35 protein-coding genes are annotated in these 45550 nt (G+C 40.0%); 28 read left to right on the top strand and 7 right to left on the bottom strand.

All coding sequences use genetic code 11. The features are described 5' to 3' along the window. The first annotated feature begins 572 nt into the window (after positions 1-572). The 5 genes from RMY63_RS31975 to RMY63_RS31955 all read left to right on the top strand — a co-directional run bounded on the left by RMY63_RS31975 (position 573) and on the right by RMY63_RS31955 (position 5392). A complete protein-coding gene (locus tag RMY63_RS31975; protein ID WP_322732552.1) occupies positions 573-2153 on the top strand; it encodes a group II intron reverse transcriptase/maturase in 1581 nt (526 codons plus the stop codon). A 145-nt stretch (positions 2154-2298) separates the two neighbouring features. Beyond that, positions 2299-2865 (top strand): hypothetical protein, encoded by a 567-nt coding sequence (locus tag RMY63_RS31970; protein WP_322732551.1) that lies wholly within the window; start codon positions 2299-2301, stop codon positions 2863-2865. A gap of 45 nt (positions 2866-2910) precedes the next feature. Further along, positions 2911-3681, top strand: a complete 771-nt coding sequence (locus RMY63_RS31965; protein ID WP_322732550.1) for a mobilization protein — start codon at positions 2911-2913, stop codon at positions 3679-3681. A gap of 228 nt (positions 3682-3909) precedes the next feature. Beyond that, positions 3910-4695 carry a DUF6753 family protein gene (locus RMY63_RS31960; protein ID WP_322732549.1) on the top strand — a complete coding sequence of 262 codons (786 nt, stop codon included), beginning with the start codon at positions 3910-3912 and terminating at the stop codon, positions 4693-4695. A 151-nt stretch (positions 4696-4846) separates the two neighbouring features. After that, positions 4847-5392 (top strand): hypothetical protein, encoded by a 546-nt coding sequence (locus RMY63_RS31955; RefSeq protein WP_322732548.1) that lies wholly within the window; start codon positions 4847-4849, stop codon positions 5390-5392. 78 nt (positions 5393-5470) lie between these two features. On the opposite strand, the gene RMY63_RS31950 is transcribed toward RMY63_RS31955, so the two are convergent. The 3 genes from RMY63_RS31950 to RMY63_RS31940 all read right to left on the bottom strand — a co-directional run bounded on the left by RMY63_RS31950 (position 5471) and on the right by RMY63_RS31940 (position 7210). Further along, on the bottom strand, positions 5471-5794 hold the full coding sequence (locus RMY63_RS31950; protein ID WP_322732547.1) for a hypothetical protein: 324 nt from the start codon (positions 5792-5794) through the stop codon (positions 5471-5473). A 185-nt stretch (positions 5795-5979) separates the two neighbouring features. Next, the gene (locus tag RMY63_RS31945) at positions 5980-6411 is read right to left on the bottom strand and encodes a hypothetical protein (RefSeq protein WP_322732546.1); all 432 of its coding nucleotides are present in this window, start codon (positions 6409-6411) and stop codon (positions 5980-5982) included. Between the two features lie 172 nt (positions 6412-6583). Next, the gene (locus RMY63_RS31940; RefSeq protein WP_094353317.1) at positions 6584-7210 is read right to left on the bottom strand and encodes a primosomal protein; all 627 of its coding nucleotides are present in this window, start codon (positions 7208-7210) and stop codon (positions 6584-6586) included. Positions 7211-7516: 306 nt separating this feature from the next. Here RMY63_RS31940 and RMY63_RS31935 point away from each other — a divergent pair, with 306 nt between their 5' ends. From RMY63_RS31935 to RMY63_RS31890, 10 genes are all read left to right on the top strand, one after another. Further along, positions 7517-9202: an ATP-binding protein gene (locus RMY63_RS31935; protein WP_322732545.1), complete on the top strand. Its 1686-nt coding sequence runs from the start codon at positions 7517-7519 to the stop codon at positions 9200-9202. Between the two features lie 89 nt (positions 9203-9291). Further along, on the top strand, positions 9292-10077 hold the full coding sequence (locus tag RMY63_RS31930; protein WP_322732544.1) for a ParA family protein: 786 nt from the start codon (positions 9292-9294) through the stop codon (positions 10075-10077). Further along, a complete protein-coding gene (locus tag RMY63_RS31925; protein WP_322732543.1) occupies positions 10077-11195 on the top strand; it encodes a ParB/RepB/Spo0J family partition protein in 1119 nt (372 codons plus the stop codon). The genes RMY63_RS31930 and RMY63_RS31925 overlap by 1 nt, the downstream gene beginning before the upstream one ends. 328 nt (positions 11196-11523) lie before the next feature. Further along, complete coding sequence (locus RMY63_RS31920) at positions 11524-11928, top strand: DUF1304 domain-containing protein (protein WP_322732542.1); 405 nt, start codon at positions 11524-11526, stop codon at positions 11926-11928. A gap of 94 nt (positions 11929-12022) precedes the next feature. Next, positions 12023-12787 (top strand): alpha/beta hydrolase, encoded by a 765-nt coding sequence (locus tag RMY63_RS31915; protein WP_322732541.1) that lies wholly within the window; start codon positions 12023-12025, stop codon positions 12785-12787. Between the two features lie 41 nt (positions 12788-12828). After that, a complete protein-coding gene (locus RMY63_RS31910) occupies positions 12829-19260 on the top strand; it encodes a hypothetical protein (RefSeq protein WP_322732540.1) in 6432 nt (2143 codons plus the stop codon). A gap of 12 nt (positions 19261-19272) precedes the next feature. Next, entirely contained in the window at positions 19273-19467 is a 195-nt protein-coding gene (locus tag RMY63_RS31905; RefSeq protein WP_322732539.1) for a hypothetical protein, read from the top strand. 41 nt (positions 19468-19508) lie between these two features. Then, positions 19509-20066 carry a hypothetical protein gene (locus RMY63_RS31900; RefSeq protein WP_322732538.1) on the top strand — a complete coding sequence of 186 codons (558 nt, stop codon included), beginning with the start codon at positions 19509-19511 and terminating at the stop codon, positions 20064-20066. Between the two features lie 153 nt (positions 20067-20219). Beyond that, positions 20220-20432, top strand: a complete 213-nt coding sequence (locus RMY63_RS31895) for a hypothetical protein (protein ID WP_322732537.1) — start codon at positions 20220-20222, stop codon at positions 20430-20432. Positions 20433-20747: 315 nt separating this feature from the next. Continuing rightward, the gene (locus RMY63_RS31890) at positions 20748-21404 is read left to right on the top strand and encodes an alanine-zipper protein (RefSeq protein WP_322732536.1); all 657 of its coding nucleotides are present in this window, start codon (positions 20748-20750) and stop codon (positions 21402-21404) included. A 347-nt stretch (positions 21405-21751) separates the two neighbouring features. On the opposite strand, the gene RMY63_RS31885 is transcribed toward RMY63_RS31890, so the two are convergent. Next, entirely contained in the window at positions 21752-22126 is a 375-nt protein-coding gene (locus tag RMY63_RS31885) for an XRE family transcriptional regulator (protein WP_322732535.1), read from the bottom strand. A gap of 371 nt (positions 22127-22497) precedes the next feature. On the opposite strand from RMY63_RS31885, the gene RMY63_RS31880 reads away from it, so the two are divergent. From RMY63_RS31880 to RMY63_RS31870, 3 genes are read left to right on the top strand one after another with little or no spacing between them, the layout of a single operon-like run. Beyond that, complete coding sequence (locus RMY63_RS31880) at positions 22498-23298, top strand: MarR family transcriptional regulator (protein WP_322732534.1); 801 nt, start codon at positions 22498-22500, stop codon at positions 23296-23298. Next, positions 23295-24650 carry a replicative DNA helicase gene (gene dnaB / locus RMY63_RS31875; protein WP_322732533.1) on the top strand — a complete coding sequence of 452 codons (1356 nt, stop codon included), beginning with the start codon at positions 23295-23297 and terminating at the stop codon, positions 24648-24650. The genes RMY63_RS31880 and dnaB overlap by 4 nt, the downstream gene beginning before the upstream one ends. Beyond that, complete coding sequence (locus RMY63_RS31870) at positions 24613-25416, top strand: hypothetical protein (RefSeq protein ID WP_322732532.1); 804 nt, start codon at positions 24613-24615, stop codon at positions 25414-25416. The genes dnaB and RMY63_RS31870 overlap by 38 nt, the downstream gene beginning before the upstream one ends. A gap of 228 nt (positions 25417-25644) precedes the next feature. Here the strand turns inward: RMY63_RS31870 and RMY63_RS31865 are convergent, their stop codons facing one another. Continuing rightward, the gene (locus RMY63_RS31865; RefSeq protein ID WP_322732531.1) at positions 25645-25821 is read right to left on the bottom strand and encodes a hypothetical protein; all 177 of its coding nucleotides are present in this window, start codon (positions 25819-25821) and stop codon (positions 25645-25647) included. Between the two features lie 19 nt (positions 25822-25840). Here RMY63_RS31865 and RMY63_RS31860 point away from each other — a divergent pair, with 19 nt between their 5' ends. From RMY63_RS31860 to RMY63_RS31850, 3 genes are all read left to right on the top strand, one after another. Continuing rightward, the gene (locus tag RMY63_RS31860; RefSeq protein ID WP_322732530.1) at positions 25841-28183 is read left to right on the top strand and encodes a hypothetical protein; all 2343 of its coding nucleotides are present in this window, start codon (positions 25841-25843) and stop codon (positions 28181-28183) included. Positions 28184-28671: 488 nt separating this feature from the next. Then, the gene (locus tag RMY63_RS31855; RefSeq protein WP_322732529.1) at positions 28672-30006 is read left to right on the top strand and encodes a tetratricopeptide repeat protein; all 1335 of its coding nucleotides are present in this window, start codon (positions 28672-28674) and stop codon (positions 30004-30006) included. Further along, positions 29969-32122: a CHAT domain-containing tetratricopeptide repeat protein gene (locus tag RMY63_RS31850; protein ID WP_322732528.1), complete on the top strand. Its 2154-nt coding sequence runs from the start codon at positions 29969-29971 to the stop codon at positions 32120-32122. The genes RMY63_RS31855 and RMY63_RS31850 overlap by 38 nt, the downstream gene beginning before the upstream one ends. 75 nt (positions 32123-32197) lie before the next feature. Here the strand turns inward: RMY63_RS31850 and RMY63_RS31845 are convergent, their stop codons facing one another. Further along, positions 32198-32599, bottom strand: coding sequence for a hypothetical protein (locus tag RMY63_RS31845; protein WP_322732527.1), 402 nt, complete (start codon positions 32597-32599; stop codon positions 32198-32200). 1004 nt (positions 32600-33603) lie between these two features. On the opposite strand from RMY63_RS31845, the gene RMY63_RS31840 reads away from it, so the two are divergent. From RMY63_RS31840 to RMY63_RS31820, 5 genes are all read left to right on the top strand, one after another. Further along, positions 33604-36906 carry a CHAT domain-containing tetratricopeptide repeat protein gene (locus RMY63_RS31840; RefSeq protein ID WP_322732526.1) on the top strand — a complete coding sequence of 1101 codons (3303 nt, stop codon included), beginning with the start codon at positions 33604-33606 and terminating at the stop codon, positions 36904-36906. Positions 36907-36983: 77 nt separating this feature from the next. Next, positions 36984-37616 carry a hypothetical protein gene (locus RMY63_RS31835; RefSeq protein ID WP_322732525.1) on the top strand — a complete coding sequence of 211 codons (633 nt, stop codon included), beginning with the start codon at positions 36984-36986 and terminating at the stop codon, positions 37614-37616. 160 nt (positions 37617-37776) lie between these two features. Beyond that, positions 37777-39684: a hypothetical protein gene (locus RMY63_RS31830; RefSeq protein WP_322732524.1), complete on the top strand. Its 1908-nt coding sequence runs from the start codon at positions 37777-37779 to the stop codon at positions 39682-39684. Positions 39685-39697: 13 nt separating this feature from the next. Beyond that, positions 39698-41134 carry a DUF1822 family protein gene (locus RMY63_RS31825; protein ID WP_322732523.1) on the top strand — a complete coding sequence of 479 codons (1437 nt, stop codon included), beginning with the start codon at positions 39698-39700 and terminating at the stop codon, positions 41132-41134. A 30-nt stretch (positions 41135-41164) separates the two neighbouring features. Further along, positions 41165-42778, top strand: a complete 1614-nt coding sequence (locus tag RMY63_RS31820) for a CHAT domain-containing protein (protein WP_322732522.1) — start codon at positions 41165-41167, stop codon at positions 42776-42778. 162 nt (positions 42779-42940) lie between these two features. Here the strand turns inward: RMY63_RS31820 and RMY63_RS31815 are convergent, their stop codons facing one another. Further along, the gene (locus tag RMY63_RS31815) at positions 42941-44527 is read right to left on the bottom strand and encodes a transposase (RefSeq protein WP_322732521.1); all 1587 of its coding nucleotides are present in this window, start codon (positions 44525-44527) and stop codon (positions 42941-42943) included. A 157-nt stretch (positions 44528-44684) separates the two neighbouring features. On the opposite strand from RMY63_RS31815, the gene RMY63_RS31810 reads away from it, so the two are divergent. Together RMY63_RS31810 and RMY63_RS31805 are read left to right on the top strand one after the other, a co-directional pair. Continuing rightward, positions 44685-44882 carry a hypothetical protein gene (locus RMY63_RS31810; RefSeq protein ID WP_322732520.1) on the top strand — a complete coding sequence of 66 codons (198 nt, stop codon included), beginning with the start codon at positions 44685-44687 and terminating at the stop codon, positions 44880-44882. Positions 44883-44897: 15 nt separating this feature from the next. Further along, positions 44898-45308, top strand: coding sequence for a hypothetical protein (locus RMY63_RS31805; RefSeq protein WP_225892572.1), 411 nt, complete (start codon positions 44898-44900; stop codon positions 45306-45308). Positions 45309-45550: the final 242 nt, after the last annotated feature.

Raw genomic sequence — 45550 nt, 5'->3', positions numbered from 1 at the left:
CATGCACGGTTCTTAGGGGAGGGGAGAGCGGTGACGCTCTAACCTTACCCGACTACATAACTAATCCAGCCCGTCAGCAGATTACTGACACTAAAGGCTGAACTCTCGGATTGATGCAGGTGCAAGTCCTGTCATTCAGACTCAGAATTGACTCCTTATCTGCCCACACTGACCAGACTCGGTTTCTGGAGGGTGAAGCTGGGAACAGGGCGCAATCAGACGACCGTTGCGGGTTGACACTGGCGCTAACAGGGAGTTCCTATGATGAAACAGAGCCTAAAAAAGCGACTTAAGTCTAGACAGGGCGCAACACAAAAATCCCTGACCTCACTGGAATTAATTCCCGCCGTCCTTATTTGAAAAACGGTAAGAGTCTAGGGAATCCAGCAGTCGAATTGGCTACATCTAACGGAACTATCAATCTCTCCGAGGGAACGAATAAAAACGAATTGTGGGTCTAGGGGCAGTCGAACCCCAAGTAGCCCAGACGAGAGGAGGAACCCCCACAATTCGGGTAGGACAGACCGTAATTGGTCAGAGGTGTTCAGAATACACAAACTCTAGAAGAGAAAATGATTAGACACAGTTACAAAACTAGTGAATCTTGGAAAGCACTACCGTGGAAGAAATTCCGCCGAAATCTTTTCCGCCTTCAAAAGCGCGTGTACAAAGCGGTTCAAGTTGGAGACAAGCGGAAAGCTAGGTTACTCCAAAAGCTCATTCTAAAATCCACCTCGGCTCGATTTCTTGCAATAAGACAAGTATCTCAGCTAAATGCTGGTAAAAAGACGGCTGGTATCGATGGAAAGAAATCCCTTTCATTTGAAGAACGCTTCAACCTTGAAGAATTACTAAAAATAAAAAGTGGAAATTGGAAACATCAAGGATTACGGGAAATTCCAATCCCCAAAAAGGACGGAACTACTAGAATGCTTAAAATACCCACCATCGCGGACAGGACTTGGCAATGCCTAGTAAAATTCGCACTCGAACCAGCACATGAAGCCACTTTCCATGCTAGGAGCTACGGATTCAGAACTGGGCGCTCTGCCCATGACGCACAAAAATACATCTTTGACAACCTACGCTCACAAAGTAACGGAATAGATAAAAGAGTTATAGAACTCGATATCGAGAAGTGCTTCGACAGGATTAACCACTCAGCAATAATGGACGAACTCATCGCCCCCAAAGGCTTAAAACTCGGTATCTTCCGATGCCTTAAGGCTGGAGTCAACCCAGAGTTCCCGGAACAGGGAACACCCCAAGGAGGAGTGGTCAGTCCTTTACTAGCAAATATTGCACTCAACGGGATTGAGAGTATACACAGATACCACGCCGAATACAAATTCGGTAAAAGGATCACAAACAACACCCCAGAAAATAGAATTGTTGAGCCATCAATCCGATACGCGGATGACATGGTTATTATACTCCGACCTGAAGATGATGCGACAGAGATACTTGAAAGAATCAGCGAGTTCCTCCGCAAACGCGGAATGAATGTAAGCCAAAAGAAAACCAAAGTTACCACTGCGACAGATGGGTTTGATTTCCTCGGTTGGCACTTTAAAATCCAGAAAAACGGAAAGTTTAGATGTACTCCCTCAGTGGACAATTTCAAAGCACTCCGTAAGAAAGTAAAACACATCGTTAACAACTCGAATTATGGTGCTACCACAAAGGCTGAGAAATTAGCCCCGGTAGTTAGAGGCTGGAGAAATTACCATAAGTTCTGCAAGATGGACGGGTCAAGAAACTCGTTATACTTCATTGAAAGAAGAGCTTACACGGTATTCAACAAGGAAACCAAGCAAAACCGCCACTCTAGCAAGAAATTACTAGACAAAGCATTCCCAGCAGTTTCCTACTCCGAAAACAAACACATTTCTGTCAAAGGAATTAAGTCCCCCTATGACGGAAATACAGCCTACTGGAGCGAACGTAACAGTAAACTCTATGATGGCGAAACCTCTAAAGCTCTCAAAAAGCAAAACCATAGATGTGCTTCCTGCGGCTTAAAATTCATTGATGATGAGCGCATTAACTTGCACCACATCGACGGAAATCACGCCAACTGGAAAAAGAATAACCTAGAAGCAATTCATGAGAGTTGCCACGATTACAAGCACATGAGCAAAAGCGCAAGCTAAGAACATCGGAAGCTGGGTGCGATGAAAGTCGCACGCCCAGATTTAACTGAGAGGTGCGGGGAATAATATCCCCCATCGACTCAATCAAAAACAACCCAAAAATAATGACAATAATAGACAGCCCAATAGTAGCGGTAGTCGCAAATTGCCTGAACGAACTGATACTGACAGACAAAGACAATATAAAAATTTGACTCTTCGGCTTCGTGCTTACTCAAATACTGTTGATGCAAAGCTAATTATATATTTGCAAAAAGGAAATGGAGTCAGTACTAGCAAAGAGATGGTGTTACAGGCATTACGAATGTGTTGGTTGCCTTTAGCATATCAAGCTCAAGCAAATGCGGATGTAGAAATTAGTGATAAAGAGGTGCGTCAGGTAGGGTTAATTTGTTGTCATGCCCTGGAGCAACATTTGGCTTATTTGCGAATGGGACTAGGATTACCACATAAATCAAGTGATGTTTTGCCTGTACCTCTCAGCACTATGACCAATCCTCAAACGCTTGCTACTATGTTCGGTCTAGAAATTGGTAATAGCGGTGGTATTGATGATGAAAATCATAGTAATGCTAGCGCTAAAGGTAAAACTAAAGGCAATGGCAGTAGTAATAGTGAGAACCAGCCAAAACACAAAATAGATTCTGATTCCTTCATTCCTGGTGAGGGGTCTTTCTATGATGAAACAGACGATATGTTTGAGAATATTTAAGTATTTATTAATGCACATTTAGTCAAATCACAAAGGAGATTTAAAATGGCAGCAATTCACTTCATGGATGGTGAAAAAGGTGGAGTTGGCAAGTCTTTGTTTGCACGGGTTATGGTGCAATACTGCATTGACAATAAACTCTCTTATGAATTGGTAGAAGCAGACCAAAGTAATCCAGATGTGGGCGCATTTTACCCAGATAATCATAAAACAGCAGTTTTTAGCGAATCAGAGCGTAAAGCTTACGATGCTGATGAAATTTTTAATTTAGCACTAACAACTTCTGTCATTGTCAATTTACCTGCTCAAGTATACCCAGCAGTAACTGATTGGATTGAGCGTAATCAAATCCTAGAACTTACTGGGAAAAATAAGGTCAAAATATATAAGTGGTTTGTTTGTAGTGGTGGATATGACAGTGTTCAATTATTTATTCAATCTCTCGAACGCTTTGAAAACAAGATTAAACATATATTTGTACGCAATTGTGGTTTATGCGATGACTGGAAACACGTAGATGGACGTAAGAATTTGCAGGATTTAATTAAAGCTTATAAAGTAGCTGTTATCAATTTTCCCAAGTTCAGCTATCGAGAGCGGGATATCCTTGATGCCAATCAGATAAATTTTTCTGCGGCTAGAGATTATGGAGAGTTAGGTGTATTGGGTAAGCAGCGATTACACAATTTTCTCAAAAAAGCTTCTGAGGAAATTGAGAAAGCTAAAATCTGGAACCTTCCGGCAGCTTCAATTACTTCCCCAATAGAAAAAGTTGATGATGCTAATGTCAACGGCAAGGTTGCTACCAAGAAGTAATTTAATTCAGGAGTGCTGTTATCCGTAGCGGGGCGTTTAGCCCGTGCAATTAATTTTACTTATTTACTCAGGACTCGTTACTCAGCAACGCCAGTTGCTTCAACGGAGGGAACCTCCGCAACGCACTGGCTCCTCAGCACTGTTTCGATGACATCTCCCACCATCAAATCAAATTACCAAATGAGCGTAGGGTACGAGGGCGCTAATTAGCTAAAAGCAAATACAGATATGAGTAATTCTCACACTGAAGAACTCGATTTAGACGATGAATTTTTGGATTCAGTAGCTGCTAGAGGCAAAGGACTGAGCCAAATTCCTTACCCAACTTTACTAGATTTAGCCATTCGAGGTAAAGATGATTCATTTAAAGCTAGGGTTTGGGAAATAGTAGTCCAAACTGGACTTGATCCTGATGACCCAGCATTTCTGATGATGATTGCTACCGGCAGGCTACAAGTCCTATTGGAAGACAATCCCAAAGAAATGGAAGCAATGTTTGACCTGTGGCAAACGCAGCTTTATGACCATCTCCAGACATATGAAAAGGCAGCAGTAAAAGGTCAGCAAAAAGCGATCGCTCAGGCTGTAACAGGATTAATTAGGCGTACTGAATTTGAGCGTGCTATTCATTCAGTTCCCTCTTTAATTGCTGCGGGAATACTGCTATTAATTGCAGCTGGAGTGGGTGGACTAGTAAGTGTAGGTGGAATGTCTTGGTATCAATCCAGTCATCTAGATCCTGCTGGGCCACGCCAACTCACACAAGCCCAAGCCAATGCTTTGGAATGGGCAACCAGTAATGAAGGTAAGTTTGCTCACAACCTAATGCAATGGAATCAAGATTTGCTGAGTCGCGATCAAAACGGTCAACTTGTTTGTGCTAAGGATGTTAAGCGTTTGGGGGTAACACTGGAAATTGGAGCAAGTAGCAGAAAAGCCTCATCCGGGTTCTGCACGTTATGGACATCACCAAGTAATCAGCGCCAGTTTGTATCTAAACCGCGTCTACCCTGAAAACCATAGTTTTTTGGAATCAGGGTAAAGTTCAGAACTCAAGCCACGAGCGGATAATATACTCTCCTTAAAAACTCCAGGTTTCAAAATGGACGAGTTTAAGTTAAAAAATTAGTTGTCAATTTGTCAATCGTAGAAGAGGATTCAGCCGATGTTTACCTGCAAAGTTAAGTGGCTTTGGCTGCTGGTAATAGGAGGTATAGTTACAGCTTGTACCCCTACTACTGTAAATGTCAGTGGCAAGGATGAGAAGAATACGACTCAAGCTCAAGCTCAAACTGTGCCTGATTATCCGCCGATGTATGATGTAAATGTTAAAGTTTGTGGCAACATTATTGCCCCTCTCAAGGATGGAAAACGTTGTGTCAATCAACAATTACGTTTGTGGGGCCCAATAGGAGAGGCAAAATTAGTTCGTGCTGGTATTTCTCTGCCATCAGTTTCTAGCGTAGAGCATAAATTAGCGATCGCCTCGAAAGGCTGTTATCCTGTTTATTCCCAACCTTCTCAACAGCAGTTTTATTGGGCTAATTCCATTATTCAAGTCAACAGGGGAGGAACTGCACCCACAGTCGAAGTCAAGCCAACTCAACTTTCAAACCAGCAGATTAATGAGTTAATGACTAGTAAACTTTCCAGTCGGACAATTACAACATTTGGTGGGGTGGGATGCGAAGCTGCATCTTCGGTAAAATAAAGCTTTTACGGTTGAGGGTGGGTGGGCAAAAAAGTTACCCCACTAAAATGTGGGGCTACTGTGAGAGCCAGCAGATAATTATGAAGCTTCAGCCCATCTAGCTGTACGTTGTTGTTTATGAGCTTTGCGCCGCTCCCGTACTGCATCCAAATCTTTCAGTCCATACAGACGTTTGGCGTATGCTAGTAGTTCATTGATGGGAGTTTCGCTATAATCCTGCCGAAACTGAATGTTATGTTCGTTCCAATCAAATTCTTGCTGATTAAAACGTGCTTGAGCAGCAAGTTCTCTGCCTGATTCCTCACGTAAAACTTCCAGTACCATTAATCGCACTTTATCCTGATATCCTATTACTTGATCCAACGCTTTTGTTTGTTCCTGATTACGATTCATTTGAGTCATTTGATTATCCTTTGATTAACGAATTGCTACATCTCACCTAGACAGCATCGACAGATGCCTTCTGAGTTAGAGTTCACTTTTAAATCTCTTCAATTCAGCAGCAATCGCTGCATTCAATTCTGTTTGTTGTCTGCGGGTGGGCGGGAAATAGAATGCCCCGAATTAGATAATTCAGGGCATTGTAATTAATCGTCAATTTCTACATCTTCGTCATCTTCATCTTGTTCAAAATCGTCATTTATCAAGTCATCAGAGTTGCTACTTAAACCATTGAGTCCGTCCATGCGTCTAGACCGAGCAGCTTTATGAGAAGCACGTCTATCTCGAATTTCATCAAGATTATTCAAGCCGTAAAGTTTGCGGGCATAATTCACCAGTTCTTTTAATGGTGTATTTACATAGTCCTTACGGAATTGGGAATTGTGTTTGTCCCAATCAAACTCTTGTCCGTTAAATCTGGTTGCTGCTGCTAATTCTCTTCCTGATTCTTCCCGCAATACTTCAATTACCATCAGGTGTACTTTTTCCTGATAAGTCATTACTCGTTCTAAAGCAGGAATATGCCTTTCAATTTTACGTGATGCTTTAGCAGTTTTGCGAACGTTAGCGTTAACCATGAGAATTACTCCTTGATATTTAGTATTTTTCTCATAGAAACAGCATCGAAAGATGCAATTCGCTCCATTTTCAATTCCTTATTCTGCAAAAAAATAACCTGTATTGTTTGAGGCAATACATGGTTATTTTGGGTTATTATTCTGTCAATTACTGAGAATAAATCAGAATTATTTACTCGTCTTCATCTTCTTCATCTAATTCGTCATCTTCGTCTAAATCTTCGTCTAGTTCATCTTCGATATCTTCCTCATCTTCATCCAGGTCTTCGTCCAGTTCGTCATCTAAATCGTCAAGTTCTTCCTCTTCTTGTTCTTGGAAAGAATTACGACGTTCCAGAGATGCGCGGTTGAATTCCACTAAATCTGCTATTGCTTGCTCTGGGTCAGTGCTGATAGTGTCGTACAGCATACTCATGAAAATTGCCACTACTTCTGGTGCATATTTGAGTGCATCTGGTTGTCCAAACAATTTAGTAAATAATTTGGTATTCCATTTTTGCCAATCAAACTTTTTGTTACCACCTTTCTTTTTGACTTGGGCTGCAATATCAAGTCCGAGTTTTTCACGGGCTGCATGACCGATTTTTGTGGAAACACGGGAATCGCGTAGTTGTAATTTAACGCCGTATTCCTTGAAGATTAGGTTCCGCAATTCCTTCAACAATGCTAATGCCTCTTCTTGTGGTGAAGCATTCGCTACCTTTGATTTAGTTGTAGCGGATGTGCCATTGGTTTTGGCAGATGTTTTAGCATTAGCTGCGTTGCGATTGTTATTGGTTCTAGCTTTAGCGATAGCCATTTTACAGCTTCCTTTAATGAAGTAAATTTTTCACCTCCTTGCCGCAATCGCGGCTTTCACATCCATTTCATTTCAATTTCAAACCTATTTTTTTAGATGATCCGGAATTTTGGCGGAGTAGTTTCTGAAATTGACGCTGTGCTAGAGGCGATCGCTCTTTTTCATCAAAATCCTCACGCTGTGTAAGCCGTGGGGTTTCTGACGTAAAAAATATAGCCAACCCGTTAGTGATAATTATCCGCGTGGCTAAAGCATCAGTAAGAAATTTGCTCTAAAAGGGGAAAGTAAGTTGTTGAAGTCAAGTTTATGAAATTGATAACAGACTGGCCTGCTCTGGCTGACCAAAATACTCCAATTGTGGCTGTGGAGTATCATACGCCTGACAGAATGCAGATATTACAGCAGTTTTATTATTGGGGTGAAGAGCGTAATTTGTCAGTCTTTGTCTGGAATCCTGGTTACTGTGGACTACAGCAATTAATTCAGCATCAAAGTCAGTACATCTTACAGTCAACTGACAGGGGTAAAGATGGGGACATTATTCAGTATCTTTTGGAGGAATATCAACCAGGTATTTATTTACTGGAGGGAATGCTAAATGAGGGTGATGCTAGCAAAATAAGTCAAAAATGTAGCTATCAATTACTCAATGCCTGTCATCAAGCTCTCTGGAGTCAGCAACATCATTACTGGGTGTTATTGGAAACTTACGTTCAACTATCTCTAGAATTACAGCCTTTTATTCCTGTACTGTCAAATCCACTACCAGACCAACAGCAGGTGCAGGTGGTTGTGCAGCAGTTTTGTGATACCTGGGTTGAGCATAGCCATTATCACCTTCAAAACTGTGCAGAGTGCGATAGCGAAGCGCTGCTGCGTTCGCGTAGCGTCTCGCAGAGAAGCGCAGATCGCTTACGCCCCACCATACCTCATCACCATTCTTGGTTAAAGACAACAGAAAAAACATCAGCACTGCAATTGCTCTTTCGTGCCTGTCAGGGTTTACCCATAGGCGAGATCAATATGCTACTACAGCAATGTCTAGGTTTTGCAGAGCAGCTTGAGGAAATCGCCCAATTAGTGCTAGAGCATAAAGTTAGCAAACTGCGGGGTCGGGGTTTAGAATATATTGCTCAACCGGATGTACCTTCAGCCGGGGGATTAGATTTGTTGGAGAAAAGGTTGGAAACTATTACCTGTCTACTTCAACCTAAAGCAAAGCAATATGGATTGAAGTTTCCCACTGGGATGCTCTTATGGGGGCCACCGGGTACTGGTAAAAGTCTCTCTGCCAAGTTAGCAGCTAAGAAAATGGGATTGCCACTGTTAGCAGCTAATTGGGGTGTACTACTGGGCGATCGTCATCCCGACAGAGCATTAAAGGAGTTTATTGCTTTGGTCACTTCCCTTGCTCCCTGTGTACTTTATTGGGATGACTTTGATAAAGGCTTTGCCGGTTGGGACTCCAATGCAGATGGAGGTGTGGCACGGCGGCTATCTGCGGCTTTACTAACTTGGATGCAAGAGCATCAAGAGCCAGTTTATACCATTGCTACTGTCAATCGCTTGTCAATGCTACCTGCGGAATTAGTTCGCCGTTTTGATGATATCTTTTTTGTGGATTTACCCCATGAAGGGGCAAGATATGAAGTTTTCAATCTACATCTAGCTAAGTATTTTCCAGCGTTTCGAGACAATAACTCACCTTGGAGCGATGATCAATGGCGTAGACTGTTGGCTGAATATCGCATTTGCAGTCCGGCAGAAATTGGTAATGCAGTCCGTCGTTGTGCTGAGGAGGCTTTTTATCAAGGCAGACCTGGGGAAATTGAGTTTGAGGATTTGCTGAAACAGCGACAAGAATTCACACCAGCTATGGAAAGAGAGTCAGAACAGATACAGGCAATTCGCAATCAGGCTATTTATGCTAAACCTGTGGCTAGTCTAGATGTTTCTCGATTTGCTTATCAGCACCAAGAGTTATTTGGGTGAGTCGAATGTAATTTTGGAAATTCAGTTTGTGTCGGATTTTAAAATCCGACAAACAATTGATATACTGCAACTAAGTTTGAGTAATTTTTATGAAACAGATAGTTCTCGCACTCCTGGCTAATGCTGGTGGAGTAGGTAAGTCTACCATTAGCACACATATTGCCTATGAAGTAAGTAAGCGGGGTTATACAGTAGCTATGTTAGATTTAGACCCCCAACGTTCATTGGATGTGTTTTGTGGTTTGTCTCCAGCCGAAGCAAACTTAACTACAGTAGAGTTACTGTCTAAGGATTTTAAAGGTGATTGGTCATTAGTACCAGTTTGGGATTCCAAAGTTGAGGTGTATCAAGGACATCCCTTGTTGGCTGAAATAGCTAATGAACTAGTTATCAGAAAACGTGGAGAATACAGTCTAGCCGACAAATTAAATAAATATTCATTACCTCATAACTTAATTATCTTAGACTGTCCTGCAACTTTGGGTATGCTAAATGTCAATGCTTTAGCTGCTGCTACTCATGTTTTAGTTCCAGTACAGTTAGAGATGAAAGCTATTTCTGGTTCGGCAGAGTTAGTTGAATGGTGTATTTCCACAAGTGACGAGTTACAACTTGAACCACGTCCACCAATTTTAGGGTTTGTTCCTAGTATGTATAACACAGTTGTAGCTATGCACAGGCAATATCTGGCACAGTTACCTGCAATTGCTGAGAGATTAGGGATAAAGTTATATCCAAAAATTCGGAGTTCTAACGAGTTTAAAAATGCTAGTGCCTATGGATTACCATTACACAAGTATCGTCCCAAGCATCCTGCTTGCAAAGATTTCAAATTAATTGTTGATGATGTCATTGCATTAATTAAGGAAAAATAATGGCAAAAGCATTACCGCAAATAGGCGATAAATTTAAAGGGGCAGTACAGAAAACCGATCAAGAACAAAAAATTACGGATTTACAAGCTGAAGTAGAAAGGTTACGTGCTTTACAATCACCAGAATTAGAGACAGAAATCGCCAAACTGCGCGAACAATTGCAAACGCAAACAGGTGAGATTGCTATTGATACGGGTTTAATTGACCCTAACCCTAACCAGCCAAGACAAACAATTACACAAGAGTCTATTCAGGCAAAAGCGAGATTACTAAAAAAACATGGGCAGATTACACCAGTAATTTTAGTGACTCAAGATAACGGTCGTTATATGCTCTTGGACGGACAGTTACGTTGGTCAGGAGCGAAGCTATTAGGATGGGAGACTATTCGGGCATTAATCGTACCTCAGCCACAGGATTTAGACCAATCATCGTTATTGACTTTTTTAGGTTTTGAAGATTTAAATCCACTCGATAAGGCAGAAGCAATATTTAAAGAGATCACCAAATCAACTGGTTTAGAATTGGATGAGGTTGCTACAACTCTTGGTGCTGTACTTAAGCGGCTTGAACGTAATAATCAAGTTAAGGAATTAACAAAATTATTAACTGCTAGTAGTGAGGAACAACAACAAGGTTTAGAAGTACTGGATATTAATAACGAGGAGCAAGCTTTATTTTTAGTGTTCTTAGAATTTGGGTTGAATCCTGCTTCTGTTAAGTCCAATCTTTTACCAATGTTATCTTTGCCAGAAGATTTAAAAAAAGCAATTCGTCATCAAGAACTGAAAGGCGCTCACGCATTGGCATTAACAACATTGTCATCAAAAATATTGAAAATTTCTGAACAAGAGGCTGCTATAGAACGAATAAAAGCAACAGAACAGGTATTAAAAGAAAGTTTAACTGTACCTGAGACACGCGATTTAATTAAGGGTATTAAAGCTAAGTATTTAACATCAGAACAATCAGAATCGAAAGAAGTAAAAGTAATTATTCAAAAAATCACTAGTGGATTATCTGAGATAACTTTAGCTAATGCTAGTCGTGAACAACTTCAATCTTTACAAGAAATATTAGAACAGAAATTAAATGAAATTGGTAAGTTAATCGGATAAAACTTTTTTCTTATTTAGAGTATGGTAGCTGCTCAACCTGGTTGCCTTGGCGATGAATCAATTTATCAAACTTACCTGGTCTTAGTTCATTAGACATACATGGAATAGTTTGACGAATACCTTAAAGCAAAATATTGTCATAAATCTTACCAATCTGTAATCTTACAAATCTGTTAATATATGTTGGTATAAAAGTATAAGATGCCCTGTATAACTGAGGTTGACTACTTAGAATTAGCAACTGAGAGTCGGACAAGACACCAAACTTAAAAGCTTGAAACCCTTATAGACTATATGCTTATCAAACTAATCCCTCTGGGAAAATTACATGAAGTTTCTAAGTATTCCTAAGTATTGGATCAACTTTTGTCTTGTTTGGGCTGTGGTTGCTCATCTGCTTTTCCTAGTAGCTGAGATGTTTTTGTGGCAAACCTCTTTCATGCAAGAAATATTGCTTGGAGGTTTCACAACCGCGCAGAAAGCCGAAATCCTTGCCCACAATGTAGGTCTTTACAATGGCTTTCTCAGTGCTGGTGCGCTCTGGGGATTACTAGCGATGAATCCTAAGATACCAAAAGTCAAGCCTGCGGTCTTTATTCTAGTGTGTGCATTTATCGCAGGAATCTACGGCAGCATTAGCTTAGGACGCCCAACAGCTTTTCTAATTCAGTCATTGCCAGGCATTATTGCTCTACCACTCATCTGGTTGAATAACGATGAGGAAGAGCAATGAATTAACTCAGCGAAATCAGCCAGCTTGAAATTTGAAGAGCTATCTCTGAGTTTCAAACGAGTTCTTGTCTGCTTTCCACTATTAAGGAGTTTGTATGACGGAAGCTACGGTTGGGAACCTCAGTATTCACTATGAGATAAAGGGTAGTGGTCATCCCCTACTAATGATCATGGGTCTGAGCTTCAGTCTCATGGACTGGGGAGATGAGTTCCCTGATGAACTTGCGAAGCACTATCAGGTGATTCTCTTTGATAATCGAGATGCTGGGCAAACAACAAGTCGCTCAGTAGAGAATTACACGATCGCTGATCTGGCAGACGATGCAGCAGGTTTGTTAGAAGAATTGGGAATAAAGCAAGCTCATGTCTTTGGTGTAAGCATGGGTGGCATGGTTGCTCAGCAATTTGCTCTGAGACATGCTGCGAAGCTCAATAAATTAGTATTAGGCTGCACAATGGCAGGTAGTGCCTGTAGTATTCCAGCCAATCTTACAAGTCTGGTTGGAGGAAGCCTTCTGGATTTCCTATTTACGCCGTCATATCTGGCAGATCCAGATAATAAGAAAAAAGCACAAGAATTTTTGGCAAAAACTTCTCTCTTTCACAGTAAGGAAGATGGTTTTGTGCGGCAGATGCAAGCGATCGCCAGTCATGACACATGTAATGCACTGCAAGACATCAAAGCTCCGACACTGGTAATTACTGGAGATAGCGATGTAGCGATGCCACCTGGAAATAGTGATGTTTTGGCACAGAAAATTTCAGGTGCACAACTTGCAACGATTAAAGGTGCTGCTCATGGGTTTGTTTACAGTCATGCGGTTGAGACAGCAGATGCATTAATTAAATTTTTGCTTTGACTATTTATTAAATAAAGAGAATTGAAAATAAGGTGTCAGTCATGGAACTAATAAATATTTTTTCCGAAGCCATTAAAAAAGGAAGTAGCAACTCACAAAAAGAAGTTAAGCGTGATTTAGCTTCCCTGCTGACATTGGTTAGCGATCCCAACAGTTTCTCAAGCCAGGTTGAGACATTGTTAACAGGTGATACTCTATCGTTAACTTTGTTAAACGAAATTCAAACTTTATCACAAGCATCCCCTGCACCTAAATTTGGACCCGTGCTAGCTACAGAAGCAGGTGCTGCGGAGCGGCTTGCTCTATGTGTGGAACTTCGTCTGAACACATGGGAAACAGAAGTTAAAAATTTTGTTGAAAATTCTAATACCAATCTGTTAGAGATATTTAACGTTGCTAGGCAAACACAGGATTATTTAGATGAGACTACTCTAAATGGGCTTCGTTGGGCGCGGGAAGTTATACCTGCTTTTCTACAGAAAATTCTAGAAAACTCATCAACTTTATCAGACCTAACTGTTGCTTCGACTGGGGGTAATCTTCCAGCAGACTGGGGAAGTGTACAAACTTGGATAGAGCGCTGGACTACATTTCGGGTAAAATCTCCTCAAACTAACCCTGGAGGAGACGGCTTTTTTGAGTCTCAACATTCCGGTTACCAACCTGCGGCAATTCATCCTTTAACATTAAGGGTTTTAAGACCATCATTCATAAACCAACTAGATGGAGGAGGTTCTCAGGAAGAGGTTCAAGCTTTTTGCAAGTGGTTAGTGGAGCGCGTATTTGATGGAGCGCTATTAACTGACATAAAGCTAGAATCAGTTTTCGCTTCAGGTTCATTGATTTTAGCTTTAGCCCAACAACAAGGTGTGGTTATTCTAGAAGATGGGCAATTAAATGTCCCACTAACCGCTGCTTTTTGGGGAGATTTAAGCGAAAGAGTTCTTAAAACTATTGTTAACAATAGCCAAAACATAAAGGGTGTTCCTTCCTTCTGGAAAAAGGCACAAGTTAAAACTCGCCAGATACTCTACTCTTGCCCAGAATGGCATTCCACCCCTTTGGTAATTAATTTAAGAAATCGGGCTTCTAAGCTCTTAGCAGAGGAACTGGAAAGCCTTAAATTAGTGATTTTGAGAGAGGATTCAAAAGTTACTGAGGAAAAGTTTGCTCCAAAAGCAGAACTGTTTTCTCAAAATATCTTGCCAGAGCTTCGCCCTGAAAAGCCCATTAATACTGATATAACTATCGCCCCAGATAGACAAGACTATTTCAAAAAACTAGATACCTTTAATAATCAAATCACCAATATTAGTAGTTTTGATTCAATCATTCAAGAGATTGCTACTAACGCTAAGAAAAGAAGAGTTGCCTTTGAACAACGGCTAGCAAGTCCTTTGGCAGAGCCTACCCTACCAGCATTGACTGCTTTCAGTTTTGAGCAGCCCGATCGCCTGAATTTGGCTTTAGCAACCTACCTACGTCAACAAATTTCTCAACTCTCGTTAGATTCCAAGTTAGTTCGCTCTGGTAATTTGATTCAAGAATCCCTTGCGAACCAACCCGCTTGGATAGATGCAATCAACCAAACAGGGACGACCGATGAGCAAGTATTATCTAATTGGTCTAAGTTAGGCATCTGGGATGGCTTACGGGGAAGACTTGCCCAACTAAATAATCAGGGAGATCGCAATAATGAGGGAGATGTCAACGTGACTCAATATTTGAGTCAGCAGCTACCCGACTGGCTCCAGAATATTGATCCCCCTACAGGTTTAGATTTGAATGCAATTCGACCAACCTTAGCAGAGTTGGCACATCTGGGAGTAAGCCTTCAGGATAAAACTTATCAGACACTTACTGATCGACTTGAGGATCTCTTAAATCGTGATAGTCTTGATGCTGCACTCAAAGCTCTCTTGGCTGCCATGCGGTTGGAGTTGGGGCTAACAGCGATCGCTGTTGGAACTGTTCCTAGTCAAGCCTTTAAGCAATTTGAGTCACCCAGCAAGGAACGTTTTGAAGAATTTGCAGGCTGGATTCAGCGAGCAACAGAGTCCAACAATGCATGGGAGTCTTGTGCTGGAATGAATGCGTTGATTTTGTTAGCGCGTTTGTCTGAAGGGACAGGAGATCTGTTTATTAACAGTGCTATTCGGACAGCTATGCCGCCGGGATCTCGTGCTTCAAGTTTAGTGTCTCAATCAGTTGAAAAACTATTCTCTGTTGGTACGACCAGTAAAGGATCGGGTTTGCCTCTGGCCTTTGCCGCTTTTGACTTAATGAGATATACGCGAGAAGCCGTATTGTCTATTGCTCCAGACAATAATAGTTCTATTCCTGTTTGGGCACCACAGCCAATTTCAGAGTTTCTCGACAAACTCACAACACGATTGGGCACGGCAACTCGGACTACGCTCCAAACAATGCTAGCAGAAGGCGGAATTGGACTGAAAATACTTTTGTTGTCGTTGCTTCAGATAAAACTAGACGAGTTGAACTGGGAACAGCAATTGATTGTGCAACCCCTACGTCGCAATGCTTTGGGTAAAGAAGCTAACCTCAAACATAATGTGATACTCAAACAGGTAGACGATTTGCAAAAAGCAGTACGGTTCGTCTTCTGTCGAGAACAACTCTTGCTCAACGAGTTGCCTGAAGCATTAAGTGAGATTAAACCTTGGTGGCAAACTCGTTATTGGCTGACTTCAGCAGAATCTCTTAAAAATGGACAACTAAACCCAATTGGAACAGTTAGTCCCACATTAGGCTCAAATCTCGAACAACAAGTTATTCCCTCTGAAATTCAGACTCTTCTGGGGGGGCTATCTGCACAAGCGACGGTTAGCTCAGTGCTGAAGCGGCAACGTTGGTTGATTACCGATTTGCAAACGGATGGAACCAATGAAACTTATCTAATTGAACAAAACAACACCGCAGATAATTTATTAATTTATCAAATTAAGACTCCCTTTTTATTGATTAATTGGACAGCATCCTATCCAAACAATATTGAGGCGAATTTGCTCAACATAGCTGCTAACTTGGAAGCAACGGTTCCTGTGGTGTCTGAAAATAATCCACAGGATATTGATGGGCGTTATGAAGGAGAATTTCCCGACCTGAGTTGGAAAGAAACCACGGATAATTTGCAAAAGGCCGTTGATCGACTCAAAGAAATTGAAGAAAAATATGAAACTGCTTTGAAAGAGCAGATCGCCGGGAGTCGTGCTGATGAAATTAGCAACCTGCTCAAACAACCTTTGCTACTGAACACAGCCGATTATCGAGAACAAATTGTGGCAGCGATCGCTGAGGTTCGAGAAGCCGAGGCGGATTTAGAAGTGGCGGAGTTTGAATCTTTAGCCACTCAATTTGAAGTTTTTGCCAACCAAATGCTTTATGAAGCGGCGGAGGTAGAAGTTGAACGTCAAAGTGTTCTTGTAGAGGTCAGCAAACTAGATGAGGAGATTGCCAAGCTAGAACGAGATGCTGAAGGAATTCGTGAACGCCAAGTTAAAGGCGAAATTGACATTAAAGAGAGAGATGTAGAGATTGCCAAAACGGTTCGAGACAAAGCTCTTAAGGAATCAGAAAAAGTCAAAATAGCTAGAAAGGCTATTGTCAGAGAAATCGACTTGTTGAAGAGTTTGCTTGAAAAGCCGACTAAAGTCACGATCAATGGTACTGAAATAACTGCCAAAGGACAGATTGGGGCAATGGCTTACAAGGTAGAAGCAACCTTGATCAAGCAGCTAAATGAGAATTTAGAAACAGCCAGAGCAGAAGTCAAAAAAGCTCAAGATGCAGAGGCAGAGCGTAAAAAAAGAGAGAAACGTCGGAAGCTGGTTACTGGCATCTGCCGCTTTGTCGGGGCAGTTGTTGGAGCAATTTATGGTGGTCCTGCTGGAGCAGCACTAGGTGCAGAAATAGGAGGTGCGATTGGTGAACTAGCTAATGGCGTTATTGAAAATAAAGCGCCAGAAGAAATTTTAGTCGGCTTAATTGATAATGGGTTTGCGATTGCTCAAGCTGCTGGAGTCGATCTCGAAAAAGAGTTAAATACATTAGGGTCAAAAGGAGTAGATCAGCTTAACCAATTTTTTAATCAATTGGATTCTAGCTTAGAGCCTCTGCTCGACAGCCTACCGAAGATTTTGGATGAACAACTGGTTAAAGATGCGATCGTTGTTCTCGATCTTCAAGAAATTCCTGTACTTACTGGACTCTTAGAAAAATCCTATGGTGATCTGAAGAAAGATATCCCCAACTTAGGTCAACTAGGGACGACTCTTAAAGCAATTCAGTATGATAGTCCTCGCGATTTTCTTAACCATCTTAGCGATAACTTATTTAATAATACTAAGGGTAACATTGAAGAAATCAAAGCCCTCAGTCAGGCGATCGGCAAGAAAGTAGAAGACTTGCAAACTGAAGAAGGACTCAAAGAAGCTGCTGAACGTTTTGCGAAACTAGTAATTACCAAAGTTGGACAAGAAGCAGCCAATTTCCGCCAAGATGCGATCGCCATCTGGATTCGTAACAAGCGAGACAAACAGCAGTGGTGGAATGAAGTTGTACAGAAAGAAGCAGACAACTTGGTTAAAGAACTGTTTCCTGATGTTCAAAGTCAAGCGGAAGTCATGGCAAATTTAGAGTCTTCTTTACTCAATCCAGAAATTATTCGAGGTGAACTTCAGGTTCACCTCGATCCGTGGCAGAAAGAATTAGACAGACGAATCGAGGAAATTACTGCTGTTGACAAAAATGCATCTCCGCCTCAATCTGCCGTTGCTGCTGCCCAGCAAAGCGTGACATATCTCCAAACTTGTATTTATCAATTCAACAATAGCTTATTGCCTTGGTTGAAAGGAGATGGCAATACGCAACGCGACGAACTGTTGCTCAAATTGAATGATTTACAGACTCAGAAACTGCCTAATAATGATATTGATCTTAAGATAAAGCAACTTGATGTAACCACTGCACAGTTGAGCGAAGCCAATGCCAAAGCAGCTCTAGAAAATATGGAGAAAGAGTTAGAGCGTGTAGGGTTACTTTATAAAGCTGCGGATCTTGGAGTATCGAAAGCTACCCTGTTAAATAAAGTGGCTAATTTAGCAAAACTGAGAGCAACAAATCTTCAAGGTGCTCAAGAAAACTCCCTCAAAGCTTCAGAGAAACGGCAGCTTGGTGCCCAAGCTAAAGTAAAATCAGCACAATTTAACTTAGAAGCGAAGAAAGCCCTATCGCAAGCGGTAATGCGTCGAGGTGCTGAAGCCAGTCGTATTCGAGGTACTTTAAGCCAACCTGCACTGCAATTGCCTAATTTAGCTGCAAATGCAACCAATCGCCTGCGTGTAGACTATGTAGATGTGCTCAAGCAGGCCTCTAGAGCCTATCGAGAATTGCTCAGATACTACTATGCTGCATATAGCGTTGTAGATCCTTCACTGCAAAAGATACCTGTTCTGCTTAGAGATGGCTCTTGGTTTAATAACTTCACCAAATGGCATCAGGCTATTGGGGATAAATTTAGTTCACCTCAAGCTCCCTCTCAAGCTTCAGATAGCTTTGAATGGGATTTAACTCCTCAGCAAATAAAATCTTTGTTTACTTCTGAAGGATTTAAATTAATCATTGCACCTCATGTTGAAGAAAAACCCATCTTATTTAGTGTCCCTCAGGAATGGCAGATTTATCTCGATCAGCTTAATCGTCTTAACGAAAACATCGGGAATGATGAAAAGAATTTGATTGAACAATTGTGGAGACCTGGATTCAATAAGTTATGGATTCAAGAGTTTCGTAAAAATGGCATTACAATCTCTGATCTAGTTTCTATTACTACTGAAGATACCACGAAGAACTGGCGAATAAAGGACTTAGAAACAAAGCCGATAGAAATTTCTTTTCTTCCAGTAGGCAGCGCACTCACAGTGAAATGGGATATTCAAAAGTCTATTAGTTATTCTGTAATAAAAGATGCTGATAGACTATTTATAACCTTAAGAAATTCCCCTGAAGATTTGGGTCAATCCGACTTTAATGATCGCCACTTTAAAAGTATTGATAAATTTGAAGCTGGAACTGGTCGTATTGCTGCAATTTTCTTAACTGGTCAAGTTCGGAATAGCACACAATTTTTAAAGGAAACTGACTATGCAATTCAGGTGTCTCATTTAGGAGATATTTGGACAATTGATTCAGGTACTAAGATTAAAGTTCAACTAAGGAAGCAGCGGAATCTACAAGACCAGAGGGATTTCTTTATTCCTCTTGGAACTGATCTAATAGCTCGGTTAAATGGAGAAAAGAACTTTTTTGATGGACAAGGCGATCCCGATATTTTTGGAGTACAAGGAAATCCACTTTCAGGAACAACTGTAATCAAACTTAAACCCAAAGGGGGAGCGGCTCCAGCATTTGAGAACCTGAAATTACAAGTTCTCTACACATTTTGGACAATATAAAGGAGTAAGTTAATGTCGCTAATGCTTGACGATCTCGCTGAAAAAGTTGCTGCTCTTGAGCAAGAAATTAAACAATATCGACAAGATACTCTTGAGCTTGAAGTACAAGTTTCGAGTGACAATAAAAGTCACCCTCCTATCGGGGCAATCATTGTTATTGAATTTCGTGGGGAGGTGACGAGACTTGACCAATCAACCATACTTTAGTTGGATTTATTAAAGTAGCGTAATAGCAAGGAACAAGAAGAATGGCATTAACACTTGACCAATTATCGGATTTGGTAGAAACTCTACAGAAAAAAGTAGAGACGCTTGAAACAGATGTCAAGCAATATCGACAGGATATTCTTGAACTTGAGCAACAATTATCTCAATCAATTACAACCCAAAAGCTAGTTGTAGCAGGCGATGCTCAAATTTCTGGTCGAAATGTTCTAGCAGATGGGCAATTGATTGATACTCATGAGCAACGACTCAGTTCTCATGACAATACTCTCAATGCTCATGAACTAAGGCTAAACTCTCATGATGGCACTCTCAATGCTCATGAAGGAAGGCTAAACTCTCATGATGGCACTCTCAGTAGTCATGGAACAGACATAATTTCTGCTCAAGGAACAGCTAATCAAGCTAACAGTCTTGCAAATTCAGTAAATACCAGAACTCGTAGTGTGTCCACGAGAGATGATGATACAACTGAGATTCATATGCGCGATAGCGTCATGATATTTCACTTTAATGACAACGCAATACGAGTCGTTAAAAACTCAGATTCAAATCATCCAGTGTTTAAGATAGACGCTTAAGATAGACAGATGCTGAATATTATATAGCCTCTAGAATCCTTCCCTAATTTCTAATCTGGAAGCTTTGATTCTGGCTCTTCTAGAATTAGAAGTAGGGATTCAGGCAGGCTCTCGAAGCTCAATTTAGATGACTTATCAGCAAGATGAACTTTAATGATCGGAGTTGTTGACGTGAATATTGATGATGAACTGAGATCGCTCCGAAAGCTTGCATGGACTTGGACTAAACGCTGCGATAATATCACGCCCACTAAATTCCAGGGTAATGAGTGTGATCCAGCTAAGGGTGGGAATTCTGGAGTGGAGATTCTGTGCTGTTCAGTGCAATTATTCACTACAGTAGAGAAGACTGGGCAGGTGAATTAGTACGGGATTAGCAAGATAGTGATGGGTGCATAGCCCCCACTTCGGCTTGCCGAAAGCACTCCTCATTCGACATCAAACCCCATCTTAGTAAACTCCCAAACTACGGTAACGAAAAATTGGCTACCTTCAGCAGTGAGCAATCCGGAAATGTTTTCTACAATAATTTCCCATTTCGGTTAAACTTCGCGAAGGATTGTAAAGAATTCCCCAAACAGATGCTATAGCAGAAAAATATATAGTGAAACTTAAAGTTAAAAGTTTTCCTGAAGAAGAAGCATAAAGTTTAAATTTTCTTGTACCCAGAAGGAACAAATTATGTCATTAACACTTGAACAATTATCGGATCTGGTAGATAGCTTACAAAAGGATCTAGTAGAAACACAGAAGAAGGTAGAGACGCTTGAAACAGAAGTCAAGCAATATCGACAGGATATTCTTGAACTTGAGCAACAATTATCACAATCAATTACAACCCAAAAGCTAGTTGTCACTGAGGATGCTCAAATTTCTGGTCGAAATGTCCTAGCAGATGGGCAATTAATTGATACTCATGAGCAAAGACTCAGTTCTCATGACGCTACTCTCAATGCTCATGATGGAAGGTTAAACTCCCATGACAGTACCCTTAATGCTCATGAAGGAAGGCTAAACTCTCATGATGGCACTCTCAGTAGTCATGGAACAGACATAATTTCTGCTCAAAGCACTGCTAATAGTGCGGTCAGTCTGGCAAATACTGCACAAGGCACTGCTAATAGTGCGGTCAGTCTGGCAAATACTGCACAAGGCACTGCTAATAGTGCTCTAAATCTTGCACGGCAAGTGAATCAGAGAACAATTGCAATAACATATGATGATTCTAAGAAGACTACTCGGATTACCGTACCAAACGGTGATTCTATGAATTTCTTTTCAAATGGCACTATAGAAATCAAAGGTAACAGTAATAATCAACGCTGGGTGTGCCCTTAAGCGACAAATTATGAAAGTGAATTCTTAGAAGATGCTGAAAAAGAAAGTAGGATAATTTTTGATATTGGCGTAGCTAATGTAAATACTGACGATCAATTGAGATTACTCCGTAAACTTGTCTGGACTTGCACTAAGCGCTGTGATGGTATTACCCCTACCAAATTCCAAGGCAATGAGTATGATCTAGCTAAAGGTGGGGGTTCTGGAGTGGAGATTCTGTGCTGTTCAGTGCAATTATTCACTACAGTGGAGAAGACTAGGCGGGTGAATTAGTACGGCGATCGCAATGCGTTGATGGGCGTATGTGGCATCCCTTATGTTCATTAATATCATGGGATTGCTATGGATCATACTGCTGATGAGATCAATTCACTTGTCCCAGTAGTTTTGCGATCTTCTAGGAAAGAATGGGCAATTAAATTGATGATTTCAACTCTTTCTACAGCAGAGGCCGTAGATACAAGCTTTTGCAGGCTTACACCTGGCTTTGCCCCAAGCAGCTGAGACAAATACCACTCCCGTGCTTCTATGGGAACAGCCCCTAACAATGCTAGAAACTTTCTAGTTCCCAAGTCAGCCTTTCCCTTACGAAATCGGGAAATTAGCACCTCTGAAACTCCAGCTTGCTTGGCTACAACCTTTGCCGAAAGGTTGAACCTATCAAACATCTCGTCAAATAGTTGCTGGTAAAGAGAAGTTTCCTCTGTTACAAAATTTTGCATTGCTAGCTAATTATAGGATTAGTTAGTTGATATAGTATGCGATATTTAGAGAGAACTCTATTAGGATTTTTAAAGTTATGGATAATTCAATGATAACAAGGGACTTACTCTTTTCAAATTAAGCCAACAGCAGTTCTGACTGAAAACATAAGATTAGCTTTTCTTCAGTAGAGCAGAACTTCGGCTAATACTTGCTTTGGCGACACTTTTGAGGGCGCAAGTTAAGAGAATTTCGGCATACATCAAGTAACGCCTGAAGTTGCTAATCGCTTTGCTCTCTATTGCTGTGTGTCAAATGGCTGGTATTTAAAAAGTTAGCCCTTGTCTGGGGGGACAGGGGCTGGAAATTTTTCTTGCTTATTAAGGTGATTATGACACAGAACAGTTCAAAAATTCAAGGTAAGTTTTACCCACTCCAGCACGAGGAATGGCTGAAAGCCTGCCGAGAATTAACGCCAGCACAGAGAGATGTGCTGTACTACATTCGCACTCTCGACCCTTATGGCGACGGGGTTGAGTTGTCTGTCTCCGGGATAGCTAGACAACTATCAACAGAGAATAAAGTAGTACATCGCTCTACAGTTAGCCGGGCTCTCAAAGCTTTAGATGACAAGGGATTCATTGACCTTGAACTACTGAAAGTCAAAGTCAAAATTTTAGCTGGGGGGCTTCATTGTTGCGATGAGACAACAGTGTTGCCTACAGACAACACTGTTGCCTCACCGCAACAAGCGCGATCGCTACGCAACAAGCGTGATCATGACGCAACAAGCGCGATCGCTACGCAACAACCGAGTTCTGAAAGCCCTACCCAGAGCCAATCTTCAACTCCTAAGACTTATAAGACTTATTCAGACTTTATTAAGACTCTCTCGGAAGAGGAGCGAGCGAATTTTTGGAAATTTTGTGAGGAAAAAACCAAAAATCTTAGCCAGCCAGTGAATGACATTGAGGCTTGGTTAGCTCACAAGAACAAAGCTGGAAGAAATCGCTGGGAGGTTTATTACGAAAAATATCTGGCATCAATTCAGGTACAAGCCAAAAAAACTGAAACAAAAAATGCTCGAGACGAATTCCGTCGAGAACTTGAAGAACGGCAGCGACAGGCTCAAAGAGCTTGGGAAGAGTCGCAAAACAAAAATCACAATCGCACTAATGGAGGTGTAACGTGATTGATAAACTGCCACCCCAAAACATCGAAGCGGAAGAGGCGATTTTAGGCGGTATCATGCTCGATCCAGAAGCAATCGGTAGGGTGAGCGATCGCCTAATTCCCGAAGCCTTTTACATTAGCGCCCATAAAGATATCTATCAAGCCGTGCAGCGCCTGCATTGCTCTGGTAAACCCACTGATTTACTCACAGTTACAGCTTGGCTTACTGACCACGATTTGCTAGTCCGTATCGGCGGGAGAAATAAATTAGCAACTCTGGTAGACCGCACAGTGTCAGCTGTCAACATTGACGCTTTAGCCGAGTTGGTAATGGACAAATTCGTGCGTAGACAGTTAATCAAGGCTGGAAATGAAATTGTACATCTGGGTTACGAGACAGAAACTGAGTTACCACATATTCTTGACCAATCAGAACAGAAAGTTTTCCAATTATCTAATCAAACCCTATCTTCAAACACTGAACATAACAGCACGATTAACGTTGCTGCTTACGAGGATTTAAATTCAGGAAACCCCATTTACCCTACAGGACTTCATGAACTGGATAATTTGATGGTGGGATTTGAAAGTGGCACACTCACAATAGTTGCGGGTAGGCCATCAATGGGAAAGTCGCAGATCGCCTTGTTTTTGGCTTTCCAAATGATACTGTTCCATGAGCTACCTGTGGTCATCTTCTCCTTGGAGATGACAAAGAAACAATTGGAGTACAGGCTGTGGAGTTTAATTAGTGTTACCAACACCTATAAGCATTTAGAGTTAACGCCGCTAAAAAGCGATCGCATCCGCAGACATCGCTCAGGTAATAAACCCCTAGCAGACTGGGAATTTACAAGCATTGCCAAAATCGTCGGTGTTGCTTCAGAATTACCGCTGTACATGAATGACTCAAGGGGTATCACCGTTTCACAAATTGCGTCAGAATGCCGTCAAATTAAGGCTAAAGAGGGAAAACTGGGGCTAGTTGTAGTTGATTACCTGCAAATGATGGCAGAGGACTCTGGAGGCAACCGCAGCTATGAACTAGGAGATGTAGCCAGGGGACTTTACAAAATGGCAGGGGAACTTGATGTACCCGTGTTAGCACTGTCGCAAATCTCTAGGGGAGTTGAGGGCAGACAGAATAAGCGCCCAATGATGAGCGACCTCAGCCAGTCAGGAATTTTAGAAATGGTGGCAGACAATATTATTCTCGCTTACCGCGATGAGTACTACAACCCAGACACTACAGACCCAGGAATATTAGAGCTAATCATGGCCAAAGCACGGCACGGTGAAACAGGTACAGCAACGGTGTTTTTTGACAAGTCTTATGGAATTATACAGAATTTGCGCTCCGGAAATATCTGAGTCCTCAAACTGCTGTCGAAACCATCCGCCTCCTGTATCGGAACTTTTACTGGGGGGTATTGATAATAGCCCTAGTAAAAACTCTGAACAAATAGAGATATCCCCCAGTAAAGACAACCCTAGTAAAAAGCCTGGACAAATAGAGATATCCCCTAGTAAAGACAACCCTAGTAAAAAGCGCAGAAATTGGGGTGAGGGTAATGGCACTATTCATTGGCGCACCATTACTAGGGGTGGAAAGGACTACCCCCAGGCTTACTATCATTGGCAGGAAAAAGGTAGAAAGAAGACCAAGTACATTCCTAAGCAAATACTTGGGGATATTCAAGAAGCAGAGTTCAAGAAGCGCCCAATTAGAGAAATTTTGACATTACTGGGTGTTGTGCCTAGCCCTAGTAAAAACACATTACTGGGGGATATCGAAAATAGCCCTAGTAACGATGTCGAACAGTCAGAAATACCCCCCAGTAAAGATAACCCTAGTAACAATGTCGAACAGTCAGAAATACCCCCCAGTAAAAATAACCCTAGTAAAACTAGACGACACAAAGGATTAGGTAGTGGCTCCATTCAGTGGAAAACCATCACCCTTCACGGCAAAGATTATCCCCAAGCTTGGTATCACTATGAGTTTTGGAAGGATGGCGATCGCCTCCTTAAAAAGTGCAAGTATATTCCAAAACGACTATTAGAGAGAATAGAGAAGCTAGAAGCAGATAAAGCCCCAGTTAGAGAAATTTTGTCAGTATTGCGTGTAAAATTCTAGAAAAACCATTACCTTAGAAAAGCCGCGATCGCTAATGAAAGCGAACTCTTAACTCTTAAAACTAGGTCGCCTACAATTCCACTCGCTTTCAACCTACCTTGCGATACAAGGATTATTTTTAATTTCTCTTGACGATATTCCACAGGTATCTAACACTAACGCTCCATTATGCGGTACTAGGAAGCTAACGACGTTTCAAGAGATTTTGGATTATTTCCAAAAAATATTTCAAGCCTTCAGTTTGACGAATGCATAACCCCAAATTTTCATCCAGATGTCGTTGGCAGTGGTTACAGCGATGAGTTCTTCAGGAGAAAGATTTTGGATTATCCCCAAAAAATATTTCAAGCCTTCAGTTAGATGAGTGCATAACCCTAAATTTTCATCCAGATGGATAAGCAACAAACAAAAATCATCAAAAACTATGACTCTGAATAACACGGTGCAAGATTATCTCAAAACGATTGAGGCTGAATCTTCAGGAATTACTTGTCCTGCTTGTGGCTCAATTTTGGGCATGAAAAGACAAGGTAGTACTGAAATGGTATTGACAGAAAATGCTCGGCTGGAGTTAGATGGCTATTTGGCAAGCTATCGGCGCTTTCTAGAAAAACTGGAAATGCTCTTAGCACAGCGCAATGTCGATTATAAAGCCTACCCAGGTAACTATCCTTTTGCGAGAGAAATAGCTCACTATCGTCGCAATAGTGATTCCGTGGAGTTAGAAAGGGGTGGGGTTTACAAGGGAATTGTTGCTGAATCAGTGATTGATAAGTTAATTAAAGAAATAGACTTTTTTCAATGGATTGAACACTTCTACCCTTTTCCCAGAAGAACAGAACAGCAAAATCAAACATCATCAGATGCACAGTTAATCTTTAATAAAACTAAAGATATCTTAATAGGAGGATTAGAACCAAGGTCTATCGCTGGACCATTAATGGATTTAATCTTTGACCAAAGGTATGTTGCAATTTGGCGAGAAAAAATAATTTCTTATAATGCTGAACAAACATTTGATGAATTGTTGAATGAGATTTGTCCTGCTATTTATTGGTACTTAAATCTCCTGCGAGATATGAACCAACAATCAATTTCTACTCGGCAAGCAACTAATCAAAAAAATACTCAAGATGCGTCTGTAGAAGAAGGGATTACTAGGGTAAAGTTTATTTTGGCTATTATGCTAGGGCATAGAAGTCAAGAAGCTGGTGTTTTCTTTGAAGATATATTTATCTCGAAGGATGTACCTTTTACACTACCCAGAAAAACTGTAGTTTCTCCACAATATTTACAAAAGATACTTCGTTCTGAACCAGTGTTAGGAAATCCTAAAATCGGGTTCAGTCAAAATCTACTGCAAAAGCTAAGGCAGGAACTGAAGCCAATGCAGGAGATTACTGATAATAATGAGCAACCTGATTTAGAGAATGTATATTTATTGCTGAAAGATGAAATCCACAAGTTTGTCCATTTTACTTGTGCTGCTCGCGTTAGTGAGAAACCAAATGCAAGTAATCAGCAAAAGGGCACACCAGAAGTTATGGCGGAAAAAACCTGTGGTTGGTATCCCAAGCCAGAAGAAACACACTCTGTCATTTTGTTGGGAAGTCCAGGCACAGCAAAGTCATCTGTGATGCTAACTGGAGTCACGACTTTTTATGATAATGTTGCGGCTTTGGGGGCAACCATTTCGTTTGAATCTCCAGAAGACGAAGCAATGATGAAACGTTTGAGCGATGACTATTGGGTTGGAAAAATGCCAAAGCCGACAGTAAAAGGTTCGCAAACGACCATCAAGCTATCTGTGGAATTTCCAGAAAAGGGCTATCCTCGCACCAACTTTGTGTTCACGGATATACCGGGGGAGACGATGGCTAAAAGCTTGACATCCGAAGGTTCCGACCCTGCGGTGTTGAGAATCCTCAAAAATGCTGAAACAATTATTTTCTTCTTTGATATCTCCATTGAGCCTTCGATTCGTAAAAAGCTCACGGAAGAAAATGACGGTACGTGGCAAGTGGTTCAAGAGAACTACGATCGCGTGCGTAAAAGTCGGGCTTTAGATGCAAATGCAGAATCACGAGCAGAAGTCAGTCAACTGCAACTTTTACAGAAGCTGATTCAAGATTTGCAAGTACAAAGAGGTAAGGAAAGCTTAAAAAATGACATCAACTTTATTTGCGTAATTCCCAAAATAGATTTGTTTGCCAATGAGACAAATAGCCAACGCTACTTTTTCTCCAGTTTCCTCAAAGAACTACAGGAGAAAGATATCTTAGTTCCCTCTAATCGTAGTAGAGGTGATGATTCTTTTGCGGGTTTGCGATCGCTCGGTGGTACGTCAGTCAGACTTCTTGATGGTGCATCTAATTCATCGACGAATGGTAATGGTTACAGCAGAGTCCGCGAACAAAAGGAAATTGGCAGATGGATTTCTGACCGGACGCTACACTATCTGGGAAATATTGGTAATGCGTTGAGTGAAGACACTGCAAAGCCTATCAAAGACTCTCTGAAAGGAACTTTGGAAATTGGCTTGATTGCCACGCTACACCATGAATTTGGTCAGGAAAAGGTATATTTATTGCCTGTTTCTGCTCAGGGTAAAGACAGCGAATCCTTAGATTTAGGAGAACCACCTAATCAAAAACTCTCAGAGTATGTGTTTATTTTACCTGTGATTTTATCAGTGAACGATACTCAGTCAGTAAATACATCACAGACTCCTGAACAACCTTTTAGACTAGAAAGATCTTGGAGATAAGCTGAACCTTGCTTAAACCCATATCATCCTGATTTCTAGCCATTAACTATCTGAGATGTGAAAGCGATCGCACCTCTGGTTTCTAGCCTAGTTAAATGCTTAGACGCTGGCTTGCCAGAGGCATCGCTTTTTCTTATGCAATAAAGATAAGCAAAGATTTTTACCAACTCACCTGCATAATTTACTGTTTCTTTCCAGATAAACGGATGACATAGTTACTTTTTTAACATTAACTCTGTTCATTGAACAAAAGTCTTATCAATAAGGCTACAGAGTTCGGCTGAAGACAATCCTAGATGCGTTTAAGTCAAGGTAATTACCGAAAATTAGACGCTTCAGGTTTCCTAAATTTGACTGAAATTATAAAATTTATACCAACTTAATTTCTCACTACCGTCTGGATAGGTTAAAGAAATTATGTAAACAACTAAGAATAAGTTACTAATCGGTTAATACTCATAATAATTGCAATAATTGTAACTTGTAGTATGCGTTCTAAAAAGCTGGCATTGGGTATTGTTAACCTAACAGGGAAAAGCAGGATTAATTCTGTTAGTAAAATTATTGTTTGTCTGCTGCTACTACTAACTTTACCAGTGTCAGTTGTTACTGAAAGTCAGGAAGGAGCGATCGCGCAAACCCAAAGCGGGGAAGAACGAAAACAAGAGAAGTTAGAACTCCAGGAGTTGCTACGACTGTCTCGGTTAGGTCTTGAACAGTATAACAAAAGTCAATACCGAGAAGCTTTGGAAACATTCCAAAAAACTTTAGCTATCGTCAGAAAAATTAAAGAAGGTTCCGCAGAAGCAGCTATTCTCAACAAGATTGGACATACTTACCTGCACTTGGAAAAGCATTCCGATGCGCTTGAGTATTTCCAACAAGCTTTAACTGTTTCCAAACAAATTGGCGACAAAGTTTTAGAAGGGAGTAATCTTAACGATACAGGGTTAGTTTATGACCGGTTGGAACAATATACAAAAGCCTTGGATTTCTACCAACAAGCTTTGGCGATTCGTAAACAGATCGGCGATAAAGCCGGGGAAGGGACTACTCTCAACAATATTGGTTTAGTTTACTACAATCTGGCACAATACCCCAAAGCTTTCGAGTATATACAGCAAGCTTTAGCGATTCGCAAACAGATCGGTGATACAGCAGTGGGAAGGACTATTCTCAACAATGCTGGATCATTTTACGACAGATTGGGACAATACCGCAAAGCGTTGGAGTTATATCAGCAGGCTTTGGATATCAGCCAACGCATCGGTGATAAAGCAGGAGAAGGAGCTACTCTCCACGATATTGGGTCAGTCTACAGGAACTTAGGGCAATACCCCAAAGCTTTAGAATTTTCCCAGAAAGCTTTGATGATTCGCAAACAAATTGGCGATCGGGCAGGGGAAGGGTCTACTCTGGGCAATATTGGTAATATTTACCTCAGTTTGGGAGAATACTCAAAAGCCTTAGAATTCTACCAACAAGCTAGGGAGATTCTCAAACAACTTGGCAAGAAAGTAGAGGAAGGGTCTACTCTGGCTAATATTGGAAGTGTTTACCAGAGCTTAGGACAATACCCCAAAGCTTTGGAATTCTACCAACAAGCTCTAGCACTTCTCCCACAAATTAGCGAGCAGAAGGAAAAAGGGACTATTATCAACAATATTGGGGAAATTTACCGCAAGTTGGGACAATACCCTAAAGCTTTGGAATTCTTGCAACAAGCCTTGACGATTCGCAAACAAATTAGTGATAAGTTGGGAGAAGGGTTTACTGTCAACAGTATTGGTTCAGTTTTACTACAGCTTAGGACAATACTCTAAAGCTTTGGAATTCTTGCAACAAGCTCTGGCAATTCGCAAACACATTGGCGATCGAGCAGGGGAAGGAACTACTCTCAACAGTATTGGGTCAGTTTACGACAACTTGGGACAATATCTTAAAGCTTTGAAATTTTACGAACAAGCTTTAGATATTCACAGAGAAGTTGGTAATAAGATAGAAGAAGGGAATACTCTTGACAACATGGCGGGAGTTGCCAATATTTTGGAGCTAAAACCCGAAGCTTTGAAACTTTTCCAACAAGCTTTAGAAATTCGCAAACAAATTGGCGATCGCTTGGGGGAAGCTACTACTCTTAACAATATTGGGTTAGTTTACAAAAGTTCGGAAGAATATGCCAAAGCTTTGGATTCTTTCCAACAAGCTAGGGAGATTGATAAACAAATTGGCAATAAGTCAGGAGAAGGAACTACTCTTAACAATATTGGGTCTGTTTACAGTGATTTGGGACAATATCCTAAAGCTTTGGAGTTTTACCAACAAGCATTAGCAATTAACAAACAACTAGGTAATAAAGACGGAGAAGCGAGCATTCTTAGTAATATTGGATACGTTTATGTAAAAACAGATAAACTAACAAAAGCAATAGAGAATATAAGCGCAGCGATTGATGCTCAAGAACTTCTCCGACCTGGTTTAAAAGATGCTGATAAAATCTCAATAATTGACACTCAAATAAATACGTACAAGGTTTTACAACAAGCATACATAAACCAAAATCAGCACGAAAAAGCTTTAGAAATATCGGAACGTGGACGCGCTCGTGCATTTGTGGAGTTATTAGCCGAAAAACAGAAAACGCAGGTTCAACCCAAACCCACTATCAACCAACTAAAACAAATCGCCAAAGACCAAAATGCGACTCTGGTAGAATACTCAATTATTAACGAAGAATTCAAAATTGAAGGCAAAAAACAATGGCTTGAGTCACAACTCTATATTTGGGTTATAAAACCTACAGGAGAAGTCAAATTTCAGTCAGTTGACCTCAAAAAACAAAACACAACCATCGCATCCCTCATTCCCCGCTTTCGTAAATCTCTCTATTTAAGTTCCAGAAGCGCGGGAGAACCAATATTCAAACCAGGAGACAGAGTTCGTTTTAAAGACGATGGAGCAGATGCACAGCTTTGGGAAGTTATCTCATTTGATGCTCAAAAACGAGAGATTACCGTCAGATATCCCACGTTTGCACCTGGGTTGACAACAACACGTCCTATAACCGAAGTGGATGACAGCAAACAAGCATCTCTGCAAGAACTCCATAAACTTCTAATCGAACCGATCGCAGACTTATTACCGACAAAAGAAAGTGATAAAATTATTTTCATTCCCCAAGAAGAGCTATTTTCCGTTCCCTTTCCTGCACTACAAGACGCAAAAGGTAAATTCCTAATTGAGAAACATACTATACTGACAGCCCCATCAATTCAAGTGCTGGATTTAACTAGAAAACAGCGTCAAAAATTACCAAACAATGTAAAAGAAGTCTTGGTAGTAGGAAATCCTAGCCCTATGCCTCAACCATTCAAACCTCTGGAATATGCTACACCCGAAGCTGAAGCTGTTGCCAAATTGTACAAAGCCCAAGCGATTATTGACAATGCGGCTACGGAATCAACAATAGTAGCAAAAATGCCTTATGCACGGATAATTCATTTGGCAACTCATGGAGACTTTGATAATACCAAAGGCTTGGAAAGTAAAATAGTTCTAGCACCTGACGCTAAAAATGATGGTTTCTTGACTGCTGGTGAGATTTTTGACTTATTTGGGCAACCAGATAGTAAATTATCCTTACATGCAGAATTAGTTGTTCTCAGTGCTTGCGATACAGGAAGAGGACAAATTTCAGGTGACGGGGTAATTGGGTTGTCTCGTTCTCTAATTTCTGCTGGTGTTCCCAGTGTCGTTGTTTCTTTGTGGAGTGTGGATGATGCTGCTGCTACAGAGTTTTTGATGACAGAGTTCTACAAACAATTAAAAAATAATTCAGATAAAGCTACTGCTTTGCGTAACGCGATGTTAGCGACAATGAAAAAAGATTCTAATCCTAGATTATGGGCAGCATTTACGTTAATTGGTGAAGCTGATTGAATGGAACATCTGATAAATTTTTTTTTGATAATGAAGCCCTACACCTAACGGTAAGGCTTCACTTTATTTCACTTTTCAACCGGGAGTACTCTCGCTATTCTGAGTTTTATATCGAGGAGATTCCTGTAACATTACTTCAGTTAAATCCTTCAATGCTGTTTGTTGTAAATTCCTATACTTACCGTCTAATTCTTCATGACTAGCAATAGTTTCTAAGTTAACTATTCGCCCTTGTAATTGCTGAATTTCCAGGCTCATAGCATTCATTGACTTACTATAAAAAAACCAAACCGAAGCGGTTCCTAGAGTAAGAGCAATTAAAACAAATAAGGGAAGCAAAATCCCCATTGCTGTGAGAGCGATAATCGGCACGCAGGCAAAGAATAAAGGTATAGACAATCCCCACATCCAAATTGTGGCCTTCAAGCGAATATCTTTTTCCTTGCTATCAAGAATTTCTTGATTGTTATTCATCATCTTGACCTCACTTAATTGGTTAAATAAATGCAATCTATAATTAGGAAGAAATAATAGATAAGCATACTGCTAATAAAAACAATCCAATCGACAACAAGAATATCCACTTAATCAAGCTCCAAATAAAGCCTTTTAATTGCCAGATAATAATTGCAAAAATCATCCAGCCAATAATCACTAATGGATCGTTGTAGTGCAGATGATAGTAATTATTAATTAACTCGCAAGTGTTAGAGAAACCAACTTGAGTACAATTCATAAGCTAATGACAAAAGATTGATAAACACAAAGAGATGATCGAGAGATGTATAAATTACAAAATTCGGTGATTTTTGAAGGTTTAATGACCTGTACTCAGAAATGTAATTTTTGGATTTTGTAATATTACTTGCTAATCATCTCTCGATAACTCTTGATTAGAGCTAAAAAGACAACATAATATTACCTTTTAGTCCTAAAATGAATGAGCTAAAGCTTAAATTAACCGCGACAGTTATTGAAAAAACCAATTTGCGTTCCACAGTCAACATAAACCGATTCCGGAAGCTGACTAGGAGTACAGCCAGTTAGAAACGTTCCACTAAAAAGTAACAGCATGATTACAATTAGAGGAATAAACTGTTTCAGGAAATTATTTGAGACTTCGTATCTCCAATTTTCAAACCAATCGACAAATGTTTGGAAAGACTGCATCATACATCTCCTTATTTTTTGCTCGAATACCGCCGACTTGCTGCAAACGAAACTTTTGCTCGTTCTGTATTTAGTTCTGGAAAGAACAATGTAGATTATGCAGTCACTATTATGAAGTTTATTAAAGTTTGTACGCGCTCGCTTTCAGGATCGGGTTTCAGTATAATTTCTACGGTAAATATCCAAAAATCACCTTGCTATAGTGTAAAGATTTTTATCGAAACCTCGACATAAGCTGAAGAAATTGTATATAGGCTAGAGATAATTTACTAATCGGTTAATACTGGTGATAAGTACTTGATTTGTCACCTATGCGCTCAAAAAAGCTTGTTCTGGGTATTGTCGCTCTTGTGACTGCTGTTTTAACAGGTTTTGCGTTTAATTCCCTAACACCATTTTTTAGGATACAGGTGTTAGGTCAAAGTACGGAAACTAGCAAATCAGAGGCAGAGCATCTGTTGAATTTGTGCAGAGAACAGCTTAATAAGAACCAATTTCAAGCTGCGTTGCAGTCTTGTCAACAAGCAGCGACTACTGCTCAAACAATAGGCGATCGCTCCACTCAAGCTAAGTCCTTGATTAATTTAGGTTTAGCATACCTAAACACAGGAAACGCGAAACAAGCGATCGCCAATTACCAACAAGCATTAGCCATTGCTCAAACAATAAGCGATCGCACGCTCCAAGCAAAATCCTTGAATAATTTAGGTTTAGCATACCTAAACACAGGAAACGTGAAACAAGCGATCGCCTATTGCCAGCAAGCATCGGAGATCGCACGGGAAATTAAAGACCCTCAACTGGAAGCAGCAATTTTACAAGCTTTATCCTTAGCCCAAGTCCAAAATAACCCCCGAAAACCGGAAGCAGATAGACTATTTGATTTAGGTATCCAGCAATTTCAAAACAGCCAATTTAAAGCAGCATCGCAATCATGGGAACAAGCACTTTTAATCTATCGAGAAATAAAATACCCTTGGGGCGAAGTAGATGCACTGGTCAATCTCGGTAATGCCTACGATAACTTAGGAGACTTCCCAAAAGCGATTCATTACCTTGAGCAATCCTTACCGATCGCACGAGAAATTAAATACCGTCAACGCGAAAGTTATTCACTAAGAAATCTTGGTTCTGTCTACATTAACAAGGGAGATTACACAAAAGCGATTTATTACCTTAAGCCGGCCTTAGCGATCGCACGAGAAATTAAAGATCGTCAGGGCGAGGGTGCGACGCTGGGAGATATGGGTCTTGTCTACGAAAGCATAGGAGACTACCCAAAAGCGATTAGCCACCATCAGCAGTCCTTGGCGATCGCACGAGAAATTAAATACCCTCTAGGCGAGATTAAATCGCTGTCAAATCTCGGTATTGTCTACCTTGACCTGGGAAACTACCCAAAAGCGATTGAGTCCCAACAACAAAGTTTGGCGATTGTCGTGCGAGAAACTAAAGACCGTTCAACTCAGGGCAAAATACTAGGAAATATCGGTAATATCTACTTTTTCCTGGGAGACTACCCAAAAGCAGTTGACTATCACCAGGAGTCATTGAAGATTGCACGAGAAATCAAAAACCGTAAAGCCGAAGGTCAATCACTGCTAAATCTTGGCGCTGCCAACCTTTACCTGGGATATGACCAGAAAGCGATTCATTCCATTAAGCAGTCCTTGGCGATCGCACAAGAAATTGAAGACCGTCACAGCGAGGGTAACGCATTGTCGAATCTTAGTGATATCTATACTAAATTAGAAGACTATCCAAAAGCGATTAGTTATGACCGGCAGCATTTGGATGTCGCACGAAAAATAAACGACCGTAAGGGCCAGAGCATTGCACTGGGAAATATTGGTCTTGTTTACTCTTACCAGGGAGACTATCCAAAAGCGATTGATTATTCTCAACAATCCTTAGCGATCGCACGAGAAATTAACGACTCTGAAAACAAGGGGAAGTTACTGATCAATCTAGGATTTTATTTCTACAAACAAGGAAATTTCAACTTGGCAGAGAGTACGCTATTTGAGGGAATGACAGTTAGAGAATCTCTACGAGGTCGGGAATTAAAAGATAGCGAAAAAGTATCCATTTTTGACACGCAACGCAACACATACCGCGCTCTACAACAAGTTTTGATAGCCCAGAAGAAAAATGATCTAGCCTTAGAAATAGCTGAACGCGGAAGGGCACGAGCTTTCGTGGAGTTACTTGCTTCTAAATTATCCCCTAACCCTCAACAACAATCACTCACTTTTCCAACAATTGAAAAAATTAAACAAACTGCCAAACAGCAAAATACTACCCTCGTTCAATATTCAATTGTTTACGATGATTTCAAAGTCAAAGATAAAATACAATTTAAAGAATCAGAACTCTATATCTGGGTAATTAAACCCACAGGTGAAGTCAAATTTCACCCAGTTGACCTCAAACCCCTGTGGCAAAAACAAAACACTTCTTTAGATGACCTCGTTAGCAAAACCCTCGAATCTCTTGGTGTCGCTATAGATTTTCCCAGAAGTGCAAATAACGAACAAAGTTTTGCAGTTGGTGACTTAGTAAAACCCAATGATGCTTTCGCTAAAGACCCTGCTTGGAAAGTAATTGCAGTTAATCCTCAAAACAGGACAGTCAAAATTCAACTGAGCGATCGCAAAGACACAGAGCAACCCGTGGAAATGGAAAGAAAATTTACCGAAGTTACAAAAGTTTCATATTCCCAAGCAGCCAACATCAACTTACAACAACTGCACAAAATTCTCATCGATCCCATCGCTGACCTCTTACCCAAAGACAAGGGCGATCGCGTCACCTTCATTCCCCAAGGTTCTTTATTTTTCGTTCCCTTTCCAGCACTCCAAGACGCTGACCGCAAGTATCTCATTGAGAAACACACCATCCTGACTGCACCATCGATACAGGTACTAGATTTAACTCGCCAAAAGCGCCAACAAATCTTAGGAACTTCTAAAGACGTGCTGGTTGTAGGTAATCCCACCATGCCTAAAGTATCACTGTATCCTGGGAAACCTGCAACGCAGTTAGACCCTCTCCCAGATGCAGAGATAGAAGCAAAAGAGGTAGCGCAGATATACAAAACCAATGCAATTATAGGCAAGAAAGCCACTAAATCTGCAATTTTACCCCTACTCCCCAAAGCCAGAATCATTCACCTTGCAACTCACGGCTTACTTGATGATTTTACAGGTGGAGGTGTACCGGGTGCTGTAGCCCTTGCTCCCGAACCTCTGAATAAAGGAAAAGAAGAAGGAACCAACGGTTTACTAACTGCGAGCGAAATCTTCGATTTAAAGCTTAATAATACCGAGTTAGTTGTTTTGAGTGCTTGTAATACGGGAGTTGGAAAAATCACGGGTGATGGGGTGATTGGTTTATCGCGTTCTTTGATTAGTGCAGGTGTACCCAGTGTTATTGTCTCCCTATGGTCAATACCCGATGCTCCTACCGCATCTCTAATGACAGAGTTTTATCAACAGTTGCAGCAAGGCAATGATAAAGCTTTTGCACTACGTCAGGCAATGTTGAAAACTATGGAAAAACACCCAGATCCCAAGAACTGGGCTGCTTTTACCTTAATTGGCGAGTCTAATTAAACCGCAGCCTGCATAAATCTCAAAACCCATCCAGAACTACTGATGTCAGCCAATAGTAAATCAAAATGGGGTCATTTATGGCAGTAACACTAGAGCAAATAACAAGTTACCTAGAACAAAACGACTTAAAGTACGAAGTTGATGCAGAAAATCAACGCATCATCACCGGATTTCAAACTGAGAATATTGAGGATTTTTTGATTGTAATTAGTTTAGGTGAAGGAGGAGAATATTTGCAAATGCTAGCACCGCAACTGCTGACAAATATCAATGATGCACATGCACCTGTATTGTTCAAAGCATTACTCAACCTGTCTTTGCAAACCAATATGGTGCGCTGGAGTTATGACCCAATGGGAAGAGAAATTTGTGCAACAGTTGAGCTTCCCTTACTGGATAGCATCTTGACAGAAAAACAGTTTGGATTCTGTTTAGAAGCTTTGGTAAGAATAGTAGATGAAATCGCTATGCCAAGATTAAAAACTATTTTAGAGACTGGTATCGACCCAGCCGAAGAAGAAATAGGAGAAAGACTGCTATTGAATTTAGAAGAAACCTATCCAGGGTCAATTACTTACATCGAACAAGCACTACTCCGGCGCAAAAGTTTAGCAGAATCTCCAAATCAGCAACCAGCAACGGAGAATCATTCCAGTTCAAGTAATGTTTGGCAAAAAATATGGAATGTTGTTGCTTCAGTCAAAAAATGATTTGTTGGATAGTTGTGGATAAATTACAAGCATATATTTATTAAATTATCCAACAATCACCTTAACTGAAACATTAGAAATATATTGTGCCAAACTTCCCTATTAAAGAGCAAGTTATTTCAAAATAATAAACTTGATATTAGCAACAGGAAGACGGATAATGCAACGACGAACAAATATAAAAGACAAATTTACAACTTTTCTCTATATATCTGAGAATAGTGATGGGCATATTCTTATTGTCTGGAAAGAAAATCCTGAATTAGTTAGTAACTTCAGAAAAATGGTTAGTAAACTCCAACAAAATGGTGATGGCGAACAGGAATATAGCGAGGAATTCTTAGTACTGTATTTCTTAAATCAAACCAAGCAAGAAAATCCAAATCCGTCTGCATTTGGACATTTGGCAGCATACTTACAAGAAACTGTCTACGACGCGGCTAAAGAAGAATACAAAAAGTTTCCTAACTCGATATTTTTATTGACGGATTGTCTACTAGAAGCTCAAAAATACATAAATGACTATCAACAATTAAAAAAAATCTTGAATAAATTTGACCCAGAGCGTGGTTCCTTAGAAGCATTTGTTAGAAAAAATGTTAGAGAAAAAATACAATATAAGGTTTTCTTATTTCTTAGGATGGGTGTAGAAAAAGCTAAGTATTCTGATGCAGGATTGTTGCGAAACATAAGCGCAAAATACCTGAAAGAGTCGTTACAAAAATTCGGAATTTATGAATTACAGTTGCGATCGCTTACGGAAACATCTTTAAAACAGGTTTTAGAAAAAGTAAATATTGAACAACCAAAATTATCTCAATGCTTGCTAGCTTGGAAGTGCTTTAAGGAAATAGCAGATACTAAGATAAAAAATTTAACTTCTAAGCAACTCAAAGCTATCACTAATCGTTACAAAGAGTTAGCTTCCTCTCAAAAACTCTCAGCATCTGTTAGCAGCGAAGACTTACAAGTTTTGCTACAAACTTGTGACGATTCCGCCCGCCAAAATACGTTATTTTTCCAATGCGACCTAGCTTGGCGTTGCTATAAGCAAATTTATGCGCCGAATACTACTGACTCTGATACAGAAGAAACTACCCCAAAAGAAGAAAAAACTCAAAAAAAATTAGAATGGCCAAGTCCAAAAAAATTGGAACCAATTACGAACCGCTATAATCAATTTATTTTGTCTTCAACATTGGCTATAAATAGTGAAAAGCTTGACAGTTTTCTCAAAACTTGTGTAAAAGCCTTGAGAGCAGATATATCAAAAAAAATATCACTTTCAAATGTAGATACAACTTATATAAATTCAGATGGAGAAGAGGTAGATTTGTTTGAAAATGTATCTACTGATAAATTAGTAGATCCTGGGCAAAATGAAATAAGTTTAACTCCTTGGGAAAAGGAGATAAAATTAGAAGATGACGAGCAATTGAATGAACTAAAATCAATTTTGATTAATTCTTATAATAAACTTCCTAGAGACGAGCAAAAGATGCTCCAGCTTGAGCTAGGGTTATCTATAGATCAAGTACATATTGGCTATGCTTTTAATATAAGGCAGTTTGAAGTATCACGTCGTCTTCAAAAAGCTAAACGATTGATATTGAGAGACGTAGTTAAATTGAACTTACAAAAATTCAATTGTATTACTCCTAATGAGATTACTCCCAAGAAGGTTGAGGATATCTCGACAAAAGCAATAGATGATTGTTTAGAGCCATATTTTAAATCTAAATTGGAGGAAAACTTAAGTAATAACTTCCCTCCAGAAGGTTCTGATAATTTAGAAATATTTAAGCTTCACTATGAGCAGAAATTGTCCTTAAGCACAGTAGCGGAGCGATTGAAGATTCACGAATCAGCTTTGCAGGAAATAATTGATGGTGTAAAACAGCAGCTATGCTTAAAATTGTCTGAACAAGTGCAAAGAGATTTACCACTTAATTCTCCTGAATCAGATCGACAGGAAATCTTAGCCTTTATCGATAAAGCTAATCAGCTAATTTCAACCTTCGTCGATACATGGATAAAAAGCGCACCTTATGCCACATTTGGAAACTAATGAGAGGAAAGTCATGTTTGAGCAAAATATAGTGAAATTAATCAATAATAATTCTAAAGCCGTGATTTTAGAATTTTCAGAAAATGACAAAGAAAAGGCATGGTCGCAAGTAAAACATTCAAAAAAATACTCTCATGATGCAGCCCGTTGGAATGCATTTCTCAATTTTCTCAGTCAAAATATTTTGAGCGAATGGCTAAAAGAAGAGCTTGATTTATCCCAACCCATAACTTGGAGTTCGCCAGATATTTGGGAATTTGTAAATGGTTCGTCATTTTTTCTTGGAGATAAACGCATTGTTATTATTCTTAGCGAAGCAATTGATAATCAAGAATTTTGCGTTCCTCAAGAATGGGTAGATATTCCTAAATTTGTTGCTGATTATTATTTAGCCGTGCAAATTATTCCAGATGAGCATAGTCTTTGTATTTGGAGCTTTACTACACATCTTGATTTGAAAAATCAGGGAGAATATGATGCTGTAGAGCATACTTATACCTTGTTCAGAGATGATTTAGTTCAAGATATAAATGCATTTTTAGTATCTCTAGAAGTATGTCCACAACAAAGAGAAGCTATTCCAACTCTGCCAAAAATATCAGCAGATGAAGCAGAAAATCTCATCAAGCAATTGAGCCAAGCTTCTCCTTATTCGCCTCGTTTGGATATAGATTTTCTTAAGTGGGCAGCATTACTAGAAAATGATGAATGGAGGCAGAAACTGTATGAATATCGAAATTCGGGATTAGTATCCGCTGTTACTCCATCTGTGGTTACACCAACAAAAGCAGCAATAAATCTATCAAGTTGGTTAGAGAATATATTCGATACAGGTTGGCAGACATTAGAGGAATTATTTGCAACTTCACAAGTCAATTGGGCTTTTAGAAAAAAAAGGTTGAGTAAAAAGCCTGATGCTAAAACTTTAAAACAGATAAAAAACCTAATTGAGCAAATTAAAAACACTTCAGATGAGGGACAAAGACAAATAGCTGCTGAAAGATTAGGAGAAATTGGTTATCAAGATAAAGAAACAATTGATTCCCTAATTCATTTAATCCGAACAACACAAAATGAAGAAACTCGTTGGACTGCTGCTGCAAGTTTGTGGATGATAGACCCCGATAATTCTACGGTGGGAGTTAAACGAGGTAGTAATTTGGGAATGCAATTAGCAGGTAATGCGTTGGCTTTGATTGTGGGGTTTTTAGAAAAAAGTGATAGTAAAGTTGCTGTTTTAGTACAAGTTCATGCGATGGAAGGTCAAAGATATTTACCTGCTGGTTGTCGAATGACGGTGTTAGATGAAACTGGTAATATTTTCAGCGAAATTGTTGCTAGAGAATCTGATAGAGCCATTCAAAAGAAATTTAGTGCTAAACGAGGAGAAAGATTTAGCGTCAAAATATCAGTAGGAGATAGCTGTATTGCTAAAGATTTTCCACTTTAACTTTTTAGTAACTATTCGTAGAGGATGGTAATGGCCAAGTTAGTGGTTTTTAAGGCATATCAGGGGGATTTTAACCAGGGGTTTTGTGTAATTTTGCAGATAGGAGATGAAGGTCAACCTTTTCACACAGAAATTAATGGTAATTTACCTCCAATTCCAGAAATTAGTCAATATTATCAGGATTGGCGGTCAATTTATCTCAGTTTAGGAACTCCTCGACGACTAGAAGCAGCGACACAAGAGTTCACACATCTGGGTGATGCTTATCAAGATTGTCTTAATGCTGCTGATTTGTTAGGTAATAGTTTAAATAATTGGTTGAATTCTAATGAATTTCGTCCAGTTAAAGAAAAATTACTGGAGAACTTATCTAAATCTGATGAAGTGAGGGTAATTCTCCAAGTGGATAATATTTTGATGCGACTTCCTTGGCATCTCTGGGATTTTTTTGAACTTTATCCTAAAGCAGAAATTGCTTTGGGGAGACAAAATTATGCTCCCCTTTCTCCATTTCTAGAAATCAGCAAAGTACGTATACTAGCGATTTTAGGTAATAGCTCTGATATTGATATTAAGAAAGACCGTCAATTATTACAACAATTACCCAACGCTGAAGTTCACTTTCTCCCTGAACCGAAGCGCAGTGAAATAAGTGAACAACTTTGGGATAAAAATTGGGATATTTTGTTTTTTGCTGGACATAGCCATACTGAAAGTATGACAGGAAAGATTTATATTAATCCAAATGATAGTTTAAATATTGATGAATTAAAAAATTGCTTAAGAAAGGCAATTCAAGGAGGGTTGCAGTTAGCTATTTTTAACTCTTGTGATGGCTTGGGATTAGCACAGCAGTTAGCTGATTTACAAATTCCTCAAGTTATAGTGATGCGAGAAGCGATACCAGACAAAGTAGCACAAGAATTTTTGAAGTTTTTTCTCGGATTATTTTCAAAAGGTGAATCTTTATATTTATCTGTGAGGAATGCACGTCAAAGATTGAAAGACGAATTGGAAAAAGATTATCCTTGTGCTAGTTGGCTACCTGTAATTTTTCAGCATCCTGGGGCAATACCATTTACTTATCCGAGATTTGAACATCAACAAAATTCTGGTAGAAAATACATTAGAGTAGGTTGTGTCGTAACAATTCTAGGTTTCTTATCGGTTTCACTTACATTCGGAGCCTTTATTTCAAAGAAATCCATAGATTCATCGATCAGTATGAATGCACCACCTCAATCTATAAAATCTCCTACGCCACTAGCAACTCTAGCACCTGGCACTTCATCAAGAAGTATTGACGATATTTATGGAAATTTTAAACTGCGGTATAGCTTTTCTGAAGTGGTCTACGAAAGTACCCTGAAGATGAAAGGTGATTCAGGGACATTACTAACTAAATTTTTTGATAAAAACACAAATCAAACTAAAATTGTTGAGCAAAGCATCAAATTGGAGCAATCTTCTACAGGCTTATTACTGTTGGGTTCTGACCCTGTATATCCTGGTACTCAAACACCTTATCCCAATTACGTTGCTGACAAATTTATTATTGAATTAAATCCTGATGGTTCTTTTAACTGGAAAACCTGCGATGATACTTGGAATTGTGCTGATGTAGAGGTTGAAAAGTTACCATAAATTTATCTTAGGATTGTAAGTCGGGTATATTCGCAACCTATATCGATTTATTAATTACGCCTAATGTGAATTAGGAAAAAAGGCGGGAGAAGTAAGAAGATGAAAGTTACCAGCTTTTCAATTCAGACTTCCCCCATGACTAGCATAGACAATGGATCGCTATTAACAACAATCTTTGTAGTGGTAGATGATAGCAATATGTTGTAAATGTGTTTTCGCCAGTCCAAAATATCGTGTTCGTCGCAAGCCAAACCTACCTACACCTTGAGAGATAGTACCCTCAACACCGGCTCGACGTGCGTAGTTTTGCTCAAACTCTGGAGTTTGTTGTTGATGACGACGTTCAACAAGTGCCGCATATTCGTCACGAGGTCGCAACTTGATCTTTCGAGGAGCAGTTTTAGCGGAAGTACAATTAATTCGTACCGGACAAGTAGCACAAATCTTACGGTCAAAGACAACTTCAATTAAGGGATTGTGATTACAGTCACGAGCTTTTCGCCATAGACGACTGAGATTTCCTTGTGGACATATTGCAACTTTTTGATCCCAATCAATGATAAATGCACTAATATCAAAACCTGTTTTTAACTTTGCCTGCCAACTAGTATCAACAGCCACAGGCCCAACCAGGGAAACTTGATAAGCCTGATTACTTTCAACTAATTGGTAGGCATCTACATAAGCAGCATCGACATAATGCTCCAGGGGTAACAGGTCTTTGAGAGCTAGTTGATGATGAACAATCGATGTCACCTCTCCATCTGGATTTGTAGAAGAAGTTGTTTCTACATTTGTAATTAAATTTGGAGTTTGCTCATCACAGGTTTCGCTCAGATGTACTTTATATCCTGTCCAATTTATCTCCCGTTTACTACTATTACGAGCTTCAATATCATAGGGTGATTCAATACAAATCGAATTCGGCGGTAATCCCGTCTGATTTGGGTTTCGCCACACTAATCCATTTTTGTCAAATGTGTATTGTTGAATCCACACCTTTCTTAGGATTTCTACACTGTCAAGTTGGCATAAACCAACTTTATCGTGATTACCAAACCAAATTTGATGTAGTATGTAATGTCCATCAAATCCTATTTTTAGTGCCAATTCTTCCCGCTCATTTCTATTTTTCGGTAAGCGGTAATTATCAAATCTCCAACTGTATTGCTCAAACCAATCTTCACTAATAATTGCTTTCAACCATTCTGGTTCTACTGAAGCTATTTCGTTGAGTGCTGCTCTGAATGTTTCTCCAACTAATTCCAACCGATTTAGTTGACGTATTGCTGCTATCACTTGTGTTGAATCTGTTCGCTGCTTTCCTCGATGCTTAATTAGTTTTTTCTCTTGAAACCTAACCAGCATTAAATCTAACAACTTGTTCGCTAAACCATACTCGCATAATCTACTGCGAAACTCGCTCAATACACTACAGTCAAATCCTGAATCTGTTAGCTCTAAACCAAGTGCATATTTCCAATCTATTCGACTCCTTACTGCATCTGCCGCTTGTCTATCTGTTAACCCTTCGCCAAATTGCATGACTGTGATTAATGCCAGTTTCCCTGGAGACATTGCTGATTGTCCGCATCTGGCTGGGAATAGGATGGTAAACTCTCTATCTGCGTATAACACTCCTAATTCATCGTACATTTTCATGTACATATTCCCTTTTGGGAATGACGCACGCGCTATTTGTGCTGTTTGTTCTGGTATTTCCCATTGATTTTTTGGATGCAGTGTCATACACAGATACCACAAGTTACTCTACTTTTTGTATCTTCTGACCTGCTGCTCTAAGCCATATTAGGGGGTAAGACCCCCTATTCGCCAGCTGTATCCTTTAAGAAGTCGGGGATCTGAACACTGCAAATTTTCACAAATCAAATAGGATTGCTATAACATGCGGTTTTTAGCATTATTCAATTTTTTCTTTACTAATCGCTGCATATTTCGCCAAACTTCATCCAGATATAGCAGTAACAGAGAATCAACAACCCAGGTTGCTCTGTTGAATCAAACCCATAACCCAATTGATGGCAGACAAAGAGTCAATCAAGCTGCCAGAACCGAAATTTTACAACCTGAAAACTTCTCTTAATTAAGGAAAGCAAAAATGATGAACTTAAGTTCCAATACACTGATGGGTAGCTTTTCCAAAAAGGCTCGCAATTTATTCGCACTGCTTCTTGCAGCAGGAACTTGGCAAGCTTCGATTCCTGTTGCCCTACTGCTGACATCTTCTGCATTGCTTACTGCCGAGGTTGCACATGCTGCCGAATCTATGCCCGTTACGCTCATTCAAGGATTTGGTTGGGACTCCTCGAATGGCGCATACAAGGCTTTGATTCAATCTAGAAGCGGCAACCAATACTTCGTATGGTACAGCAATTTAATTGAAGCAAAGGTTGGTTCGGTGGTTACGCTCACATACGATGGATCTGGCTCTTCGCTCTATTTCTACAAATTAATCAATACTGGGAATGGAAAAGAAGCAAGCGTCAGTCGATATGTAAAAGCCAATTAAGTTTTTAATCAAGGCAAACAATACCAAAAATTGACGTGCTTTGTAGTTTGGTGACTGCTGCAACTATTTTTTAGTGACGATAAGGTTAATCTTGCTCATCTTTTAAGCGATGCGGAAGCCGCCCCTGCGTGATCGCACTTGCAATTGTAAACAAATGTTAGGCGATCGCTTTACTCCCTGCACCTGAAATCGCGAATTTCTCACAAACAATAAAAAATCAATTTATATGGACTGATGTTAGA

Source organism: Nostoc sp. ChiQUE01b, assembly GCF_034531255.1.
Lineage (GTDB): Bacteria > Cyanobacteriota > Cyanobacteriia > Cyanobacteriales > Nostocaceae > Nostoc.
The sequence above is the reverse complement of the archived record's forward strand: the minus strand, read 5'-3'. Positions and strand labels throughout refer to the sequence as shown.

Coding starts and splice junctions, on each gene's coding strand:
- RMY63_RS31975 (WP_322732552.1), top strand. CDS start 573: ATGATTAGACACAGTTACAAAACTAGTGAATCTTGGAAAGCACTACCG.
- RMY63_RS31965 (WP_322732550.1), top strand. CDS start 2,911: ATGGCAGCAATTCACTTCATGGATGGTGAAAAAGGTGGAGTTGGCAAG.
- RMY63_RS31960 (WP_322732549.1), top strand. CDS start 3,910: ATGAGTAATTCTCACACTGAAGAACTCGATTTAGACGATGAATTTTTG.
- RMY63_RS31955 (WP_322732548.1), top strand. CDS start 4,847: ATGTTTACCTGCAAAGTTAAGTGGCTTTGGCTGCTGGTAATAGGAGGT.
- RMY63_RS31950 (WP_322732547.1), bottom strand. CDS start 5,794: ATGACTCAAATGAATCGTAATCAGGAACAAACAAAAGCGTTGGATCAA.
- RMY63_RS31945 (WP_322732546.1), bottom strand. CDS start 6,411: ATGGTTAACGCTAACGTTCGCAAAACTGCTAAAGCATCACGTAAAATT.
- RMY63_RS31940 (WP_094353317.1), bottom strand. CDS start 7,210: ATGGCTATCGCTAAAGCTAGAACCAATAACAATCGCAACGCAGCTAAT.
- RMY63_RS31935 (WP_322732545.1), top strand. CDS start 7,517: ATGAAATTGATAACAGACTGGCCTGCTCTGGCTGACCAAAATACTCCA.
- RMY63_RS31930 (WP_322732544.1), top strand. CDS start 9,292: ATGAAACAGATAGTTCTCGCACTCCTGGCTAATGCTGGTGGAGTAGGT.
- RMY63_RS31925 (WP_322732543.1), top strand. CDS start 10,077: ATGGCAAAAGCATTACCGCAAATAGGCGATAAATTTAAAGGGGCAGTA.
- RMY63_RS31920 (WP_322732542.1), top strand. CDS start 11,524: ATGAAGTTTCTAAGTATTCCTAAGTATTGGATCAACTTTTGTCTTGTT.
- RMY63_RS31915 (WP_322732541.1), top strand. CDS start 12,023: ATGACGGAAGCTACGGTTGGGAACCTCAGTATTCACTATGAGATAAAG.
- RMY63_RS31910 (WP_322732540.1), top strand. CDS start 12,829: ATGGAACTAATAAATATTTTTTCCGAAGCCATTAAAAAAGGAAGTAGC.
- RMY63_RS31905 (WP_322732539.1), top strand. CDS start 19,273: ATGTCGCTAATGCTTGACGATCTCGCTGAAAAAGTTGCTGCTCTTGAG.
- RMY63_RS31900 (WP_322732538.1), top strand. CDS start 19,509: ATGGCATTAACACTTGACCAATTATCGGATTTGGTAGAAACTCTACAG.
- RMY63_RS31895 (WP_322732537.1), top strand. CDS start 20,220: ATGATCGGAGTTGTTGACGTGAATATTGATGATGAACTGAGATCGCTC.
- RMY63_RS31890 (WP_322732536.1), top strand. CDS start 20,748: ATGTCATTAACACTTGAACAATTATCGGATCTGGTAGATAGCTTACAA.
- RMY63_RS31885 (WP_322732535.1), bottom strand. CDS start 22,126: ATGCAAAATTTTGTAACAGAGGAAACTTCTCTTTACCAGCAACTATTT.
- RMY63_RS31880 (WP_322732534.1), top strand. CDS start 22,498: ATGACACAGAACAGTTCAAAAATTCAAGGTAAGTTTTACCCACTCCAG.
- RMY63_RS31870 (WP_322732532.1), top strand. CDS start 24,613: ATGGAATTATACAGAATTTGCGCTCCGGAAATATCTGAGTCCTCAAAC.
- RMY63_RS31860 (WP_322732530.1), top strand. CDS start 25,841: ATGACTCTGAATAACACGGTGCAAGATTATCTCAAAACGATTGAGGCT.
- RMY63_RS31855 (WP_322732529.1), top strand. CDS start 28,672: ATGCGTTCTAAAAAGCTGGCATTGGGTATTGTTAACCTAACAGGGAAA.
- RMY63_RS31845 (WP_322732527.1), bottom strand. CDS start 32,599: ATGATGAATAACAATCAAGAAATTCTTGATAGCAAGGAAAAAGATATT.
- RMY63_RS31840 (WP_322732526.1), top strand. CDS start 33,604: ATGCGCTCAAAAAAGCTTGTTCTGGGTATTGTCGCTCTTGTGACTGCT.
- RMY63_RS31835 (WP_322732525.1), top strand. CDS start 36,984: ATGGCAGTAACACTAGAGCAAATAACAAGTTACCTAGAACAAAACGAC.
- RMY63_RS31830 (WP_322732524.1), top strand. CDS start 37,777: ATGCAACGACGAACAAATATAAAAGACAAATTTACAACTTTTCTCTAT.
- RMY63_RS31825 (WP_322732523.1), top strand. CDS start 39,698: ATGTTTGAGCAAAATATAGTGAAATTAATCAATAATAATTCTAAAGCC.
- RMY63_RS31820 (WP_322732522.1), top strand. CDS start 41,165: ATGGCCAAGTTAGTGGTTTTTAAGGCATATCAGGGGGATTTTAACCAG.
- RMY63_RS31815 (WP_322732521.1), bottom strand. CDS start 44,527: ATGACACTGCATCCAAAAAATCAATGGGAAATACCAGAACAAACAGCA.
- RMY63_RS31810 (WP_322732520.1), top strand. CDS start 44,685: ATGCGGTTTTTAGCATTATTCAATTTTTTCTTTACTAATCGCTGCATA.
- RMY63_RS31805 (WP_225892572.1), top strand. CDS start 44,898: ATGATGAACTTAAGTTCCAATACACTGATGGGTAGCTTTTCCAAAAAG.